At 52.2% G+C, this 57,671-nt stretch carries 50 protein-coding genes (2 of these 50 cut by a window edge); 29 read left to right on the top strand and 21 right to left on the bottom strand.

Features of this window, described 5'->3' with window-relative positions; translation table 11 throughout:
- From OGY71_RS20975 to hrpB, 5 genes are all read right to left on the bottom strand, one after another.
- Positions 1-1,114, bottom strand: partial view of a fimbria/pilus outer membrane usher protein gene (locus OGY71_RS20975; RefSeq protein WP_286613658.1) — the 5' portion only. The gene continues 1,370 nt to the left of window position 1, outside the view; only the first 1,114 of its 2,484 coding nucleotides appear in the window; the start codon lies at positions 1,112-1,114; its stop codon lies off the left edge, out of view.
- Positions 1,115-1,145: 31 nt separating this feature from the next.
- Positions 1,146-1,733 (bottom strand): fimbrial biogenesis chaperone, encoded by a 588-nt coding sequence (locus OGY71_RS20980; RefSeq protein WP_286613660.1) that lies wholly within the window; start codon positions 1,731-1,733, stop codon positions 1,146-1,148.
- A gap of 43 nt (positions 1,734-1,776) precedes the next feature.
- Entirely contained in the window at positions 1,777-2,319 is a 543-nt protein-coding gene (locus OGY71_RS20985; RefSeq protein WP_003829212.1) for a fimbrial protein, read from the bottom strand.
- Between the two features lie 652 nt (positions 2,320-2,971).
- Positions 2,972-5,512: a bifunctional glycosyl transferase/transpeptidase gene (mrcB, locus tag OGY71_RS20990; protein ID WP_063941129.1), complete on the bottom strand. Its 2,541-nt coding sequence runs from the start codon at positions 5,510-5,512 to the stop codon at positions 2,972-2,974.
- Between the two features lie 135 nt (positions 5,513-5,647).
- Positions 5,648-8,077, bottom strand: coding sequence for an ATP-dependent helicase HrpB (gene hrpB, locus OGY71_RS20995; protein ID WP_286613661.1), 2,430 nt, complete (start codon positions 8,075-8,077; stop codon positions 5,648-5,650).
- A gap of 73 nt (positions 8,078-8,150) precedes the next feature.
- Between hrpB and thpR the strand changes: the two genes are divergently transcribed.
- The 16 genes from thpR (at position 8,151) to OGY71_RS21075 (ending at position 22,794) form a co-directional block, all read left to right on the top strand.
- Positions 8,151-8,681 (top strand): RNA 2',3'-cyclic phosphodiesterase, encoded by a 531-nt coding sequence (gene thpR / locus OGY71_RS21000; RefSeq protein WP_003829217.1) that lies wholly within the window; start codon positions 8,151-8,153, stop codon positions 8,679-8,681.
- A gap of 14 nt (positions 8,682-8,695) precedes the next feature.
- On the top strand, positions 8,696-9,400 hold the full coding sequence (sfsA, locus tag OGY71_RS21005) for a DNA/RNA nuclease SfsA (RefSeq protein ID WP_149335387.1): 705 nt from the start codon (positions 8,696-8,698) through the stop codon (positions 9,398-9,400).
- 177 nt (positions 9,401-9,577) lie between these two features.
- A complete protein-coding gene (gene dksA, locus OGY71_RS21010; protein WP_003829221.1) occupies positions 9,578-10,033 on the top strand; it encodes an RNA polymerase-binding protein DksA in 456 nt (151 codons plus the stop codon).
- A 70-nt stretch (positions 10,034-10,103) separates the two neighbouring features.
- Positions 10,104-11,000, top strand: coding sequence for a tRNA glutamyl-Q(34) synthetase GluQRS (gluQRS, locus tag OGY71_RS21015; protein WP_257662306.1), 897 nt, complete (start codon positions 10,104-10,106; stop codon positions 10,998-11,000).
- 71 nt (positions 11,001-11,071) lie between these two features.
- Complete coding sequence (gene pcnB / locus OGY71_RS21020) at positions 11,072-12,469, top strand: polynucleotide adenylyltransferase PcnB (RefSeq protein ID WP_204192014.1); 1,398 nt, start codon at positions 11,072-11,074, stop codon at positions 12,467-12,469.
- A 51-nt stretch (positions 12,470-12,520) separates the two neighbouring features.
- Positions 12,521-13,012 carry a 2-amino-4-hydroxy-6-hydroxymethyldihydropteridine diphosphokinase gene (folK, locus tag OGY71_RS21025; protein ID WP_286613663.1) on the top strand — a complete coding sequence of 164 codons (492 nt, stop codon included), beginning with the start codon at positions 12,521-12,523 and terminating at the stop codon, positions 13,010-13,012.
- Between the two features lie 120 nt (positions 13,013-13,132).
- Positions 13,133-13,924: a 3-methyl-2-oxobutanoate hydroxymethyltransferase gene (panB, locus tag OGY71_RS21030; RefSeq protein WP_003829230.1), complete on the top strand. Its 792-nt coding sequence runs from the start codon at positions 13,133-13,135 to the stop codon at positions 13,922-13,924.
- An 11-nt stretch (positions 13,925-13,935) separates the two neighbouring features.
- A complete protein-coding gene (gene panC / locus OGY71_RS21035; protein ID WP_197385277.1) occupies positions 13,936-14,790 on the top strand; it encodes a pantoate--beta-alanine ligase in 855 nt (284 codons plus the stop codon).
- 95 nt (positions 14,791-14,885) lie between these two features.
- Positions 14,886-15,266, top strand: a complete 381-nt coding sequence (gene panD, locus OGY71_RS21040; RefSeq protein WP_000621526.1) for an aspartate 1-decarboxylase — start codon at positions 14,886-14,888, stop codon at positions 15,264-15,266.
- 418 nt (positions 15,267-15,684) lie between these two features.
- Positions 15,685-16,278, top strand: a complete 594-nt coding sequence (locus OGY71_RS21045) for a fimbrial protein (RefSeq protein ID WP_003829452.1) — start codon at positions 15,685-15,687, stop codon at positions 16,276-16,278.
- Between the two features lie 82 nt (positions 16,279-16,360).
- Positions 16,361-17,107 carry a fimbrial chaperone gene (locus tag OGY71_RS21050; protein WP_032934256.1) on the top strand — a complete coding sequence of 249 codons (747 nt, stop codon included), beginning with the start codon at positions 16,361-16,363 and terminating at the stop codon, positions 17,105-17,107.
- 59 nt (positions 17,108-17,166) lie between these two features.
- The gene (locus OGY71_RS21055) at positions 17,167-19,767 is read left to right on the top strand and encodes an outer membrane usher protein (protein WP_257662304.1); all 2,601 of its coding nucleotides are present in this window, start codon (positions 17,167-17,169) and stop codon (positions 19,765-19,767) included.
- 27 nt (positions 19,768-19,794) lie between these two features.
- Positions 19,795-20,433 carry a fimbrial protein gene (locus OGY71_RS21060; RefSeq protein WP_003829457.1) on the top strand — a complete coding sequence of 213 codons (639 nt, stop codon included), beginning with the start codon at positions 19,795-19,797 and terminating at the stop codon, positions 20,431-20,433.
- A gap of 29 nt (positions 20,434-20,462) precedes the next feature.
- On the top strand, positions 20,463-21,053 hold the full coding sequence (locus OGY71_RS21065) for a fimbrial protein (protein WP_003829458.1): 591 nt from the start codon (positions 20,463-20,465) through the stop codon (positions 21,051-21,053).
- 17 nt (positions 21,054-21,070) lie between these two features.
- Positions 21,071-21,682, top strand: coding sequence for a fimbrial-like protein (locus tag OGY71_RS21070; RefSeq protein ID WP_003829460.1), 612 nt, complete (start codon positions 21,071-21,073; stop codon positions 21,680-21,682).
- 8 nt (positions 21,683-21,690) lie between these two features.
- Positions 21,691-22,794, top strand: a complete 1,104-nt coding sequence (locus OGY71_RS21075) for a fimbrial protein (protein ID WP_286613668.1) — start codon at positions 21,691-21,693, stop codon at positions 22,792-22,794.
- A 5-nt stretch (positions 22,795-22,799) separates the two neighbouring features.
- On the opposite strand, the gene OGY71_RS21080 is transcribed toward OGY71_RS21075, so the two are convergent.
- From OGY71_RS21080 to OGY71_RS21095, 4 genes are all read right to left on the bottom strand, one after another.
- Entirely contained in the window at positions 22,800-24,029 is a 1,230-nt protein-coding gene (locus tag OGY71_RS21080) for a polysaccharide deacetylase family protein (protein ID WP_240389396.1), read from the bottom strand.
- Between the two features lie 61 nt (positions 24,030-24,090).
- The gene (locus tag OGY71_RS21085) at positions 24,091-24,531 is read right to left on the bottom strand and encodes a PTS sugar transporter subunit IIA (RefSeq protein WP_003829464.1); all 441 of its coding nucleotides are present in this window, start codon (positions 24,529-24,531) and stop codon (positions 24,091-24,093) included.
- Between the two features lie 103 nt (positions 24,532-24,634).
- Positions 24,635-25,405, bottom strand: coding sequence for an ABC transporter permease (locus OGY71_RS21090; RefSeq protein ID WP_003829467.1), 771 nt, complete (start codon positions 25,403-25,405; stop codon positions 24,635-24,637).
- Entirely contained in the window at positions 25,402-26,328 is a 927-nt protein-coding gene (locus OGY71_RS21095; protein WP_003829469.1) for an ABC transporter ATP-binding protein, read from the bottom strand. Before OGY71_RS21095 ends, OGY71_RS21090 begins: the two co-directional genes overlap by 4 nt.
- Positions 26,329-26,436: 108 nt before the next feature.
- Here OGY71_RS21095 and can point away from each other — a divergent pair, with 108 nt between their 5' ends.
- Entirely contained in the window at positions 26,437-27,099 is a 663-nt protein-coding gene (can, locus tag OGY71_RS21100; RefSeq protein ID WP_003018654.1) for a carbonate dehydratase, read from the top strand.
- Between the two features lie 93 nt (positions 27,100-27,192).
- Here the strand turns inward: can and hpt are convergent, their stop codons facing one another.
- The 3 genes from hpt to cueO form a co-directional block, all read right to left on the bottom strand.
- Entirely contained in the window at positions 27,193-27,729 is a 537-nt protein-coding gene (gene hpt / locus OGY71_RS21105) for a hypoxanthine phosphoribosyltransferase (RefSeq protein WP_003018658.1), read from the bottom strand.
- 251 nt (positions 27,730-27,980) lie between these two features.
- Entirely contained in the window at positions 27,981-29,636 is a 1,656-nt protein-coding gene (gene tcp, locus OGY71_RS21110) for a methyl-accepting chemotaxis citrate transducer (RefSeq protein ID WP_200920792.1), read from the bottom strand.
- Between the two features lie 184 nt (positions 29,637-29,820).
- Entirely contained in the window at positions 29,821-31,440 is a 1,620-nt protein-coding gene (gene cueO / locus OGY71_RS21115) for a multicopper oxidase CueO (protein ID WP_063941118.1), read from the bottom strand.
- Positions 31,441-31,593: 153 nt separating this feature from the next.
- Here cueO and OGY71_RS21120 point away from each other — a divergent pair, with 153 nt between their 5' ends.
- Entirely contained in the window at positions 31,594-31,941 is a 348-nt protein-coding gene (locus tag OGY71_RS21120; protein ID WP_003018667.1) for a YacC family pilotin-like protein, read from the top strand.
- A 33-nt stretch (positions 31,942-31,974) separates the two neighbouring features.
- Here OGY71_RS21120 and yacL read toward each other — a convergent pair whose 3' ends face one another.
- Together yacL and acnB are read right to left on the bottom strand one after the other, a co-directional pair.
- A complete protein-coding gene (gene yacL, locus OGY71_RS21125; RefSeq protein WP_003018670.1) occupies positions 31,975-32,337 on the bottom strand; it encodes a protein YacL in 363 nt (120 codons plus the stop codon).
- A 174-nt stretch (positions 32,338-32,511) separates the two neighbouring features.
- Positions 32,512-35,109: a bifunctional aconitate hydratase 2/2-methylisocitrate dehydratase gene (gene acnB / locus OGY71_RS21130; RefSeq protein WP_003829483.1), complete on the bottom strand. Its 2,598-nt coding sequence runs from the start codon at positions 35,107-35,109 to the stop codon at positions 32,512-32,514.
- A 448-nt stretch (positions 35,110-35,557) separates the two neighbouring features.
- Here acnB and OGY71_RS21135 point away from each other — a divergent pair, with 448 nt between their 5' ends.
- Together OGY71_RS21135 and OGY71_RS21140 are read left to right on the top strand one after the other, a co-directional pair.
- Positions 35,558-37,162, top strand: a complete 1,605-nt coding sequence (locus OGY71_RS21135) for a DUF3300 domain-containing protein (RefSeq protein WP_197385286.1) — start codon at positions 35,558-35,560, stop codon at positions 37,160-37,162.
- Between the two features lie 10 nt (positions 37,163-37,172).
- Positions 37,173-37,967, top strand: coding sequence for a DUF2950 family protein (locus tag OGY71_RS21140; protein WP_003829485.1), 795 nt, complete (start codon positions 37,173-37,175; stop codon positions 37,965-37,967).
- Between the two features lie 121 nt (positions 37,968-38,088).
- Here the strand turns inward: OGY71_RS21140 and lpdA are convergent, their stop codons facing one another.
- From lpdA to pdhR, 4 genes are all read right to left on the bottom strand, one after another.
- Positions 38,089-39,513: a dihydrolipoyl dehydrogenase gene (lpdA, locus tag OGY71_RS21145; RefSeq protein WP_003829486.1), complete on the bottom strand. Its 1,425-nt coding sequence runs from the start codon at positions 39,511-39,513 to the stop codon at positions 38,089-38,091.
- 175 nt (positions 39,514-39,688) lie between these two features.
- Complete coding sequence (gene aceF / locus OGY71_RS21150; RefSeq protein ID WP_149335396.1) at positions 39,689-41,578, bottom strand: pyruvate dehydrogenase complex dihydrolipoyllysine-residue acetyltransferase; 1,890 nt, start codon at positions 41,576-41,578, stop codon at positions 39,689-39,691.
- Between the two features lie 14 nt (positions 41,579-41,592).
- Positions 41,593-44,256, bottom strand: coding sequence for a pyruvate dehydrogenase (acetyl-transferring), homodimeric type (aceE, locus tag OGY71_RS21155; RefSeq protein ID WP_048214932.1), 2,664 nt, complete (start codon positions 44,254-44,256; stop codon positions 41,593-41,595).
- A 163-nt stretch (positions 44,257-44,419) separates the two neighbouring features.
- Positions 44,420-45,184, bottom strand: coding sequence for a pyruvate dehydrogenase complex transcriptional repressor PdhR (gene pdhR / locus OGY71_RS21160; RefSeq protein ID WP_003018699.1), 765 nt, complete (start codon positions 45,182-45,184; stop codon positions 44,420-44,422).
- A gap of 564 nt (positions 45,185-45,748) precedes the next feature.
- On the opposite strand from pdhR, the gene aroP reads away from it, so the two are divergent.
- The 3 genes from aroP to OGY71_RS21175 all read left to right on the top strand — a co-directional run bounded on the left by aroP (position 45,749) and on the right by OGY71_RS21175 (position 49,637).
- The gene (gene aroP, locus OGY71_RS21165) at positions 45,749-47,122 is read left to right on the top strand and encodes an aromatic amino acid transporter AroP (protein ID WP_008786209.1); all 1,374 of its coding nucleotides are present in this window, start codon (positions 45,749-45,751) and stop codon (positions 47,120-47,122) included.
- Between the two features lie 158 nt (positions 47,123-47,280).
- Positions 47,281-48,687, top strand: a complete 1,407-nt coding sequence (locus OGY71_RS21170; RefSeq protein WP_126956882.1) for a glycoside-pentoside-hexuronide (GPH):cation symporter — start codon at positions 47,281-47,283, stop codon at positions 48,685-48,687.
- A complete protein-coding gene (locus tag OGY71_RS21175) occupies positions 48,687-49,637 on the top strand; it encodes a glycoside hydrolase family 43 protein (RefSeq protein ID WP_063941112.1) in 951 nt (316 codons plus the stop codon). Before OGY71_RS21170 ends, OGY71_RS21175 begins: the two co-directional genes overlap by 1 nt.
- Positions 49,638-49,729: 92 nt before the next feature.
- Here the strand turns inward: OGY71_RS21175 and ampE are convergent, their stop codons facing one another.
- Together ampE and ampD are read right to left on the bottom strand one after the other, a co-directional pair.
- Positions 49,730-50,584: a beta-lactamase regulator AmpE gene (gene ampE, locus OGY71_RS21180; RefSeq protein ID WP_063941111.1), complete on the bottom strand. Its 855-nt coding sequence runs from the start codon at positions 50,582-50,584 to the stop codon at positions 49,730-49,732.
- Complete coding sequence (ampD, locus tag OGY71_RS21185) at positions 50,581-51,144, bottom strand: 1,6-anhydro-N-acetylmuramyl-L-alanine amidase AmpD (RefSeq protein ID WP_286613672.1); 564 nt, start codon at positions 51,142-51,144, stop codon at positions 50,581-50,583. Before ampD ends, ampE begins: the two co-directional genes overlap by 4 nt.
- An 87-nt stretch (positions 51,145-51,231) precedes the next feature.
- On the opposite strand from ampD, the gene nadC reads away from it, so the two are divergent.
- From nadC to hofC, 4 genes are all read left to right on the top strand, one after another.
- On the top strand, positions 51,232-52,125 hold the full coding sequence (gene nadC, locus OGY71_RS21190; RefSeq protein ID WP_003829503.1) for a carboxylating nicotinate-nucleotide diphosphorylase: 894 nt from the start codon (positions 51,232-51,234) through the stop codon (positions 52,123-52,125).
- A gap of 243 nt (positions 52,126-52,368) precedes the next feature.
- The gene (ppdD, locus tag OGY71_RS21195; protein WP_063941110.1) at positions 52,369-52,806 is read left to right on the top strand and encodes a prepilin peptidase-dependent pilin; all 438 of its coding nucleotides are present in this window, start codon (positions 52,369-52,371) and stop codon (positions 52,804-52,806) included.
- A gap of 9 nt (positions 52,807-52,815) precedes the next feature.
- Positions 52,816-54,201 carry a type II secretion system protein GspE gene (gene gspE / locus OGY71_RS21200; RefSeq protein ID WP_286613676.1) on the top strand — a complete coding sequence of 462 codons (1,386 nt, stop codon included), beginning with the start codon at positions 52,816-52,818 and terminating at the stop codon, positions 54,199-54,201.
- A complete protein-coding gene (gene hofC / locus OGY71_RS21205; protein ID WP_286613678.1) occupies positions 54,191-55,393 on the top strand; it encodes a protein transport protein HofC in 1,203 nt (400 codons plus the stop codon). The genes gspE and hofC overlap by 11 nt, the downstream gene beginning before the upstream one ends.
- Before the next feature lie 57 nt (positions 55,394-55,450).
- On the opposite strand, the gene OGY71_RS21210 is transcribed toward hofC, so the two are convergent.
- Positions 55,451-56,494 carry a GMP reductase gene (locus OGY71_RS21210; RefSeq protein WP_286613682.1) on the bottom strand — a complete coding sequence of 348 codons (1,044 nt, stop codon included), beginning with the start codon at positions 56,492-56,494 and terminating at the stop codon, positions 55,451-55,453.
- Between the two features lie 225 nt (positions 56,495-56,719).
- Between OGY71_RS21210 and coaE the strand changes: the two genes are divergently transcribed.
- Both coaE and zapD read left to right on the top strand, forming a co-directional pair.
- On the top strand, positions 56,720-57,340 hold the full coding sequence (gene coaE, locus OGY71_RS21215) for a dephospho-CoA kinase (protein WP_003829511.1): 621 nt from the start codon (positions 56,720-56,722) through the stop codon (positions 57,338-57,340).
- Positions 57,340-57,671, top strand: the start of a protein-coding gene (gene zapD / locus OGY71_RS21220; RefSeq protein WP_003829513.1) for a cell division protein ZapD. Its footprint extends 412 nt past the window's final position; the window shows 332 of its 744 coding nt (coding positions 1-332); its start codon is at positions 57,340-57,342; its stop codon lies off the right edge, out of view. The genes coaE and zapD overlap by 1 nt, the downstream gene beginning before the upstream one ends.

Consider the following 57,671-nt stretch of genomic DNA (forward strand, 5'->3'; position numbering starts at 1 on the left):
GGCCGAATTCCGGTTCTTCGCCATTATCCACATCGCGATATTTACCTGCCGCCAGGCTGTACTTCAGCGCGCCTTCGCGTTGCATAATCGGCACCGAGGAGCTGGCCTGAATAAAGCTGCGCTCCGTACCGTCAGCCTCCGTCACGGTGACTTCCAGATCCGCCCCTGCCGTGACCTGGGTTAAATCACGGATTTCAAACGGGCCGGGCGAGACGTTGGTCTGGTAGATGGTGTAACCGTTTTGCTTGATGGCCACTTTGGCATCGCTGTTGGCGATGCCGCGCACCACCGGGGCGAATCCCTGTAATCCGCTGGGCAGCATGCTGGTATCGGTCTCCAGCTTCACCCCGGTCATTTGTACGCTGTCAAACAGTTCGCCGTTGGTGTAGGTTTGCCCAAGCTGAAGCTGGCTGCGCAGGCGTTTGATATCACGCTCCAGCGTTGTGCTTATAGATTGCCAGCCGCTGTCATTCCCCCAGCTACTGGAATTGCGCACTCGCCATGGGCCAATGTTCATACCCGAATTGAGACTGGCCCAGTTAGAGGCATTGTTGTCCCCATTAGACTGCTGATGCGAGCCCGAAACATAGTAGCTGGTCCACAGAGCCGGAATGCCATCGTCCCAGGAAGCGGGATTGCTTTCGCCCGAAATTTGTTTGTCGCGGTAGATTTGCGGAATACGTAATTGCAATACCTGAGTTTCCGGGCTGAAGTCATAGCGCGCATCAGCAATATATTCACTAATATCGCCCAATGCGGCATTATCATTAATATTCTTTAACGCCGGGATGGAATCAACTTTGACGCCCAGTTCACGCAGTTCTGCTTTAGTAAACTGCGGAACCAGTTTGCTGTTATCTTTTGAAAGGACGTAATTTAAATTTCGTTTATCGATGCGATCCCGATCCCAGACAATGGACGTTAAATACCGCCCTGGCGATAGACCATTATTGCGTAAATAAGCTTCCAGCGCGCCGGTATTCTCCAGCGGCGTCCCCGTTTCCAGCGCACTGAGATTGAAATAATCGTCAGCGCAAACGGAACCACTCGCCGTTAATATCGCGAATGTCAGCGTATTGAGCGCAAAAAGCCGGACAGTACGATGAGAAGACATAAACGCCACCCGTAAGAAATCGATAGCTCATTTACAGCGGCTGTTTACGCTGTCCAGTTTCTGATCCGAAATCATTAATCGCGGTCCAGGCTACGTCGCCTTTTGCTCCGGAAGATAACGGGAAACGCTGTTCAGCAAACGGGGCGACCATCATGGTTAATGCCGAGGGTGAATGCTGATCCACTGCGGATTTAATAGCTTTTCCCGCAACCGTAAGCTGGCCGAAGGTGACATAAAATGGCGTGGGATTTTTCACTACCAGTTGATTTTGGCTGCGGCTAAACTGCAATGACTGCCAGGCCGTTTTCGCCTCACTTTCTTTCAGCGAAGCCGGGCGATAGAACAGCTTTAACTTGGTCTTAATTGCAAATTGTAGCGTGTTGTTATCACGTAACTCTTCCGGGATCGCAGAAACCGATTTAACATTCGCCATAAACAACGATTCGCGATCCTGCGGCAAGGCCGTTTTATTACCGGTATAAACTACGTGCAGCAGCGTCTGGCGATTTTCGTCCAACTTATAAATTGGCGGTGTAATAACAAATGGCGCTTTACTGTCATCAATATTACTCACCCAACTTTGCACCAGATAACGTTTATCATTATCTTTATTTTCCATTCCATTGAAATACTGGCCCAGCCTGGGCCAGTGCGTACAACGATTAACGATAAATCAGGGTATAGGTTGCTTGCGCGGTATAATCACCGGTGGTCGGTACTGTACTGCCAACCTGAATAACTTCAGCTTTATAATTGAAAACCACGCTCTCGCCATTGGCCTTATTCAGCGAATCATCTGGCTCCGAGCCATCAAATTTTACGTAATCACTGCTGCCTTCTGGCAACATACGTACGCCGAGATTTGTCGCCGTCCCCGTCGGTTGCAGCACTTCCTCGCCATAACCGGCAACACGCGTGCCATCAAATTTGATATTGAGGTTGGCAATCGCGGCATCACATTCCGTCAGTATGATGGCAAAAGATTGCGAGTCACCTACTTTTTTATCAGCGCCAAACGCGGTTTGCGACAGATTATTAAAGGTCACTGTACCGTTTGTCGACGTACCGTTGACATCCACGGCACAGCTATCAGGAATAATCTTGCCGTTAAAGGTGACTGTTCCGGTATCAACGGCCAACGCAGGCATCGCGGCCCCCGCCAGCACGCTGCTTACAAACAATGAGGTGAGAATTTTTTTGCACATAACGTATTCCTTACATATGCTCACAAAAACCAACAGAGGAGAAGTCAATTTTAACGAAAGGAAATAGAGACTGGTTGGAGATACAGATGCAACAGCATCCCTGAATGATATAATATATCTTTATCAACTTGTTCAATCCCAAACATTCCTTTGCATGAGTTATTCTACGATTTACGATAAATAAACGCTAACCAACCCATTCACACCAGCAAGGTCAAAATAAAAACAACACACTGATTTTAATGAAAAAATAATTCATTAAAGATTTACTTAAAATTAAATTTAGTTAACTTTAAATTATCACAGGGAATTATTAATTACTTTTTTTTCATACTGTAAAAAATAAAAAAGGTGGGAAATCAACAAAAAAATCCACAAAAAATTAGTCAAAACCAAATATATAAAAAAAATAATATGTTGCGTTTATGATTAATCGGGAAATGTCCTGCGGAAATTGCCATTACAGATCATAGATGAGGAACATGCAACACATATTAAAATGTGATCCACAACAAATTACAGCCTGACGTGAAGACCAGCAAAGACATCCAGTTCCCAGAGAGGAAATGAATAGAAAGGCGATAACAGCGCGAAGAAGAAGTCCCCCACACCGGCCTGTGCCGATGCGGGGGAAGAACAGTTAAAACCAAAATCAGTTACTGCCGAACATGTCCTTAATCCAGCCAGCGACACCGTCGCTATCTTTCTTCTCCTGCTGCGGCGGTTGTTGCTGTTGCTGCTGTTGTGGCTGCTGCGACGGCGTTGACTGATCGAACGGATTACCCGACTGCTGCAGCATTTCACCCTGCTGACACAGCGAATCCGGATCGGTGGTCCACACCGGGAGCGTACGCATCCCGCCGCTACATACGAAGTTACCGTCGTAGTCAACGCCCATATCTACCACATCTTCAGGCGGCGTCAGCACCAGCGGGGTCGGCGTCTGGTTCGCCAGATAACGTTGATAAATCGACATCGCGCCGCTGGCACCGTACAGCTTGGTTGGCTGGTTGTTATCACGGCCTACCCAGGTGATGGTCACCTGGCTGCCGTCGATCCCGGCAAACCAGGTATCCACGTTGTTGTTGGTGGTCCCGGTTTTCCCTGCCAGATGCAAGCCAGGATATTTCGCGCCGAGCTGGCGACCTGTACCACGCTGAACCACCTGCTGCATGGTCCACAGCGTCATATACGCCGCCTGCGCCGGAACGGCACGCTCGGCCTGTGGGAAGCTCTGGTACAGCACGGTACCATCTTCGGCAATCACCGAACGCAGCGCCGACAGCGGCGCACGGTTCCCGCCGCTGGCGATAGTCTGGAACGCCTGAGCAACTTCGATTGGCGTCAGGTTTAGCGCCCCCAGCAGCATGGCCGGAACCGGATTAAGCTGATCTTTCGGCGCGCCCAGCTTCAACCAGGTATCGGTTACCGCAGGCAGACCCAGCGCCATCCCCAGATTTACCGTTGGCACGTTCATTGAACGCGTTAACGCATCCACCAGCATCACTTTCCCGCTTTCGCTATAGCGACGGTCATCGTTCTGCGGCGACCACACCTGGCCGTTCGGCTGACGCAGTGCAATCGGCGCGTCGGCAATCCAGGTATTCAGGCGGTACAACTTCGGCTGGCTGAGCGCGGTCAGATAGGTCGCAGGCTTGGCCAGAGAACCAATCGAACGACGCGCCTGCATCGCACGGTTATAGCCCGCAAACTGCGGTTCTGCTCCGCCGACCATGGCGCGAACTTCGCCGCTAAAGCGGTCAACCACCACAATCGCGGTTTCCAGATCGCTCAGCTTACGCTGTTTCTTCAGTACCGGAATGCCTTCCACCGCCGCTTTTTCTGCGGCGTCCTGCGCCACGGAATCAAAGGTGGTGAAAATCTTCACGCCGGAGAGATCTTTAACTTTATCGCCCAGCTTCGCCTGAAGCTCCTGACGCACCATCTGCATAAAGGCTGGCTGCGGGGAGATCACCCCACCACGCGGCTGTACGCCTAACGGACGCGCGCTCAGCATGTCATACAGATCCTGGTCGATAATCTGCTGCTGTTGCAGCAAACGCAGAACCAGGTTACGACGCTCGAGCGCCAGTTTCGGGTTACGCCACGGGTTGTAGATCGACGCCCCTTTAACCATCCCCACCAGCAGCGCCTGCTGGTCGAGGCTCAGCTCTTCTACCGGACGGCCGAAATAATAGAGGCTTGCCAGCGGGAAGCCGCGAATCTCGTTATCACCGCTTTGGCCGAGATAGACTTCGTTCATGTACAGCTCAAGAATGCGGTCTTTGCTGTAACGCGCATCCATGATCAGCGCCATATAGGCTTCGTTAGCTTTACGCCAGTAAGAGCGTTCGCTGGAGAGGAACAGGTTTTTCACCAGCTGCTGAGTCAGCGTACTGGCACCCTGTACCGTACGACCCGCCGTCAGGTTCGCCAGCACCGCACGACCAATGGAATAGAGGCTAATACCGTCATGTTCATAGAAGTGACGGTCTTCGGTCGCCAGCAGCGTATCCACCAGCAGATCCGGGAAGCCGCTACGCGGGACAAACAGGCGCTGCTCGCCGTTAGGTGAAGAGAGCATGGTGATCAAACGCGGATCGAGACGGAAGAAACCGAACTGGCGGTTGTTATCCATATTCTCGATGGTCTCCAGATGATCGCCGTCAAAGGTCAGACGCGCGCGCACCTGCCCTTCCTTACTGTCCGGGAAATCAAACGGACGACGAATCATCTCGATGCTCTTCGCCTGCACGGTAAATTCGCCCGGACGCGTCATCTTCGTCACCTGACGGTACTGCGTGGCCTCCAGCAGCTTCACCATCTCGTTCTTGCCGATAGGCATTTCTGGCTCAAGGTTAACCATACGGCCATATACTGCCGCAGGAAGCTGCCAGACTTTGCCATCAATACGGCTACGAATTTTTTGATCCAGATAAACGCCATAAATGGCGATCAGCACCAAAAAGACAATCGACAGTTTTACCAGCAGCCAGAACCAGCCGCGCTTACCACGAGGCTTACGCCCTTTGCCTTTACCCTTACGCGGCATCGGTTCTTCATCCTCATAGTCATCATCATCATAATCATCGTCATACTCTTCATCTCTGAGTTGACGACGGCTCACCTTTTGTTTCACCGGACGCGAGGGTTTCCCTTTACGTCCAATTGGCTCGCGGTCATTCCCCGCCATGCTTTTTCTCCGCAACATTCAGGCGCAAGGGCCCGATTCTCTGTTCTTCCGTCCTGCGACAGAAGAAGAAATCTCTCAATTATTACCGCTCTTTCGCCGGATGCGGCATAACGCCTTATCCGGCCTACCGTTTCATTACGAATACTTTTTGGTGCGCCGCGTTGGCGCGGTATTCGCCGGATCGTCCGGCCAGACATGTTTGGGATAACGCCCTTTCATCTCTTTTTGCACCTCACGGTACGATCCCTGCCAGAACGCGCTCAGATCGCTCGTCACCTGTAACGGTCTTTGGGCCGGCGACAGCAGCTCCAGCACCAGCGGCACGCGCCCCTGGGCAATGGTTGGGGTCTTTGCTTCACCAAACATTTCCTGCATCCGAACTGCCAATACCGGAGGATTATCCTCATGATAGCGAATGGCAATCCGGCTTCCCGTCGGCACAGTGTAATGCGCTGGCAGTTCACTATCCAGACGTTGCAGCATTGACCAATCCAGCAAACCGCGCAACGCCAGCCCCATATTGAGTGCTTTTAATGCACGTAACGAGTGTACACCGCTCATGTGCGGCAGCAGCCAGCTCTCCAGCGTCGCCAGCAGAGACTCCTCATCTACCGCGGGCCAGTCGTATTCTGGCAACCAGTTTGCCGCACATTGCAGACGCAGGCGAAACTGCTCAGCTTCCGGCGTCCAGTTGAGCACACTTAGCCCTTTATCGCGAATGCCGTTCAACATCGCCTGGTGCAACTCCTCTTCCGAAGGTTTGGCCAATGGCTGTACTTTTACCGTGAGCTGACCAATGCGCGACCGACGCAATGCCTTTAACGTTCCCTGGGTTTCATCCCATTCGATGGTGTCGGACTGTTGTAGCAGCTCAGGACATGCCTGCATCAGCGACTCGATATCCAGCGGCAGAGCCAGCAAGATACGCGCGTCTGGCGAAGCGCTGCCCTGCAACAAAAGTGGCGCTATCAACCATTCATGGCGTCCTGAGGCATCATCGGCATCCAGCATTGCGCCCATGCCATTCGCCAGTTGATAGCGTCCTTCCTGCCCACGTCGACGCGCGATCCGATCGGCAAACGCCCGCGCCAGCAACGGGGAGAGCAGCGTGCTGTCCGGCTGTCCGCTGCTAACATTAAGCCGTTTCAGCAACTGTTGACTGCGCTGCTGCCAGGCAGGCTGGTTTCGCGAAAATGCCACGGTTAGATCGGTACTGCCACCGCGCGGCGGCTCTTCCAGAATCGCAGCCAGTTTTGCCGCCGTAGCCGCTTCGGTATTATTTTTGGCACCGACCAGCATCGCCGCTAAACGAGGATCGTTACCCAACGCCGCCATTTTCTGCCCCGTGGCGCTAAGCCTGTCGCCCTCAAGCGCGCCCAGCATCTGCAACAGCCGTTTTGCCGTCTGCAGGTTGATGGCGGGCGGCGTATCCAGCCAGTTCAGTTGCTCAGGGTCGGTACATCCCCATTGCAGCAACTCCATCAGTAGCCCGGACAGATCGCTCTGCAATATTTCCGCTTCACCCTGCGCTGCCGCTCTTTCTGCCTGCTCTTTGGCAAGCAGATGCAGGCAAATACCGGGCTCCAGACGACCTGCACGTCCCGCGCGCTGAGTCATCGAAGCCTGGCTGATGCGCTGGGTAATCAGTCGCGTCAGACCGGTACGCACGTCATAGCGCGTCACGCGTTCCTGAGCGCAGTCCACCACCAGTCGGATGCCTTCGATCGTCAAGCTGGTTTCAGCAATATTGGTGGCCAGCACCACTTTGCGTTTGCCTTGTGGCGCCGGCACAATCGCCTGACGCTGCTCGGAAAGCGTTAACGCGCCATACAGTGGACACAGCACAACATCGCTGCCCACACGCGTAGCCAATTGTTCCTGTACGCGCAGGATTTCGCCCACACCCGGTAAAAATAGCAGCAGTGACCCGCTTTCATGGCGCAATAGCTCCGCCGTCGCTATCGCCACCGCTTCATCAAAACGCAAATGCGCCGCCAACGGCTGATACCGCCGCTCAACGGGAAATGCGCGGCCTTCAGAAACGATCGTCGGCGCATCGGGCAACATCTGCTGTAAACGCCCGTTATCCAGAGTGGCGGACATGATCAACAGTTTCAGATCGTCCCGCAGCCCTTGCTGCACATCCAGCAATAGCGCCAGCGCCAGATCAGCCTGTAAACTCCGTTCGTGAAATTCGTCGAGGATCACCAGCCCGACGCCCGTCAGCTCGGGATCGCGTTGGATCATCCGCGTCAGGACGCCCTCTGTTACCACCTCCAGCCGGGTCTGCGGCCCTACGCAGCTTTGCGCGCGCATGCGATAACCCACGGTCTCGCCAGGCTTTTCATTCAGCAATTCCGCTAACCGCTGCGCTACGTTACGCGCTGCCAGGCGCCGCGGCTCCAGCAAAATAATCCGTCCCTTGATACTGCGATGCTCAAGAAGTCGTAACGGCAGCCAGGTCGATTTCCCGGCACCGGTCGGCGCCGTCAGCAAAACCTGCGACGAGGTATCAAGAGCGGTAAGCAGTTCAGGCACTACGGCGGCAACGGGCAACGACGTCACAAATGACTCCAGAGGGTTAACATTCTTCGCGCTGCATTGTAGCATCGCGTTAATTCATAACCGAGTATCCATCATGTCTGAGCCAAAAAGGCTGTTCTTTGCGATTGAATTGCCAGGCGAGGTTCGGGAGCAGCTAATCCACTGGCGAGCCGCGCAGTTCCCCCCGGAAGCGGGTCGTCCCGTCGCGTCTGATAATTTGCATCTGACACTGGCCTTTCTAGGCGACGTCAGCGACGAGAAGCAGCAGGCGCTGTCGCAACTCGCGGGACGTATTCGCCAGCCGGGTTTTACGCTCAAATTCGATGATGCCGGGCAATGGTTGCGATCCCGGGTTGTGTGGCTGGGAATGCGTCAGCCGCCGCGCGGACTGCTGCAACTGGCGAATATGCTGCGGGCACAGGCCGCACGCAGCGGTTGCTACCAGAGCCCGCAGCCGTTTCATCCACATATCACGCTGCTGCGCGATGCCGGCCACGCGGTGCCAATCCCGCCACCGGGCTTTGGCTGGTCGTTTCCAGTCACGGAATTTGCGCTTTATTCCTCCTCATTTGCACGAGGACGCACGCGTTACACGCAGTTGCAACGCTGGACGCTGACTGAATAATCAAAGGACTGTTTATGCAATTTTCTCCACTTTTACAACCTGCAACGCTCATTCAGCGCTATAAGCGCTTTTTAGCGGATGTGATCACACCAGCTGGCACAGAGTTAACGCTACACTGCCCAAATACCGGTGCGATGACCGGATGCGCAATGCCAGGTGACACCGTTTGGTATTCGACATCAGAAAATACTAAACGCAAATATCCACATACCTGGGAATTAACGCAAACTCAATCCGGTGAATTTATTTGTGTTAACACGCTGTGGGCCAACAGATTAACGAAAGAGGCGATTCAGCAGGCGTTAATTTCGGAAGTTTCAGGCTACAGCACTTTGAAAAGTGAAGTAAAATACGGTGCCGAAGGGAGCCGCATCGACTTTTTGTTACAGGCAGATTCCCGACCTGACTGCTATATTGAAGTGAAATCAGTCACGTTGGCGGAAAAAGAACAGGGTTATTTTCCCGATGCCATCACTGAACGAGGTCAGAAGCATCTTCGGGAATTGATGAGCGTAGCGGCTGAAGGCAAGCGGGCTGTGATATTTTTCGCCGTGCTACATTCAGCCATTACACGGTTTTCACCCGCGCGCCATATCGATGCGAAATATGCGCAATTATTAGTTGAAGCACAGCTTAAGGGGGTAGAAATTCTGGTTTATAAAGCGGAACTTTCTGCCCACGGTATGACTCTTAAAGAGCCGTTGCCCATTACCTTGTAATGGTGTAAATATCTGGTCAATTAGTATTCCGGGCGCGTGGGCAAATACGCTTTTCCTCACAGGGTTGTCAAGTGTTACGTTTAGATAATTGCTATCCGGAAAAGCATCTGCTATTTATAGCGACCTGATTTTTCCCCCGAACATGGGGATCGATAGTGCGTGTTAAGGAGAAGCAACATGCAAGAAGGGCAAAACCGTAAAACATCGTCCCTGAGTATTCTCGCCATCGCTGGGGTGGAGCCGTACCAGGAGAAACCGGGCGAAGAGTATATGAACGAAGCCCAGCTGTCGCACTTCAGGCGTATTCTTGAGGCATGGCGCAATCAACTTAGGGATGAAGTCGATCGCACCGTAACTCATATGCAAGACGAAGCGGCTAACTTCCCTGATCCGGTGGACCGCGCCGCACAGGAAGAAGAATTCAGCCTTGAGCTGCGTAACCGTGACCGTGAGCGCAAACTGATCAAAAAGATCGAGAAGACGCTGAAGAAAGTAGAAGACGAAGATTTCGGCTACTGCGAATCATGCGGCGTAGAAATTGGTATTCGCCGTCTGGAAGCGCGTCCGACAGCCGATCTGTGCATCGACTGTAAAACGCTGGCAGAAATCCGCGAAAAACAAATGGCAGGTTAATTCCGGTCATTTTTACCACGTTTACTACAGGCGGGAGCATCTCCCGCCTTATTATTTGTTAGTCCGCAAAATGAGCGATTCACATTATATTGGCCGCTTCGCCCCTTCCCCCTCCGGCGAACTGCATTTCGGTTCACTGATTGCCGCCCTCGGCAGTTACCTGCAGGCTCGTGCCCGGCGCGGAATCTGGCGAGTACGCATTGAAGATATTGACCCCCCTCGTGAAGTTCCCGGTGCTGCAAATACGATTCTGCGTCAGCTGGAACATTACGGACTGCACTGGGATGGCGATATTTTATGGCAATCTCAGCGTCATGACGCCTACCGCGAGGCGCTTGCCTGGCTACACCATCAGGATCTGAGCTATTACTGCACCTGTACGCGGGCGCGTATTCAAAGCGTCGGCGGTATTTACGATGGTCACTGCCGTGAGCTGCGCTGCGGACCTGAACAGGCCGCAGTTCGCATTAAGCAACGCCATCCGGTAATGCAGTTTACGGACCAGTTGCGCGGGGTGATTCAGGCTGACCCTCAGCTTGCAGGCGAAGATTTTATTATCCACCGACGCGACGGGCTGTTTGCCTATAACCTCGCCGTGGTGGTTGATGACCACTTTCAGGGCGTAACGGAGATTGTACGCGGCGCCGATCTTATCGAACCCACGGTGCGGCAAATCTCTTTGTATCAGCAGTTTGGCTGGCAAGCGCCTGACTATATTCATCTTCCGCTGGCGCTCAACGAACAAGGCGCTAAACTTTCAAAACAAAATCATGCACCTGCGCTGCCGCAAGGCGATCCGCGTCCGGTGATTATTGCCGCGCTACGCTTTCTCGGCCAACGTGCCGATATCCCGTGGCAGGAGATGCGTGTCGACCAGATCCTGGCGTTTGCCGTTGAGAACTGGCGTCTGACGGCAGTGCCTGAATCGGCGATCTTAAATCCGGCATTCTCAAATGCATCATGCTGAGCTATGATTAGCCGCTATTTTTACACAGCAACACTTGTTCTGATTGAAGTTTGACACTACCGAGGTGCACTATTTTTACCCGAGTCGCTAATTTTTGCCGCAAGGTGCTAAGCCGCGAGGAGCGCGAGGCTGAGCTCGCCGTCGCCCGTCCACATATGACGGTAATTCCGCGTGAGCAGCACTCTATCTCCCGCAAAGATATCAGTGAAAATGCCCTGAAGGTAATGTACAGGCTCAATAAGGCCGGATACGAGGCATGGCTGGTTGGCGGTGGTGTACGCGATCTTTTGCTGGGCAAAAAGCCGAAAGATTTTGATGTCACCACTAACGCAACGCCGGATCAGGTGCGCAAACTGTTTCGTAACTGTCGCCTGGTCGGTCGCCGTTTCCGTCTGGCCCATGTCATGTTCGGCCCTGAAATTATCGAAGTGGCGACATTCCGCGGTCATCATGAAGGCAGCGAGTCCGATCGCACAACATCCCAGCGCGGACAAAACGGAATGCTGCTGCGCGACAACATCTTCGGCTCCATTGAAGAAGATGCCCAGCGTCGCGACTTCACGATTAACAGCCTGTATTACAGCGTGGCCGATTTCACCGTACGTGATTACGTCGGGGGAATGCAGGATCTCGAAGAGGGTATCATTCGCCTGATCGGTAATCCGGAAACGCGCTATCGCGAAGATCCTGTGCGCATGCTGCGCGCCGTACGCTTTGCCGCCAAGCTCGACATGCGTATCAGCCCGGAAACCGCAGAGCCGATCCCGCGTCTGGCAACGCTGCTTAACGATATTCCTCCCGCACGCCTGTTTGAAGAAGCACTCAAACTATTACAGGCGGGCTATGGATACGAAACCTATAAAAAGCTGCGTGAGTACAGCCTGTTCCAGCCGCTGTTCCCCACCATTACGCGCTACTTCACCGAAGACGGTGACAGCCCAATGGAACGCATCATTGCCCAGGTATTGAAGAATACCGACAACCGCATTCACAATGATATGCGCGTTAACCCGGCCTTCTTGTTCGCGGCAATGTTCTGGTATCCGCTACTGGAAGCCGCACAGAAAATTGCGCAAGAAAGCGGTCTGGCCTACTACGACGCTTTCGCGCTGGCAATGAACGACGTGCTGGACGAAGCCTGCCGCTCGCTGGCGATCCCGAAACGTCTGACCTCGCTGACCCGCGATATCTGGCAGTTGCAGCTACGGATGTCCCGTCGCCAGGGTAAACGCGCCTGGAAGCTGATGGAACATCCAAAGTTCCGTGCAGCTTACGACCTGTTAGCGCTGCGAGCCGAAGTCGAACACAATGCGGAATTGCAGCGACTGGCGAAATGGTGGGGTGAATTCCAGGTTTCTGCGCCGCCGGAACAAAAAGGTATGCTGAACGAGCTGGATGAAGAGCCAGACGCACGTCGGCGCCATCGTCGCCCGCGTAAACGCGCGCCACGCCGTGAAGGTTCCGCATGACCCATCACGTATACCCAACAAATTTCGAGTCGCATCAAGGTGGTGACACAGATGCAGCTTGAAAAACGACGGGTATATATCGCCCTCGGCAGTAATTTAGCCTCCCCTCTGGAGCAGGTTAATGCTGCCGTTAAAGCGATCGGTGAAATCCCTGACAGCCGAATCGTGGCTGTCTCCTCGTTCTACCGTACACCGCCATTAGGCCCACAGGATCAACCCGATTACCTGAACGCCGCCGTCACGCTGGAAACCACCCTCGCGCCGGAAGAATTGCTCAATCATACCCAACGTATTGAGTTACAGCAGGGCCGGGTGCGCAAAGCCGAACGCTGGGGGCCACGAACGCTGGACCTCGACATTATGCTGTTTGGCGATGAAGTGATTAACACCGAACGTCTGACGGTACCGCACTACGACATGAAAAACCGTGGTTTTATGCTGTGGCCGCTGTTTGAGATTGCACCTGAGCTTATCTTTCCGGATGGTATCAGCCTGCATCAGCACCTCACCCATCTTGGTGCTGCAAAACCTGCACACTGGTAAAGTATCTTCTCCCCTTTAGCGTTTACTGCTTTAGCGCCAAACGATTGCTTAAAACAATTGCCCCCCTGAATGTGACTGTTAGAATGCCGATAAATATGACTTTCATCATCAGGAAATGTTATGAAACCCACCACCATTTCACTGCTGCAGAAATGCAAGCAAGAGAAAAAACGCTTCGCGACAATTACCGCCTACGACTACAGCTTCGCTAAGTTATTTGCCGACGAAGGTATCAATGTGATGCTGGTTGGCGACTCGCTGGGCATGACGATTCAGGGGCATGACTCCACTCTGCCCGTGACCGTTGAAGATATCGCTTACCACACTCGTGCCGTGCGTCGCGGCGCGCCTAACTGTCTACTGCTCTCCGACCTGCCGTTTATGGCTTATGCCACTCCGGAGCAGGCGTTTGAAAACGCTGCGGTGGTTATGCGCGCGGGCGCTAATATGGTCAAAATCGAAGGCGGCGCCTGGCTGGTAGATACGGTGAAAATGCTCACCGAACGCGCGGTGCCGGTTTGCGGCCATCTGGGATTAACGCCCCAGTCGGTGAATATCTTCGGCGGTTATAAAATTCAGGGCCGCGGCGACGCCGGGCAGGTACTGCTGGATGATGCGCTGGCCTTAGAAGCCGCTGGCGCTCAGCTGCTGGTGCTGGAGTGCGTGCCGGTTGAGCTGGCGAAGCGCGTCACGGAAGCGCTGTCGATTCCGGTGATTGGTATTGGCGCCGGTAACGTCACCGACGGACAAATTCTCGTTATGCATGATGCGTTTGGCATTACCGGCGGCCACATCCCGAAATTTGCGAAGAATTTCCTCAATGAAGCAGGCGACATGCGCGCCGCAGTGCGGCAGTATATGGCTGAAGTGGAGTCCGGCGTTTATCCGGGCGAAGAGCACAGTTTCCATTAAGGAGTCTTGTTGTGTTAATCATTGAAACCCTGCCGCTGCTGCGCCAGCATATTCGTCGTCTGCGTCAGGAAGGTAAACGCGTCGCTCTGGTTCCCACCATGGGCAACCTGCACGACGGCCATATGAAACTGGTCGATGAAGCAAAAGCGCGGGCTGATGTGGTGTGCGTCAGCATTTTCGTTAACCCGATGCAGTTTGACCGACCGGACGATCTGGTGCGCTATCCGCGTACCCTGCAGGAAGATTGCGAAAAGCTGAACAAGCGTAAAGTCGATTATGTCTTTGCTCCGGCCGTTGAAGAGATCTACCCGCATGGTCTGGAAGGCCAGACTTTCGTTGATGTTCCCGGTCTCTCTACCATGCTGGAAGGTGCCAGCCGTCCAGGCCACTTCCGTGGTGTTTCCACTATCGTCAGCAAGTTGTTTAACCTGATCCAACCCGATATCGCCTGCTTTGGTGAAAAAGATTTCCAACAGCTGGCGCTGATCCGCAAAATGGTAGCGGACATGGGTTATGACATTGAGATCGTTGGCGTACCGATTATTCGCGCCAAAGACGGTCTGGCCCTCAGCTCACGTAACGGTTATCTGACGGCAGAACAGCGTAAAATTGCGCCAGGCCTGCACAACGTGATGAACGGTATCGCTGAAAAGCTGATTGCGGGTAATCGTGAGCTGCAAGAAATTATTACCATTGCCGAACAAGAACTGAATGAAAAAGGCTTCCGCGCCGACGATATTCAGATTCGTGATGCCGACACGCTGCTGGAGTTGACTGAAACCAGTAAACGCGCGGTGATTCTGGCCGCTGCATGGCTGGGTCAGGCACGTCTGATCGATAATCAAAGCGTTACATTAGCCCAGTAGACAGGGGTTAAAAATCGGGCAATACTGCCTGAAGATTTCTCAAAGCAGGCCAGTCGCGCCTGCTTAGCCAAGGTAAACGACAGGGTATAGAAGTTATGATTCGCACCATGCTGCAAGGCAAGCTCCACCGCGTAAAAGTCACGCAGGCGGACCTGCATTACGAAGGCTCCTGCGCCATCGACCAGGATTTCCTTGATGCCTCAGGTATTCTGGAAAACGAAGCTATTGATATCTGGAACGTGACCAATGGTAAACGTTTCTCAACCTATGCCATTGCGGCTGAACGCGGCTCCAGAATCATCTCGGTGAACGGTGCAGCGGCACACTGCGCTGAAGTTGGCGACATTGTGATTATCGCAAGCTTCGTCACCATGTCTGACGAAGAAGCCCGTACATGGCGTCCGAAAGTGGCTTACTTCGAAGGTGACAACGAAATGAAGCGCACAGCAAAAGCGATTCCGGTACAGGTTGCCTAAAACAGGTATTCAAAATTTATATACAAGGAGTCAATTAATCATGACTCCTTTTAAGTCTCTCCCCCAAAAAATCAACATAGCAACAGACGTTAATCATCATAAATAATGCTCAAATAAATAATATTCAAATAAAAAATATCAAATACACTTGAGAGAAATAAATTATATGATATAAAAACATCACCCCTCCCCTTATTATCCAAAAAACAAATAAAATAAAACACAAACATACATTGAATTTATTTTAGAAAAATTTAAAAATCATTACACATAAACTAATTTGATGCTGACAACCCACATCTAATACACTCCTCGAAAATTAATATATAACTCAATTAGATGTTATATTTAACGGCAAGAAGCTAAAGATATAAATTATATCTTTAGTCCCTATCAATCAATATGGATATTTATTATCATGGCATTTAAAAAATACACACTGGCTGTAGCAGTAATGGCTATCATGTCTGGTTCTGCAATGGCAGAGAATCTCAACGCTGGTCACATCCAGTTTAACGGTCTGGTAAACCCGAATACCTGTACTGTTAAAATGCTGGCCGATTCAGTGACTCAGAACCAAGAAGATTTCAAAGTTGCATTGAAAACTGTAGACATTACTGACTTCACTGGTGCTTCTAATAACGACGTAGCCAGTGTTCTCGGTGAAACTAACTTCACTATGGATGTAACTTGCCCAGGTACAGTCACTCCAGACGAAAACAAAAATATCAGCGTACAGTTCAATACGTTTAACGGCACAACTACCGACTCTAGCGGCCTGTTGTTCCCGCAAGAAAATATTGAAGGCGCAGCCGATAACGTTGCACTGGTGCTGAAAAACGCTGACAACAGCCAGGTCAAAATGGGTCAGGCAAACAATGACCAGAAACAACCGTTAGATGCAAACGGTCATGCTTCACTGACTTATAAAGTTGCCTACACCAAGACAGATACTGCCGTGACTGATGGTACCGTTACCGCTTATACCACTTACACCATTAGCTATGAATAAGTAATAAGGCCGTTGCCTTTCTACATCCCTTGGCGACTCCAGGGGATGTTTCTTTCTAATCCAAAAGGAAGTGGATCCCATGATGTTCAGCTCACACACGAAAACAGGGTTAAAAACGCTTATAGCCGCAGTTATTGGTTTCGCCTCTTTTCAGAGTAGCGCCGATGTTGTGATCTCCGGCACGCGAATTGTTTACCAACAATCCATGAAAGATGTGATTGTGAATATGACCAACCGTGGTCAAAATCCACTGCTGTTGCAAATCTGGATAGACGACGGACGCGCAAATGTCAGCCCACAAGAATTAAAATTGCCGTTTGTCATAACACCGCCGATTACGCGAATGGATCCTGGCAAAGGCCAGTCTGTCCGCGTGACCTATCTGAATCAACCGTTAGCACAGGATCGGGAGTCGTTATTCTGGTTTAACGTTCTGGAAATCCCCAAAAAATCGGCCCAAAAAGACGGTGAAAGCCAGAACCAATTGCAGCTCGCTTTTCGCACCCGTATTAAGATGTTTTTCCGTCCTGATGGGCTGAAAGGCACCGCCAAAGAAGCGATGAAACAAGTGAAATGGTCACAAACGCTGCAAGGTGGCAAGCTGTCTGTTGTTGGCCGCAATGACTCCCCGTACAACGTTTCCATCTCTGGTGCAGTATTTAAAATTGGAGACAAAAAATATGAAATTAATACACAGTCAATTAAACCCTTCTCTAGTGAAACGATGCCAGTAAAAGGCCTTAGCAGTACGACCAGTGGTGAAGTGGAATATATCGCGATTAATGATTATGGCGGCACCGAGAAAATAGTATCTAAAGTAACCAAATAAACGAGTTAAACCACAACATCTTATATAAGAACCATCTTCATTTATTTTCTGGGGTTGCTATGTTTTTTCGACGTTCTTTATTATGCCTCGCTATCAGCGCGACGTTCCCGCTTTCGACTCAGGCAGCTGAAAATACATCTACGCAATCAACTAAGCCTGAAACTGAAGAACAGGTAGAATTTAACGAGCAATTTTTATTGAATATGGGCAGCACTGTTGATGTTAACAGATATGCTCAGGGCAACCCTGTTCCGCCGGGTATTTATCGGGTCAAAATCAGCCTAAACGGAATAAATACCGTTACGCAAGAGGTGGAGTTTAAAGACAACGGCACATCCCGCGCCACGCCTTGTATTACGGCTCAACTGCTTAAACAAGCCGGTATTGATATCAAAGCCGTGCCAGATGATAGCATGGGCGAGTCGACCTGCGTCGATGTTAAAACAATCTATCCCAGTTCATCGGTGAATTTCGACAGTTCAAAACTGGTTCTGGAATTGACCGTGCCACAACTTTACGTGTTAAAGCGTCCACCGGGTTATGTCGATCCGTCTTTATGGGATGCGGGTATTCCCGCAGCGTTATTATCATACAATATTAACAGCTGGCACCGGGAAACCGATGGTTATACAACGGATACCGCCTATGCGGGCCTGCAATATGGCCTCAATTTGGGGGCATGGCATCTGCGTTCTCGCGGCACTCTGGACTGGGATAGCGACAATGGCACATCGTACACCAGCCAGGATATTTATCTCCAACGCGATATTCCCGTGCTATCCGCTCAACTTGTGGCGGGTGAAACCTACACCGATGGCGATACCTTTGATTCCGTCAGTATTCGCGGGATGCGTTTGTACAGCGATGACCGCATGCGCCCGGAAGGGACTACCTCCTATTCGCCTGTAATCCGTGGCGTCGCCAACAGCAACGCCAAAGTCAGCGTCGAGCAAAGCGGCCGAAAAATATATGAAACGACCGTCCCGCCAGGGCCATTCGAATTAAATGATTTGAGTACCACCGGTTTTGGTAACGATCTCGAAGTGACTGTTGAAGAGTCTGACGGCAGCAAGCATACCTTTGTGGTGCCTTACTCTTCTGTGACGCAAATGGTGCGTCCTGGAGCTACACGCTGGGAGTTTGGCGCGGGTGAGCTGAACAATGACTCACTGTATGATGCCCCCCAAGTCGGCTATGCCACCGGTTATTACGGCATCAATAACACCTTTACCGGTTATGCTGGCGTGCAGTTTACCGATATGGATTTTTACGCTGGATTGTTGGGTGTCGCGATGAATACGCGTATCGGTGCTTTTGCATTGGACGTCACGCACTCACAGGCGGATATTGAGAATCTGGGCTCGCTCTCAGGTCAGAGCTACCGTTTGACCTACAGTAAAATGATCGAAGCGACCGACACGTCATTCAACATCGCGGCATATCGCTTCTCAACGAAAGATTATCTCAGCCTGAGCGATGCGGCGCAGCTTAACGACGACATTAAACATGGTCGCGACGATCGCAGCATCTACGACTCTAGCGAAGCGCTCTACAGCAACTATCAGCGTACAAAAAACCAGTATCAGGTAAGCATTAGCCAACCGCTGGACTTTTACGGGGAAAATTACGGCTCTTTCTATGCCTCTGGCTCCTGGGAAGATTACTGGAACAACAGTGGTAACACCTCCAGCTATAACATCGGCTACAGCAACAGCTTCCGCTACGGCAGTTATAGCCTCTCCGTGCAACGCTCCTACGACGAAGAAGGGGAGCGCGACGATAGTATCTACTTTAGCATCAGTGTCCCATTGGATGTGTTCTCCAGCGATGGTAAAGGTGTTGCCGGTTTCAACACGCTGAATATGAGCGTTAATAGCGATACAAAAGGCAGCGCCAATATCAATAACTCCGCGAGCGGCAGCGCCCGGAACGGGTTGTTTAACTACTCCATCAGCACGGCCAACAATATCAACAATGATGATAGTAACCTGAATCAGGTGAGTGGCTATGGTTCATGGCGAAGCCCATACGGGCCGCTCTCTGTTTCGTCCTCGTTCTCTGACGATGGCAGCAGGCAGTATTCCGCGAGCTATAACGGCGGGATGGTGCTGCACTCAGGCGGCGTAACTCTGTCACCCGGTTCATTAGACAACAACTCCCCCATTATTCTCGTTCACGCCAGCGGTGCCGAAGGCGCAAAACTGGGCTACGGACAGGGTGAGTTGAATAGCTCCGGTTACGCGCTTATGCCTTACGCCTCCGCCTACCGTGAAAACCGCGTGGGATTAAATATCAGCACGCTGGAGCGTGATGTGGAAGTGAAAAATACCAGTGAAAACGTCGTACCGCGCGATGGCGCAGTGGTAAAAGTCGAGTTTGCCACTGACGAAGGCCGTTCGGTCATCCTTGAATTATTGCGCGATGATAAGGGCTTTATCCCGCTGGGTGCCGATGTTCTGAGCGAGAAAGGCGAACGGGTTGGCGTTGTGGGTCAGGCGGGACAAGCCTATGTCCGCGGCGTGGAAGAAGAAGGCAATCTGCGGGTGGTCTGGGGTAACGAAGCAGATAGCGACTGTACCGTCCATTATAAAATTACGGATAGCGCACTCAAGGCGGGTTTAACCACCGTCCTGAATGGTCAGCGCTGCCATATGCAATAAGTCATTATTTTACAGGGAGCTTCCTTAATGACACATCAAAACGTTAAATATTGCCGTGGTCTGCCGATCGCCATGTTGGCGTTGGCCATTGGTTCTGCCATTCCTCTCACAACCTATGCGACACCAAGTCAATTTGATGTCACGTTTACCGCCAGAATACTGGCAACGACCTGCAACATGGCGGTTAATGATGGTGCCGCGGGCGGCGCAGCCACTGTTTACATTGGCGACGCCGATCACAAAGTCACGTTGGGTGACCTCATCAATGAGCAAAACAGTACCGCGACCTCGGGCCCGACTATCGCCGCCTTTAATATCAAGGCCAGTGATTGTCCAACATCGCTGCAAAGCATTAAAACGACCATTACAGGCACCCAAAACGGCAACAAGGTATTAGTTCCCAGCAGCACAAGCGATGGCGACGCAAAAGGCGTCGGTGTGAAGATTGCTCGTGCCAGCGCACCAGATCAACCGTTCACCATCTTCACGAGTACGACCGCGAGCACGGACGGTTCAGAAGTGATTCTCTGGGACACAGCCAGTGAAGTGGGTGATGGAAAGCAACTGGACTTGATTGCCCATTTAGTTCCAACCTCGACCACCACAGTCGGTCTGACCACGGGTAAGTTTAACGCGATCGCAACGTTTAACTTTAACTATGAATAATTCCAGCGATGATATTACGGAGCGCTACAATGAAATCTAATTCTCTTTTTCTCGCCCTGGTGATGGCTGGTGGGTTATTCAGCACGGTGAGCTATGCCGCAACGACAGGTACAGACTCATTAGCCATTACGTTTTCATCTGAACTTATTTCTGGCACATGTAATTTTGAGGTTCAGGACGGAACAGGCGCTGCGACAAGTGCCGTGGATATTGGCAATATCTATAAAAATGATGTTGGGACAGATGCGGCCAAAAAACCGTTTTACATCGCATTCAAAGAGTGTGCGGGGGTGTCCGATATTTATATTACCGCGCAGGCAACCGGCGGCACCTGCGACAGCACCAATTACCCCACTAACGACGCGACAAATACCAACACCTCCATACAAATACATCAGGAAGAGCACAGCTCACAGAAAACACCGCATCCGCTTAACTGTGCTATGACCCCCACGGGAGGTGATGACACGATCCACCATAGCTTTGGTGCCAGCAGATTAAGTACTAACGTCACCTTTGATATGTACGCCACCCTGGTGCTGGCAAACGGTAAAACGGCATCAGACATTGGCGTCGGCACTGCTACTGCACCCGTTACCTTTTCAATAAGTTACGAATAAGCCATGGATGGGCAACAATGCAACAGAAACTCCTTTCTACACAACCCGTCTTCGTTTTACTGGCTGCGCTGGCAGCGGGGCTATGGTCTGCTGCCAGTCCGGCGGAGGACAGCGGAGTGAACGTGAATTTTACGGCCAGGATCCTTGCGAATACTTGCCAGATAAATTTAAAAGACGGTAGTGATGTGACGTTGCCCACAGTGTCTCAGGACTGGTTTTACAACGCAGATAACAGCAACCGCCTGCAACCAGAGACCGACGCAGGCGGTACGCCGTTTATCATTCAGGTGGTGAGCTGCGATATTTCCGGTGCAGAAAGCAACAACAGCCAGCAGGTTCATTTTCAGTTTACGCCGCAATTTGGTATTGACCCGCTTAACAAACGCGTGTTTGCCAATAATGCCACCAACGGCCAGGCCAGTAACGTTGGGGTAGTGGTTTTTTCTGAAGCGTTCCATACCAACGTATTGAACGATGATGGCAGTTCCGATGTGGTGTATGACCTTTCCGGGAAAGCCGAACCACGCTTTCCTGCGGATTACACGTTTTACGCCCGTTATCAGAACACCGGCGACGTAGGCAACGGAGTCATCACCAGTAATGTGGTGGTCGACGTCACCTATCAATAAAGGGATTTATGATGAGATTGCGTTATTTACTGCCGTTACTCTTCTGTGTGCTCTCTACATTTGCAGGACAGGCACTGGCATATAACTGTTGGTTCAATAAAAATTATACGATTACACTTCCCGATGTCTGGACGAGCAATCAGGCTATTGGGGTAACAGGCGGTCTGGCGCTGCCGCAACCCTTCACTGATGTCGACCCAGAAAGTTCTCTACTGTTTTCCGGTATGAGTGGCGTAATAACGTGCCCTGTTGAAGGTTCCAATAACGTCATTGAATTATTCCCACCCGATGCCAGTATGATGGATACCAACTACACGACAACATACACTAGCGGTGAGACGGTTGGGCTACTAAAAACCAATGTCCCTGGTATTGTTTATACCTATGAGGTCAGATGTACGAGTAACTGCCTTGGCGGTCAGCAGCTGTATTTAAACCTGCCCCCTCTGGGAACAACAAGAAAAAGTAATGCTTCCAGTGCAGGTTATCAAGGGAGTGAAAAAAACTGGGATGTCTTTTTCACGCTGTACCAGACCCCGGAATACCGTCCTCATCCAGGGCAGACGCAGGTAAGGGCCATTGGCGGCACCATCGGCTCTATGCAGATGGGAACGCTGCACGCAAATAAAGTCACGATGAATATCAGCAGTGGTTCGGTGTTATTCACATTAGCCGAACCCACTTGCCGAAGCTACGGCGTCAATGGTGATGCTAGTGATCACACCGTTAACTTTGGTGATTTCTACACGTCCGATTTTAGCAGCGGTGACACTACGGAGAAGAGAACCTTTACACTCGATTTATTCCAGTGCTCTATGAACAAATTCTCCATAACAGTAAATGGCCCAAGCGATGCTTCAGGCAATTATTTGACCAATGGAGCGAGTGGCACCGCTGAAGGTATTGGTGTCGCACTTGCCGCACAGATAAACGGCAACTGGCATTCAGTCAAATTTGATGGTTCCGAAGCATTTGGTGCAATTTTTTCAGGCGATAGAGATTGGTATCATGAGCGTTACTCCATCCCGTTCACCGGACAGTTAAAGAAACTGGGTACGGTTAAAGCCGGCACTTTCGAAAATGCGGCCACGTTCACCATCAACTACGAATAAACGTCTTACCCCTGCGGCTGGTTGCTGATCAGCCGCGCCATCGTCTCGAGAGAATCCGTTCTTAAGATATACAAGCGCTTCAGTAAGAACGGATTATCGCCCGGCTTTACCTTCCCTTTCACCGTCGTCACAGCCAGATGAAAACCAGCGTCGCTCGCCGCCTGTACCGCCGTAGTGTTATAGCCGCCAAACGGATACGAAAGATACAGGACGTGAGGATTGAACTGGGACAGCGCCCGGCGAGAACGGGCAAAATCAAACAGAATGTTGTGATAGCTTCGACTCAGCAGGATTGGCCGGTGATTGGCATCCACACGGTGCAGGAAATGAGTATGCGACTGGAAGTCGAACACGTCGCGGATCTCGTTCAGTTCAGAAAGGCTCATAAACTGCAGCGATTTCGGATCCCACTTCTGCGGGTGACGCTTGATACGTGAGCTAATGATAAACGCCGTGGCTTTAAAGCCATACTGCTTCAGAATCGGGTAAGCATAACGACTCACCGACTTCAGGCCATCGTCGAACGTCAGCACCACCGCCCGCGCCGGGAGGTTCATATTGTTGCGTACATAGCCTTCCAGTTGATACATCGTCAATGTGGTGTAGCCGCGGTCCTGGAGCCAGGCCATCTGGTTACTGAAGGCACGTACGGAGGTCGTCGTGGAGGTATGGCGAAAGCGGGTATTCTCTTCATCGCGAAGAATATGGTGATACGTTAACACCGGGATGCCGTTATCTTCCTGCGCATCCAGAGCACTGATATAAGCCAGTCTGCCGCCAATGCGGATCTGGAACCACGTCTGGTTGAGTCGGTCTTTAAGCTTACTGATAATGGGATAGCGCAGATTATCTGCCAGCACGCCAAACGGGGCGCTACCGATATCTGGAGCGTTATACACCGGCGTATCTTTCCAGGTTACCAGGCTTTGATTGCTAAGCGGTTTATTGAGATCGCCCAGACCATCGTCAACTTTCTGCCTCCCCTGAACCGGCTCCAGATGTCCCTTATCAATAAATCCGGTGCCAAAGCCAAAGGTAAATTCGTAATAGTCTGCCGCGATGGGCTCAACGGCAAGGATCTGCCCGGCGCGAATATTCCCGACCGTCACCATCTTATTGCCAATCTGCGCCCATACGGCGGCCGCTTCGGTGGTTTGCATATAGCGAGCAGGCAAAGCCGCGGCGACGCTGCCAGAGAACAGGAGCACTACAACAAGCAGAACGCGCATAACCATATGAGATAACCGAGGCGAGAAACCTCGGTTATTGTAGCAAAAGCGCCATCAATACCAATGATTAATACTCATACAAATCATGCTTCAACACGAAGGGGGGATTTTTTTGTTGTTGATGCCAGAGGCTGGTGACTTCGGGGCCGCCAAGCGCGACGATGCAATCGCGAAACGCAGAACTGCTCAGCGATTCCCGCGACGAAACCATTCGTTCAAGTAATGGGTAGCTGATACCTGAAATCACTTCACACTGGGGGTGTTTGTGGCTCATTAACGAGGCCACGCGGTACGGCGCGGCCCCGGCCATATCCGTCAGGAAGATCACGCCCTCGCCTGAGTCGGTGGCATGCAGGGCATGGCACATCATGCGGCTTAACATATTCGAGCTGAGCCCACGCCAGAAACTTACCGCCTGACATTGCTCCAACGGACCGTACTTTTTCTCCAGACGATGCAGCATATCCTGTGCCTTATCGTCATGACAGGTAATTACCCAACCTAACATTGCCTACCTCCTTAGCAGGCAAGTAGTTTATCAGGGTGATAAATCGGTAATGGTGATAAGCATCAAAAGTCTTCCTCTCCCGGCCAGGAAGAGGAAGAAAGAATTAGCTACGCAGGCCGCGTCCGCGCTGAATCAGGTACCAGCACAGCAAGTAAAACGCCGCAATGAACACCACCAGCACGCCAAACGTGGTGACCAGCGGAACATCATGAATACCCAGGAAGCCGTAGCGGAAGCCGCTAATCATGTAGACAATTGGGTTCAGATGCGACAGTCCCTGCCAGAACGGCGGCAGCAGCGTTAACGAATAGAACACGCCACCCAGATAGGTCAGCGGCGTCAGCACGAAGGTGGGGATCAGGCTGATATCATCAAAGGTTTTTGCAAAGACTGCGTTCAACAATCCGGCCAGCGAGAACAGTACTGCCGTTAGCACCAGCGTGAGCGCCACAAAGACCCAGGAATGCACCTGGAACGGCACGAAGAACAGTGAAATAGCCGTCACCAGAATGCCTACGCACAGGCCACGCGCCACGCCGCCGCCGACGAAACCGGCAATAATCACGTGCGTCGGCACCGGGGCGACCAGCAGCTCTTCAATATTGCGTTGAAACTTGGCGCTAAAGAACGACGAGGCCACGTTGGCGTACGAGTTGGTGATCACTGCCATCATAATCAGCCCCGGCACAATAAACTGCATGTAGCTAAAGCCATGCATTTCGCCGATACGCGAGCCGATCAGGTTACCAAAGATAATAAAATAGAGCGTCATGGTGATGACGGGAGGCACCAAAGTCTGGACCCAGATACGCATAAAGCGGTGGATCTCTTTCGCCCAGATGCTTTTCAGCGCAACCCAGTAAAGCTGCATCATGCGCGATCTCCTTGTTTTTCATGAACCAGAGAAACAAACAGTTCTTCCAGTCGGTTCGCTTTGTTACGCATACTCAATACCTGAATGCCCTGCGCACTCAGCTGAGAAAAGACGCTGTTGACCCCTTGTTCACGCAGAACCTCCACTTCCAGCGTGGAAGTGTCGACCAGCCGGTACTGATAACCTTCCAGTTTCGGCAGCGGGCTTTTCGGCGCCAGATCGAGGATAAAAGTCTCGGATTTCAGTTTGGAGAGCAGGCTCTTCATCGAAGTATTTTCCACCAACTCACCATGCTGAATAATACCGATATTGCGACACAGCATTTCCGCTTCTTCGAGATAGTGGGTGGTCAGAATAATGGTGGTGCCTTTGTCGTTTAAATCCTTTAAAAAGCCCCACATTGAACGACGTAACTCAATGTCGACGCCCGCCGTTGGTTCATCCAGAATGAGTAATTTCGGCTCGTGCATCAGCGCACGGGCAATCATCAGACGACGTTTCATCCCACCAGACAGCATGCGTGCGCGCTCGTTACGTTTTTCCCATAAATCGAGCTGCTTTAAATATAGTTCGCTGCGTTTGACCGCTTCTTTATGCTCAACACCGTAGTAACCCGCCTGGTTGACCACGATCTGCTGCACGGTTTCAAACGGGTTAAAGTTAAACTCCTGCGGTACCAGACCAAGCTGGCGTTTAGCGTTAACCGTATCTTTTTCGAGATCGTACCCGAAAACGCTCACCCGCCCGGAGGTTTTATTCACCAACGAGCTGATTATCCCAATGGTGGTGGACTTTCCTGCGCCATTCGGTCCCAAAAGCGCATAGAAATCACCCGCTTCGACTTGCAAATCTATGCCGCGTAACGCTTGAACGCCACCGGGATAGGTTTTTTTAAGTTGTTGAAGTTCCAGAGCAATGGTCATGTTTTTATACTTACCTTACGTTCTGACATTTTATATATAGTTTAATTAATGCTGGAGTTACCCTATATTAGCCCATCGAATTTATCTGGCTTCGGGTCGTACAACTCCATGAAAGACATAGATACACTCATCAGCAACAATGCACTATGGTCAAAGATGCTGGTAGAAGAGGATCCCGGATTTTTTGAAACGCTGACGCATGCCCAGAATCCGCGTTTTCTATGGATTGGATGTTCCGATAGCCGCGTTCCCGCTGAACGTTTAACCGGTCTTGAACCGGGTGAACTGTTTGTTCACCGTAATGTTGCTAATCTGGTTATTCACACCGATCTGAACTGTCTCTCAGTCGTTCAGTATGCGGTGGATGTGCTGGAAGTGGAACATATTATTATATGCGGCCACTATGGATGCGGCGGCGTCCAGGCGGCAATTGAAAATAAAGAACAGGGGCTGATTGATAACTGGTTACTGCACATCCGCGATATCTGGTTCAAACACAGCTCACTGCTGGGCGAAATGCCGCAGGAACGTCGCATGGACACCCTGTGCGAACTGAATGTCATGGAACAGGTCTATAACCTGGGCCACTCAACCATTATGCGTTCAGCCTGGAAGCGCGGTCAGAAAGTGACCATTCACGGCTGGGCATACGGCATTCATGACGGTCTGCTGCGCGATCTGGACGTCACCGCCACCAGCCGCGAAACGCTGGAGCAGCGCTATCGCCAGGGCTTATCTAACCTGAGTCAGAAACACAGCAACCATAAATAATGTGACATTGCCGGGAGGCGGCGACGCCTTACCCGGCCTACAAACCTACACCGTAGGTCTGATAAGCGAAGCGCCATCAGGCGCTCCAGCCAATTACTCGTCCAGCAGCACCACTTTGCCAACGTACGGCAGATGGCGATAACGCTGGGCATAGTCGATGCCGTAACCGACCACAAACTCATCAGGAATTGAGAAGCCGATAAACTCGACAGGAACATTCACTTCACGACGAGAAGGTTTGTCCAGCAGCGTACAAATAGCCAGGGATTTCGGCTCGCGCAGGCTCAGAATTTCACGCACTTTGGACAACGTATTGCCGGAGTCGATGATGTCTTCGACAATCAGCACGTCCTTGCCACGAATGTCTTCATCCAGGTCTTTCAGGATTTTAACATCACGCGTGGTAGACATTCCGCTACCGTAGCTGGATGCCGTCATGAAATCGACTTCGTGAGAGACATGCACTTCACGGCACAGATCCGCCATAAACATAAATGAGCCACGTAACAGACCAACCAGCACCATATCGCTGCCGCTGTCCTTGTAACGTTCGTTAATCTGGCGCCCCAGTTCAGCAATACGCGCTTTGATCTCCGCTTCCGGGATCATCACTTCAACAGTATGTTTCATAAACCCTATAACTCACTGATTTTTATCAGTTGACACATCATGCAGATCGAAAGAAAGCGCTTACGTTGATACACCGACTGACAGACGGCGACCCGCTCTAACCACAAAACTTGCGACAGCATACAAACAATTCAGTTGATGAAGTATACCAGTAAAGAGAGCGGGTTCCTCTGATAGTTCACAGGAGAACCCGTTTGCGGCGTTTTTTGTACGCTTATTAATCAACACCAGGAGCGCACGGCAGCCTGTGGCTAAAACGTTTCCCAGTGCGGTTCTTGTGGCGAACTCCCCGCGGAGGTCGCTCGTGGAGTATCCTTAGGTGGTTTTCGATGCTCACTGTTGGAGGCATCGCGAGTGATGCGAAATGCCGCCACGGCCAGGCGTAGCTGTTCAGCTTGCTGTTCCAACGAAGCGGCGGCGGCGGCAGACTCCTCTACCAGCGCGGCGTTTTGTTGTGTGACACTGTCCATCTGCGAGACCGCGAGACTCACCTGCTCAATCCCCCGACTCTGCTCCTCCGAGGCGGAGGCGATTTCCCCCATGATGTCCGTCACGCGGGTAACCGCAGCGACAATCTCTTTCATCGTTTTACCCGCGTCCGACACCTGCTGAGATCCCATCCCCACGCTGTGGGTTGAGTTATCAATCAACGCCTTGATCTCTTTGGCTGCCTGAGCGCTACGGCTTGCCAGGGTACGGACTTCGCCCGCCACAACAGCAAATCCGCGTCCCTGCTCTCCTGCTCTGGCAGCCTCAACCGCCGCGTTGAGCGCCAGGATATTGGTCTGGAAAGCAATACTGTCGATGACGCTGGTGATCTGCGCAATTTGCTGTGAACTACCGGCAATTTCACTCATTGTATGCACGACAGTATCAACAACCCGTCCACCACGTGCGGCAGTATCAGACGCATTCTTAGCAAGTTGAGTTGCCTGTTTCGCATTGTCCGTATTTTGCTTCACGGTCGCGGTAAGCTGTTCCATGCTGGCGGCTGTCTCTTCAAGTGAAGCAGCCTGCTGCTCGGTACGCGAAGACAGATCGTTGTTACCTGATGAGATTTCCGCTGCACCGCTATGAATCGTTTCTGAGCTGTTACGCACCGACGTGACTGTCGAAATCAGCGACTGTCGCATTTCATCTAAGCCCGTCGCCAAACGCCCCATTTCATTACGTCCCTGGACGTCGAGTTGATGGGTCAAATCACCACGGGTAATAATGCGAATATGCTCCATAATCTGCGCCAGGGGTTTAAGCAGCATATGCTGCAACCCGCTCCAGATCATGCCCAGAACGATGAGCACAGCGACGACAATTGCCCCTAATGTCCATTGCATGCGGGTAAAGCTGTGCTGATTCTCCGCCGCCGCGTGCTGAAGCAGCGCGTTATTTTCGTTACGCCACTGGTCATAGCTGGCTTCCATTTCATCCTGCGCCTTCTGAGCATCAAGATCGCCATAGGCTTGATAGTTATTCGCGCGCAGATACTCTATCGATAACGCCATCACGTCGTGCATCTGCCGATACTGTTTTTCCATTTCAGATGCAATTTGCGGATTCTGCCCCGACACCTGCGGCAATGACTGATAATGCGCAAAGTATCCCTCAGCCTTCTTCATCGACTCACTCGCCGTTTTTAGCAAAGTATCAATTGCCGCCAATGAGGCCGGATCGCGTTGGTTCTTTAAGAAACGAATTGCTACACGGGTTACCGTTACCCGGGTTTTAATCAGCGTATTGACGCTATCACTCAGATTTTCCTGTTGGGCGTTCAGGGTGCCTGAGTTCTGGAAATTATGGCGATCATTGTTTACCGCAGAATAAAAAAAGCTTCCTGTCACGACCTGTAGCAAACAGAAAATGGCGAGAACCAGAAGAATGCCGGTAATAACGCGCACATTTTTAATCATAGTATTTCATCCATTGAACTCACATTGGGTACCCAATGATTATCGGCTCCAAAGGCGATTACTTTATGTGCAATAGCAGAATTTGCAGGAGGAGGGAGTCGTGCGATGAAACGCTGTAAAGAGACAGTGTTTTATCCGGCCTACGAGAGATTTCTGCAGACCGGATAAGCACAGCGCAATTTATTTAGACGGTGAAGCCGAGCATCATTCCGGTATCTTCATGCTCTAACAGATGGCAGTGCGCCATATAGGCATGCTCTTTTGGCGCATCGTGGTCAAACTTCACCAATACCTCGCTCACGCCGCCTTCTACCCGCACCGTGTCCTTCCATCCCGCGCGGTGTGCGGCTGGCGCTTTGCCATTCTCAGACAGAATGCGGAACTGCGTGCCGTGAATGTGGAACGGATGCAGCATCATGTCGCCCTGACCGGAAATTACCCAGCGTTCGTGCTGCCCTTTCGCCGCGGCAAACATCGGTTTATTCATATCAAACGCCTGACCATTAATCCGGTTGGCGTTATGGAAATCAAACGATCCGCCATGCTTCATGTTGCCCATATCACCATGCTGCATATTCCCCATCTCACCGTGGTTCATATTGCCATGATTCATATTGCCGTGGCCCATATTGTCATTATTCATATGGCCCATCATCTTCCCATGATCCATACCCGCCATGGCCTGAGCACCGTATTTCTTCATCAGCATTTGCATGCCCATCATATCGAGCATCGGATCCATCGACAGCTGCAGCTTGCGCACCGTCAGACCTTCCAGTGACGGCAGCGATGGCATGGATGTCAGCGAATCTGGCAGCGTGCCGGAAGCGGTAATCAGCAACGGTTGAACGCGCATCACCGGGTGCGGCTTATCAAATGGCGCGATCGCCATCCCCATCTGGCTGACTGGCAGAGTGACCAGATCAAAAGCTTTGCCGTCACTGACATCCACCAGCACTTCAAAGCGCTCACCCATCAGCATAGGAAGCTCGGTCACTTTTACCGGTTCCGCCAACAGTCCACCGTCGCTGGCAATGACGTACAAAGGACGATTGTCGCTGGCCGCAATGTTCAGTGAGCGTGCGTTACAACCATTCAGCAGGCGTAGACGCAACCAGCCACGCGGTGCGGCATGCTGAGGATAAATCGCCCCATTGGTCAGCAGCGTATCGCCAAACCAGCCGACGGCGGCGGTCATGATGTCCAGTTGATAATCAACCTGCCCATCAGCAGAGAACTGTTTGTCCTGAATAATCACCGGTACATCATCAATGCCCCACTGCTTAGGCAGCATCAGCTTGCGAATCTCTTCATCTTCAATCAGCACCAGTCCGGCCAGCCCCATCGCTACCTGACGGCCGGTCTTTCCATGCTGATGCGGGTGGAACCAGCATGTTGCCGCCCGCTGATCCGGCGTGAAGGTCACTGAACGTTTCCCGCCCGCCGGGATAATGCCTTGCGGCCCACCGTCGACTTCACCGGGGATTTCCAGACCGTGCCAGTGCAACGTCGTCTCTTCGGCAAGCTGGTTATGGATATCCACGGTCACCGATTGCCCTTTGTTCAGCTTGACCGCAGGTCCGAGTAAATTGCCGTTATATCCCCACGTCGTCGCTGTTTTACCAGCAAAGCTCGATTTTCCGGCTTGCACCACCAATTGCATACGGTTTGAGGCATCCGCGGTTAGCAGGTCAGGAATGGGCAATGCAGGGCGGTCTGCGGCAAATACGCTCCGGCTCCACAGAGGTAACGCTGACGCGACGCCCAGCGCCACGGAGTACTTTAAAAAGTCACGACGTTGCATAATCACTTCCTTATATTCAGCAGCTTAAGCAGGCTATCTTTTAAGCATAAGCCTTCCCCTTACGGGAAGGTCAAGTGAACGGCTAATAATAAAGGTCGTCGCTTCGCTCGCAGTATGCTAACGTTTAAATTCCGTGATGCAGTGGTAGAAGCAATGAAGACGTTTTTCAGAACAGTTTTGTTCGGCAGCCTGATGGCCGTATGCGCAAATAGCTACGCGCTCAGCGAGTCCGAAGCCGAAGATATGGCCGATTTAACGGCAGTTTTTGTTTTTCTGAAAAATGACTGTGGATACCAGAATTTGCCTAATGGGCAGATTCGTCGCGCACTGGTCTTTTTTGCCCAGCAAAACCAGTGGGACCTGAGTAATTACGACACCTTCAATATGAAAGCGCTGGGTGAAGACAGCTACCGCGATCTCAGCGGTATCGGCATCCCGACGGCAAAGAAATGCAAAGCGCTGGCACGTGACTCTCTGAGCCTGCTGGCCTACGTTAAATAGATAGTTTTGCGGAGCCCTCAGGCTCCGCATGAATTAACGCTGTTGCACAAATTCGCGGTATGCCGCCACAACCTGAAGAAAGTCCTCTACACCACAGAGAGAAAAACTTTCTTCGTCGTAGTAGCTCATCCCCTCTTCCATCTCATCGCCAGAGAACTCCAGCTGATTAGCGCGGACCATCACTTCTTCGCCATCCAGCCAGAGCGTGTATTCATGCCCTGCTCTCTGCCAGGAGCGCTCACTGCCCTTAACCGCACGCGCCGCCTGTTCCACTTCATCAAGTAAGGCCAGGTTTTCTTTCACTTCTTCGTTAAACCAGTGCCCCACCACCTCGTGGCCCATGGACATACGCACTTTTACCACTCCGGTAATATCGCGCAGAAATTCGTAATCCATAATGTCTTCCTCTGCTCCCGGCAATGCGCCAATACCGCATTGCGCCTTGCTGTAATTATCGCAGCAGCGCGGCAGAAAAAAAGCGTAGCGGGTATAAGGAATAAAAATAAAAATGCCCGGAGAAGCAGACTTCTCCGGGCATTGATGTGTTTTTACACAAAACGCGTTAGCGCATTACACCGCGGTCTGGAAAATCACACCATCGGCTTTCTCGGTATACTGAGACAGCTGGTCGAAGTTCAGATAACGGTAAGTATCTACGGCCGTTTTATCTACCTGCGCTACATAGGTCTGGTACTCTTCCGCCGTCGGCAGTTTGCCGATCAGCGCCGCAACCGCCGCCAGCTCCGCAGAAGCCAGATAGACGTTCGCCCCGGTACCTAAACGGTTCGGGAAGTTACGGGTAGAGGTCGACACCACCGTTGCGCCGTCGGCTACACGCGCCTGGTTACCCATGCACAGAGAGCAGCCTGGAATTTCGATACGCGCACCGCTCTTACCGAATACGCTGTAGTAGCCTTCTTCAGTCAGCTGAGCGGCGTCCATACGGGTTGGCGGAGCCACCCACAGACGCGTCGGCAGCTGGCCTTTGTGCGCATCCAGAAGCTTACCAGCGGCACGGAAGTGCCCGATGTTAGTCATGCAGGAGCCGATGAACACTTCGTCAATCTTCTCGCCCTGTACGTCAGACAGCAGACGCGCATCGTCCGGATCGTTCGGTGCACACAGGATTGGCTCTTTGATATCCGCCAGATCGATGTCGATCACCGCCGCGTATTCTGCGTCAGCGTCGGCTTCCAGCAACTGCGGATCCGCCAGCCATTTTTCCATGCCCTGCACACGACGTTCCAGCGTACGACGATCGCCATAACCTTCTGCGATCATCCACTTCAGTAGAACGATGTTAGAGTTCAGATACTCAACGATCGGCTCTTTGTTCAGCTTGATGGTACAACCGGCAGCGGAACGCTCAGCGGAGGCATCGGTCAGTTCGAACGCCTGCTCCACTTTGAGATCCGGCAGACCTTCGATTTCAAGGATGCGGCCAGAGAAGATGTTTTTCTTACCTTTCTTCTCAACGGTCAGCAGACCCTGTTTGATCGCGTACAGCGGAATGGCGTGAACCAGATCGCGCAGGGTGATGCCCGGCTGCATTTTGCCTTTGAAACGCACCAGAACGGATTCCGGCATATCCAGCGGCATCACGCCGGTCGCCGCAGCAAACGCCACCAGACCAGAACCTGCCGGGAAGGAGATCCCGATAGGGAAACGGGTATGGGAGTCACCACCGGTACCTACGGTATCCGGCAGCAGCATACGGTTCAGCCAGGAGTGGATAACGCCATCGCCCGGACGCAGGGAGACACCACCACGGTTCATGATGAAGTCTGGCAGCGTATGGTGCGTATTGACGTCCACCGGCTTCGGATAGGCCGCGGTGTGGCAGAAGGACTGCATCACCAGATCAGCAGAGAAGCCCAGGCACGCCAGGTCTTTCAGTTCGTCACGGGTCATTGGGCCAGTGGTATCCTGAGAACCGACGGAGGTCATCTTCGGTTCGCAGTACGCGCCCGGACGGATACCTTTCACGCCACAGGCGCGGCCAACCATTTTCTGTGCCAGGGAGAAGCCACGGCTGCTTTCCGCCACGTCTTTCGCCTGACGGAATACGTCGCTGTGCGGCAGACCCAGCGCTTCGCGCGCCTTGGTAGTCAGGCCGCGACCAATGATCAGCGGAATACGGCCACCGGCGCGAACTTCGTCGATCAGGACTTCAGTTTTCAGCTCAAAGCTTGCCAGCAGTTCGCCGGTTTCGTGGTTGCGTACTTCGCCTTTGAACGGGTAAACGTCAATCACGTCGCCCATATTCATGTTCGACACGTCCACTTCAATCGGCAGTGCGCCCGCATCTTCCATGGTGTTGAAGAAGATAGGTGCAATTTTGCCGCCGAGGCACAGGCCGCCGCCGCGCTTGTTCGGCACATGAGGAATGTCGTCACCCATGAACCACAGCACGGAGTTGGTTGCGGATTTACGCGAAGAACCGGTACCGACAACATCACCCACATAAGCCAGCGGGTAACCTTTTTTCTGCAATTCTTCGATCTGTTTGATCGGGCCAACCACGCCCGGCTGATCCGGTTCGATACCTTCACGGGCGTTTTTCAGCATCGCCAGCGCGTGCAGAGGGATATCCGGACGAGACCATGCATCCGGTGCCGGAGAAAGGTCATCGGTGTTGGTTTCACCCGTCACTTTGAAGACGGTAACGGTGATTTTTTCAGCCAGAGCCGGACGGTTCAGGAACCATTCGGCATCAGCCCAGGATTGCATTACCTGCTTCGCATATTCGTTGCCCGCTTTGGCTTTTTCTTCTACGTCGTAGAAGTTATCGAACATCAGCAGTGTTGAAGAGAGCGCTTTAGCGGCAATTGGTGCCAGTTTTGCGTCGTCCAGCGCGTCGATCAGCGGATGAATGTTGTAGCCACCCTGCATGGTGCCCAGCAGTTCAATGGCTTTTTCTGGGGTAACCAGCGGGGAGGTGGTGTCGCCTTTCGCGACAGCGGCGAGAAAACCAGCTTTAACATAAGCGGCTTCATCTACGCCAGGAGGAACGCGGTTGATCAACAGGTCTAACAGGAATTCTTCTTCGCCCACAGGCGGGGTCTTCAGCAGCTCGACAAGTGCAGCCATTTGGGTTGCGTCTAAAGGTTTTGGCACAATCCCCTGGGCAGCACGCTCAGCTACGTGCTTACGGTATTCTTCTAGCACGACGATATCTCCTCGCTCTCATTGTCATAATGCGGCGCTTTTGTAGATGGGCGATTCTCTTCACGCTCCTGTGAGACAGTAGTTAGTAGGGTAAATGCCCGGTACCGCATAAGGCACAATAACAGGATTTTCACTAAGTGTTAATCCGTTTACAAAAAAGCAACATAAAAAATTGGCTGAATCGTTAAGAATGGTATAGCGACAAGGCGCAACGCAATTTAGGCTGCCTGAAACCTCCCTGAAACGGTTGATTTTTAAGCGCGATCGGTTGAATATTCCAGCGATTTTCCCGCCATCAGATATAATTGTGTAATAAATCTTCACACTCTTTTTCCGGACTTACCGGGCGAATCCCCAATAAAAGTCAAAACTGTCTAACACGGGTGAATAATACTCGCGGCAACAGGAACGCCTCACGGCACAGCGCTTGTCTCGTTGGAGTCATTTTATGAAGTTGCCCCTTAAGCCACATCTGCTTGTCCTTTTGTGCAGTGCCGGGCTGTTTGCCGCCTCTGGCGTGATGTTCGTTAAAAGTCGCACAACGGAACCTGCAGCTCCGGCTCCCGTTGCACAGCAACCGTCAGCATTGGCTCCAGCTCCCGTAGCGGCCCCTGCCCCGGCCGACCAAACAGCACCCGCCGCGGCACCAACCTACTCGGCAGCACAAATCGATCAGTGGGTTGCGCCTATCGCGCTCTATCCAGACTCGCTGCTGTCGCAAATTTTGATGGCCTCAACCTATCCGGCTAACGTTATCCAGGCCGCACAGTGGTCAAAAGACAATCCCAAAATGCAGGGCGATGCCGCCATTCAGGCCGTTGCCAGCCAACCCTGGGATCCCAGCGTGAAATCGCTGGTTGCCTTTCCTCAGTTGATGTCGCTGATGGGTGAAAATCCGCCGTGGGTACAAAGTCTGGGCGATGCTTTCCTCGCACAGCCGAAAGACGTCATGGATTCCGTTCAACGTCTGCGCGCGCTGGCGCAACAGACCGGTGCGTTGCAATCAACACCGCAACAGACCGTCACTACCGTGACCAAAGCGGCGCCAGCTAAAACCGTCACCAGCGAGTCGACGACCAGTTCAGCGACCACAACAGCCACAACCACCTCAACAAGCCCAACGGTTATCAAGATTGAATCCGCCGATCCGCAGGTGGTGTACGTTCCTACCTATAACCCGAACACGGTTTACGGTACCTGGCCGAATACCGCTTATCCGCCAACTTATCTGCCGCCTACGCCCGGCGAGCAGTTTGGCAACAGCTTCGTTAACGGTTTAGGCTTCAGCCTCGGTGTTGCCACAACCTATGCCATCTTCAGCAACATCGACTGGGATGACGACGATGATCACCATCATAATGATGACTGGGATAACCATGGCGGCTATAACCGTAATGGTGATAACAACATCAACATTAACGTTGATAACTTCAATAAAATCAGTGGGCAACGGCTGACAGATGCCAACCGTACCTGGCAGCATAACCCGGCCTATCGTGAGGGTGTGCCATACCCAAATAACCAGCTCAATAACCGCTTCCACTCCACTAACACAGCTACGGGCTTAAGTTCGACCCAGCAAAGACCGGTCAATCGTGATAGCCAGCGCCAGGCTGCGATGAGCCAAATGGAAAAATCAACGGGGAAAACATTCCCACAGACAGCGCGCTCGGGCACGAAAGACGCTCAGCGTCAGGCGTCCAGCCAACAGCTGAAGCAAATTTCACAGCGTAATAACTACCGCGGTTACGATACCAAGCCACAAACCGCGAAACGGACAAGCACACAGCAACGTGAGAATCGTCAGGCAGTCGCCCAGCGACAGGAGAAAAGGGTCACGCAACCGGCGCAGCAACGCAATGTGCAACAGCGCAATCTTCAACAGCGAACCAGTCAGCCGCGCGCTAATGCGCTGAGCGGTAACGACAGTCGCTCCGCCAACTGGCAGGCACAGCAACAGCGAGGTGCCCAGAGCCGGCAGGTCGCCCGTAATCAGCCATCGCGCCAGCCTTCTGGCGGGCGTGCTGAGCACCGTGAATTCCGTCATCGTTAAGGGAACCAACATGAAAAATAAACTACTCAGTGGAATGGTGTTGTTCATGGTTTCGGCTACCGCGATGGCACAACAATCCTTCAGCACACCAGACCAGGCGACCGATGCGCTGGCAAACGCGATCAGTGAGCAAAATGAAAGTGCAATGAGCAACCTGCTCGGGGAAAACTGGCGTGATTTTCTGCCGCCAGAAGGCGTCGATCCTGATGCGGTTGACCGCTTCCTGCGCGACTGGAAGGTTCGCCATAGCACCGTTATCGACGGCAATACGGCGCATCTTGTGGTTGGGGACAGCGACTGGCAACTGCCAATCCCGGTCGTCAAAAACGCTTCAGGCTGGCAATTTGATATCAAGGAAGCGGCCGAAGAGATCCTGACTCGTGAGATTGGACGCAACGAACTTGCTGCCATCGAGGCGTTGCACGCCTATGTGGATGCTCAGCAGAGCTATTTTGCGATGAACCAGAAATACGCGCAAAAGATTGTCAGTTCTGAAGGGAAAAAGGATGGTCTGTACTGGCCTGTTTCGCCCGGCGAAGCGCCAAGCCCGCTTGGCCCAGCCTTCAGTCCACAGGAGCCGGGCATGGGCTATCACGGCTATAGCTTCCGAATCCTTCCCGATAAAACCAGCGGCTTTGCCATGGTGGCCTGGCCCGTTAGCTACGATCACACCGGCGTGATGAGTTTTATGATTAACGGTGAAGACAAAGTCTACCAGGCCGATCTCGGTGTTGAATCACAGCAGAAAGCACAAGCGTTAACCACATTCCATCCGGATAAAAACTGGCAACCCGTAGCACCGTAAAGCGAGGTTAAGCCGTAGGCCGGGTTAGCACTAGCGCCACCCGGCATGTTGCCCGAAATAACGGGTAGCTTCAGGCAAAAAAAAACGCCTCCGAAGAGGCGTTTTCACAAAAGGGAGAAGATTACTTCTTCTTCGCTTTCGGGTTTGGCAGGTCGGTAATGCTACCTTCAAAGATTTCTGCCGCCAGGCCCACTGACTCGTGCAGAGTCGGGTGCGCGTGGATGGTCAGTGCGATATCTTCAGCGTCACAACCCATTTCGATTGCCAGACCGATTTCGCCCAGCAGCTCGCCGCCGTTGGTACCGACAATCGCACCACCGATAACACGATGAGATTCTTTGTCGAAAATCAGTTTGGTCATACCGTCTGCGCAATCGGAAGCGATAGCACGACCAGAAGCAGCCCACGGGAAGGTGGCGGTTTCGTAGCTGATGCCTTTTTCTTTCGCTTCTTTCTCGGTCAGACCAACCCATGCAACTTCTGGTTCAGTGTATGCAATGGATGGGATAACTTTCGGATCGAAGTAGTGTTTCTTGCCGGCGATAACTTCAGCGGCAACATGACCTTCATGAACACCTTTGTGTGCCAGCATCGGCTGACCGACGATATCGCCGATAGCAAAGATGTGCGGAACGTTGGTGCGCAGCTGTTTGTCGACACGGATGAAGCCACGGTCGTCAACTTCCACGCCAGCTTTGCCCGCGTCGAGGTTTTTACCGTTCGGTACACGACCGATAGCGACCAGCACAGCATCGTAACGCTGAGCTTCGGCAGGGGCTTTTTTGCCTTCCATGGAAACGTAGATACCGTCTTCTTTCGCTTCAACGGCGGTCACTTTGGTTTCCAGCATCAGGTTGAATTTCTTGCTGATGCGCTTGGTGAAGACTTTAACCACGTCTTTATCGGCAGCCGGGATAACCTGGTCGAACATTTCAACCACGTCGATCTCTGAACCCAGCGCATGGTACACGGTACCCATTTCCAGACCGATGATACCGCCGCCCATTACCAGCAGGCGCTTAGGAACAGTTTTCAGTTCCAGTGCATCGGTGGAATCCCACACGCGCGGATCTTCATGCGGAATAAACGGCAGTTCGATCGGACGGGAACCCGCCGCGATGATTGCGTTGTCGAAGTTGATCACGGTTTTGCCGTTTTCGCCTTCAACTTCCAGGGTGTTTGCCCCGGTAAATTTACCCAGACCGTTAACCACTTTCACTTTACGGCCTTTGGCCATACCCGCCAGACCGCCGGTCAGCTGAGTGATAACTTTTTCTTTCCAGGTACGAATCTTGTCGATATCGGTTTTCGGCTCGCCAAAAACGATACCGTGTTCAGCCAGTGCTTTGGCTTCTTCGATAACTTTTGCTACGTGCAGCAGCGCTTTAGAAGGGATACAGCCGACGTTCAGACAAACACCGCCAAGGGTGCTGTAACGTTCTACGATGACGGTCTCCAGACCTAAATCTGCGCAACGGAAGGCAGCAGAGTAACCTGCAGGGCCTGCCCCAAGTACCACGACCTGAGTTTTGATTTCAGTGCTCATCATGACCTCTTAATTTATACCCGTCGTCCAGCGGGTCGTTCTATCCGCCCGTATTTTACAAAATTGTTAACAATTTTGAAACAACAAACGGCAACCGATTTGTCTTTCGCACAATAACCTCACTGACTTCATGAGATTACCAGAAAAAAGCCGGCCGTCGGGCCGGCTTTTTCGCTTACATCACCAGGCGGCGAATGTCAGACAGCATGTTGTTGATGATGGTGATAAAGCGCGCACCATCCGCACCGTCAATTACACGGTGGTCGAAGGAGAGCGAAATCGGCATCATCAGACGCGGCATAAACTCTTTACCGTTCCACACTGGCTCCATAGAGGACTTGGAGACACCGAGGATAGCCACTTCCGGCGCGTTCACAATCGGCGCGAAGTGGGTAGTACCCAGGCCACCGATGCTGGAGATGGTGAAGCAACCGCCCTGCATTTCGCCAGCGGTCAGCTTGCCATCACGCGCTTTCTTGGAGATCACGGTCAGTTCACGAGACAGCTCGGTAATGCTCTTCTTGTTCACGTCTTTGAAGACCGGAACAACCAGACCATTCGGAGTATCAACCGCTACACCGATGTTGATGTATTTCTTCAGGGTCAGGCGCTGACCGTCTTCAGACAGGGAGCTGTTGAAGCGCGGCATCTGTTCCAGAGCTGCGGCAACGGCTTTCATGATGAAGACTACTGGGGTGAATTTCACGTCCAGTTTACGTTTTTCAGCTTCGGCGTTCTGCTGTTTACGGAACGCTTCCAGATCGGTGATATCGGTCTTATCAAAGTGAGTAACGTGCGGGATCATCACCCAGTTACGGCTCAGGTTAGCACCAGAGATTTTCTGGATACGGCCCAGTTCCACTTCTTCGATTTCACCAAACTTGCTGAAGTCCACTTTCGGCCAAGGCAGCATACCCGGGATACCGCCACCTGCTGCTGCAGCCGGAGCCGCTTCAGCACGCTTGATAGCGTCTTTCACGTAAGCCTGAACGTCTTCACGCAGGATACGACCTTTACGGCCAGAACCTTTCACTTTCGCCAGGTTCACACCGAATTCGCGCGCCAGGCGACGAATCAGCGGCGTTGCATGAACATAAGCGTCGTTTTCAGCAAACTCAGATTTGCCTTCCGCTTTTGCGGCCGGAGCTGCGGCTTGCGCAGGCGCTGGTGCAGCGGCCGGAGCCGGAGCAGCTGCTTGTGCAGGAGCGGCTGCAGGTGCTGCGCCTTCGACTTCGAAGACCATAATCAGAGAACCGGTTTTAACTTTGTCGCCGGTGCTGATTTTGATTTCTTTCACGGTACCTGCGAACGGTGCCGGAACTTCCATCGACGCTTTATCGCCTTCAACGGTGATCAGTGACTGCTCAGCGGCAATTTTATCGCCCACTTTAACCATCACTTCAGTGACTTCAACTTCGTCACCACCGATATCCGGTACGTTAACTTCTTTCGAGCCGGAAGCAGCCGGAGCCGCCGCTGCTGCTGGAGCAGCCGCCTGAGCCGGTGCAGCAGCAGGCGCTGCGCCCGCCACTTCGAAGACCATAATCAGGGAACCGGTAGACACTTTGTCACCCGTTTTGATTTTGATCTCTTTAACGGTACCTGCGAACGGCGCCGGAACTTCCATAGAGGCTTTGTCACCTTCAACGGTGATCAGAGACTGTTCAGCCGCAACGGTATCGCCCACTTTAACCATGATCTCGGTAACTTCTACTTCGTCACCGCCGATGTCAGGTACGTGTACGTCTTTCGCCGCAGAGGCAGCAGGTGCTGCTGCCGGAGCTGCTTCTTTCTTCTCTTCTGCCTGAGCAGGTGCAGCTGCTGCTGCACCGTCGGCGGAATCGAAAATCATGATCAGTTTGCCGGTCTCAGTTTTGTCGCCAACAGAGACTTTGATCTCTTTAACGATACCCGCCTGAGGGGACGGAACTTCCATAGAGGCTTTGTCGCCTTCTACGGTGATCAGCGACTGTTCAGCTTCAACTTTGTCGCCTACTTTGACCAGGATCTCGGTGATTTCAACTTCATCAGCCCCGATGTCCGGTACATTGATTTCGATAGCCATTATTCTTTTACCTCTTACGCCAGACGCGGGTTAACTTTATCTGCATCGATGTTGAATTTGATGATTGCATCTGCAACCACTTTCTTATCGATTTCGCCACGTTTAGCCAGTTCGCCCAGGGCCGCTACAACCACGTAGGAAGCATCAACTTCGAAGTGGTGACGCAGGTTTTCACGGCTGTCAGAGCGACCGAAACCGTCAGTACCCAGTACGCGATAATCATCAGCCGGTACATAAGTACGAACCTGTTCCGCAAACAGTTTCATATAGTCAGTAGATGCTACTGCCGGAGCGTCGTTCATCACCTGAGCGATGTACGGAACGCGCGGAGTTTCCATCGGGTGCAGCATGTTCCAGCGCTCACAATCCTGGCCATCACGCGCCAGTTCAGTGAAGGAGGTTACGCTGTAAACGTCAGAACCTACACCGTAGTCGTTCGCCAGGATCTGTGCTGCTTCACGCACGTGACGCAGGATAGAACCGGAGCCCAGCAGCTGAACTTTACCTTTCTTACCTTCGAGGGTTTCGAGTTTGTAGATACCTTTACGGATACCTTCCTCGGCACCTGCTGGCATTGCCGGCATGTGGTAGTTTTCGTTCAGCGTGGTGATGTAGTAGTAAACGTTCTCTTGTTTCTCACCGTACATACGCTCCAGACCATCGTGCATGATGACCGCAACTTCGTACGCGTAAGACGGATCGTAAGAGATACAGTTCGGGATAGTCAGAGACTGAATATGGCTGTGACCATCTTCGTGCTGCAGACCTTCACCGTTCAGCGTAGTACGACCAGAAGTACCACCAATCAGGAAGCCACGAGCCTGTTGGTCGCCTGCCTGCCAGCACAGGTCACCAATACGCTGGAACCCGAACATGGAGTAGTAGATGTAGAACGGGATCATCGGCAAATCGTTGGTGCTGTAAGAAGTCGCAGCAGCCAGCCAGGATGCGCCTGCACCCAGTTCGTTGATACCTTCCTGCAGGATCTGACCTTTCTCGTCTTCTTTATAGTAAGCAACCTGCTCACGGTCCTGCGGGGTGTACTGCTGACCGTTCGGGCTGTAGATACCAATCTGACGGAACAGACCTTCCATACCGAAAGTACGCGCTTCGTCAGCGATGATCGGAACCAGACGATCTTTGATCGACTTGTTCTTCAGCATCACGTTCAGGGCACGAACGAAAGCGATAGTGGTGGAGATTTCTTTGTTCTGCTCTTCCAGCAGCGCACCGAAGTCTTCCAGAGCTGGCAGTTCCAGCTTCTCGGTGAAGTTCGGCTGACGAGCTGGCAGGTAGCCATGCAGTTTCTGACGCTGAGCGTGCAGATAAGTGTGCTCTTCAGAACCTTCCGGGAAGGTGATGTAAGACAGGTTTTCAACCTGCTCATCGGTCACAGGAACGTTGAAACGGTCGCGGATATAACGCACGCCGTCCATGTTCATTTTCTTAACCTGGTGAGCGATGTTTTTACCTTCAGCAGTGTCACCCATGCCGTAACCTTTAATGGTATGGGCCAGGATTACAGTTGCTCTGCCTTTGGTTTCCTGCGCTTTTTTCAGTGCAGCATAGACTTTCTTCGGATCGTGACCACCACGGTTCAGAGCCCAAATCTGCTCGTCAGTCCAGTCAGCAACCAGTGCTGCGGTTTCCGGGTATTTACCGAAGAAGTGCTCACGTACGTATGCGCCATCTTTGGATTTGAAGGTCTGGTAGTCGCCGTCAACGGTTTCGTTCATCAGCTGGATCAGTTTACCGCTGGTGTCTTTACGCAGCAACTCATCCCAACGACCGCCCCACATGACTTTGATAACGTTCCAGCCAGCGCCCGCGAAGATGCCTTCCAGTTCGTTAACAATCTTGCCGTTACCGGTTACCGGGCCGTCAAGACGCTGCAGGTTACAGTTGATAACAAAGACCAGGTTGTCCAGTTTTTCACGGGTCGCGATGGTGATCGCACCTTTAGATTCTGGCTCATCCATCTCGCCGTCGCCCAGGAAGGCGTAAACGGTCTGTTTAGAGGTATCTTTCAGGCCACGGTGTTCCAGATATTTCAGGAATTTAGCCTGGTAGATAGCACCGATTGGGCCCAGACCCATAGATACGGTCGGGAACTGCCAGAATTCTGGCATCAGTTTCGGGTGCGGGTAGGAAGACAGGCCTTTGCCATGTACTTCCTGACGGAAGTTGTTCATCTGCTCTTCAGTCAGACGACCTTCCAGGAATGCGCGTGCGTAGATGCCCGGAGAGATGTGACCCTGGAAGTACACCAGATCGCCGCCATCTTGCTCGTTGCGTGCACGGAAGAAGTGGTTGAAGCAAACATCATATACCGTTGCGGAGGACTGGAAGGATGCCATGTGGCCACCCAGCTCGAGGTCCTTTTTAGACGCGCGCAGTACGGTCATGATGGCGTTCCAACGGATAGCAGAACGAATACGACGTTCCAGCTCCAGATTGCCCGGGTATTCCGGTTCATCTTCAACGGCAATAGTGTTTACATAATTGCTGGCCCCTGCACCTGCCGCTACTTTCACGCCGCCTTTGCGGGCTTCTGAAAGCAGTTGGTCGATCAGATACTGAGCACGCTCAACACCTTCTTCACGGATGACCGATTCGATCGCCTGTAGCCAGTCGCGAGTTTCGATCGGATCCACGTCATTTGGGAAACGTTCTGACATGGGGGTATTCCTTATCTATCTAATACGTTGAGTTATCTGGAACCTGTCCCATTACGTTCTCGCCAGAGAGCGTAATAAGACAGGTTCTGCGTTTAGTTGCCGCGCACTTTATATGGCGCTTGATTTACAACATCTTCTGGTTAACGTTCTGCCAGAAAAATCACTAATTCTTTCGTTGCTCCAGACGGCGTAAGGCGCGTTCACGACGGCTTTCCTCACGGCTTCTGTCCAGCAGAATCTCTTCGATAAACGCCAGGTGACGGTGGGACGCTTCACGCGCCTCTTCCGGCTTCCCGGCAATAATTGCTTCAAAAATACGGGTACGGTGACTGCTAACCAGTGGCAGCATTTCACGACGCGCATACAGCAATTCGAAGTTTTGCCGAACGTTCTGGGCCAGCATCGGCTCCATACACCTTAGCAAATGGAGCAGCACCACATTGTGTGCCGCTTCGGTGACAGCAATTTGATACTGGAGTACCGCATCAGATTCGCCGTCAAGATCGCCGGACTGTTGAGCAAGCTCGATCGCATGGTGGAGTTCACGGATACGCGTTTTGTCTTCATCCGTGCTGCGCAGTGCAGCGTAATAAGCCGCAATACCTTCCAACGCATGGCGCGTCTCAAGCAGGTCAAACTGGGATTCAGGATGGTCGGAGAGCAGCTCTACCAGTGGGTCGCTAAAGCTCTGCCACAGGCTGCTCTGAACAAAAGTGCCACCGCCCTGACGACGAAGCAGTAAGCCCTTCGCTTCAAGGCGTTGGATCGCCTCGCGTAAGGAGGGGCGGGAGACGTCGAACTGTTTTGCCAGCTCGCGTTCCGGTGGGAGTTTTTCTCCGGGGCGAAGTGTCCCCTCAAGAATTAAAAACTCCAGCTGCTGCTCAATCACATCGGAGAGTTTTGGTTGGCGGATTTTGCTGTAGGCCATGATTTCCTGTCTTAAGCCATTTGCCCGGAGTCAATTGGTCTTACCAATTTCATGTTCTTGACGCTAAAGTAACAAAGTATTCACCTTCTGTCCATACAGGTTTTGATTGAAATCAGTAAAGGAGGCATATTTTAACAACATTACAGAAATAACGTTTCAAACATGTAACTATGCACAAATGTTAAATTTACCCACCCCGGGGTAGTTTTAACGGAATTGAAACGAAAGATTATCTCATCTGAACCGATTCACCTGCTTATTTATCGATATATCAACCACTATTATTGAATAGAAATTCAAAATGGAAATTTTGTGGTAGATAAACTCGCATTTACAAATGGTTTCTTTTTATTCAACTCGTCATCTTCCCCGCATAAAGCAGGTGCATTCGCGCTCGCATATCATTATTCTGATCAAGACAAAAGTATTAAGGCAACATTTCATCAAAAGCATCTGTAAACAAATTAATACAACAAACGGAATTGCAAACTTACACACGCATTGCTGCGTAGTTCAAAAAATAAGCACTCGAAATATGAAGAGTAAAACCACACACGAGGTTTCATGATGGAAAGTCAACAGCATGGCGATCAGCTCAAGCGCGGCCTTAAGAACCGCCATATACAGCTAATCGCGCTGGGTGGCGCGATTGGTACCGGGTTATTCCTTGGTAGCGCATCCGTTATCCAGTCTGCAGGACCGGGTATTATTCTGGGTTACGCTATTGCCGGCTTTATCGCCTTTTTGATTATGCGTCAGTTAGGTGAAATGGTGGTTGAAGAGCCCGTTGCAGGCTCATTTAGTCACTTTGCTTATAAATACTGGGGCGGTTTCGCGGGGTTCTCTTCCGGCTGGAACTATTGGGTGCTGTACGTGCTGGTTGCTATGGCTGAGCTAACTGCCGTGGGTAAATACATCCAGTTCTGGTACCCGGAGATCCCAACATGGGTGTCTGCGGCTGCCTTCTTTGTGTTGATCAACGCCATCAACCTGACCAACGTGAAAGTGTTTGGTGAGATGGAGTTCTGGTTCGCCATTATTAAAGTCATTGCCGTCGTAGCGATGATCCTGTTCGGCGGCTGGTTACTGTTTAGCGGTAACGGCGGCCCGCAGGCCAGCGTCAGCAACCTGTGGGACCAGGGAGGCTTCCTGCCGCATGGCTTCACCGGTCTGGTGATGATGATGGCTATTATTATGTTCTCTTTCGGTGGGCTGGAGCTGGTCGGGATCACCGCAGCAGAAGCGGATAACCCGGAGCAAAGCATTCCCAAAGCGACCAACCAGGTTATCTACCGTATCCTGATTTTCTATGTGGGTTCGCTGGCGGTTCTGCTTTCCCTGATGCCGTGGACGCGTGTCACGGCCGATACCAGCCCGTTTGTCCTTATTTTCCACGAGCTGGGCGACACCTTTGTTGCTAATGCCCTGAACATCGTAGTGCTGACTGCCGCCCTTTCTGTCTATAACAGCTGCGTATACTGCAACAGCCGTATGCTGTTCGGTCTGGCACAGCAGGGCAATGCGCCGAAAGCGCTGATGAACGTAGATAAACGCGGTGTACCGGTGAACACCATTCTGGTTTCCGCACTGGTGACGGCTCTTTGTGTGCTGATCAACTACCTGGCACCGGAATCCGCCTTTGGCCTGCTGATGGCGCTGGTGGTTTCCGCACTGGTGATCAACTGGGCAATGATTAGCCTGGCGCACATGAAGTTCCGCAAAGCCAAACAGCAGCAGGGTGTTACCACCCGCTTCCCGGCGCTGCTCTATCCGCTGGGTAACTGGGTGTGCCTGATTTTCATGGCTGCAGTACTGGTGATTATGCTGATGACGCCGGGCATGGCGATCTCGGTATACTTAATCCCTGTATGGATTGCCATTCTTGGCATCGGCTACCTGTGTAAACAGAAAACGGCCGGTGCGGTTAAAGCGCATTAATCCCCCCTCCCCCCACCTGCGTCAGGTGGGGGTTGTTACCTGTCTCACACTTTCCCACTCACGACTGTTTAGTCCATATCAGCGGCGTTATCCTGCAACGCAAAAATACCAGTGCCGGACAATAATTCTCTCCATATCTCATTAATGGAGAGCAGTTGATGGAAACCAGTAAGCTCACGGTGAAAGAAAAGATCGGCTATGGAATGGGCGACGCCGGATGCAACATCATCTTTGGCGCCATCATGTTGTTTGTTAACTATTTTTACACAGACATTTTTGGTCTGGCACCTGCACTGGTCGGCGTATTACTGCTCTCAGTACGCGTTATCGACGCCGTTACCGACCCAATAATGGGCGCGATGGCCGACCGCACCCGTAGTAAATATGGTCGATTTCGTCCATGGCTTTTATGGATGGCTTTCCCGTACGCATTATTCAGCGTACTAATGTTTACCACCCCTGAGTGGACCTATAACAGCAAAGTTATCTATGCGTTCGTTACCTACTTCCTGCTATCTATTACTTATACAGCGATCAACATTCCCTACTGCTCGCTCGGTAGCGTCATCACCAACGATCCGAAGGAACGCGTCGCCTGCCAGTCATATCGCTTTGTGTTGGTAGGCATTGCAACCCTGCTTCTGTCTCTCACCTTGCTGCCAATGGCCGACTGGTTCGGCGGGGAAGACAAAGCCAAAGGATATCAGATGGCGATGGCGGTTCTGGCTTTCATCGGCATGTGTATGTTCCTGTTTTGCTTCGCTACGGTCCGTGAACGCGTACGCCCTGCTGTCCAGACCAATGATGATTTAAAAGCCGATCTGAAAGACGTGTGGAAGAACGATCAGTGGGTAAAAATTCTGCTGTTAACACTGTGCAACGTCTGTCCGGGCTTTATTCGCATGGCTGCCACCATGTACTACGTGACCTGGGTTATGCAGCAAAGCACGCAGTTCGCAACGCTGTTTATCAGTCTTGGTGTGGTCGGCATGATGATCGGCAGTATGCTGGCGAAGGTATTAACCGATCGCTGGTGCAAACTGAAAGTCTTCTTCTGGACCAATATTATCCTGGCGATTTTCTCTGCCGCGTTTTACTTCTTCGATCCGAAAGCCACCATGATGATTATGGTGCTCTACTTCCTGCTCAACATCCTGCACCAAATTCCTTCTCCGCTGCACTGGTCGCTGATGGCGGATGTCGATGACTATGGCGAGTGGAAAACCGGTAAACGCATCACCGGAATCAGCTTCTCCGGTAACCTGTTCTTCCTGAAACTGGGCCTGGCGATTGCCGGAGCGATGGTCGGCTTCCTGCTCTCCTGGTACGGCTACGACGCTGGGGCGAAAGCGCAAAGCGACTCTGCCATTAACGGTATTATGCTGCTGTTTACCATCATACCGGGCGTAGGCTACCTGATTACCGCAGGCGTGGTTCGTCTGCTGAAAGTTGACCGCGAGTTTATGCAACAAATCCAGACAGATTTAGAAAAGCGCCGCACCAACTACCGTGAACTGAATGAATACCACGATATAAAAACGACTGAAACCGTAAGGAAAGCCTAATGAATCAGTGGCCAAATCCCTTTATTGAACAGCGTGCCGATCCGTTTATCTTACGTGACGGTAGCCACTATTATTTCATTGCTTCAGTACCCGAATATGACCGCCTGGAGATACGCCGGGCCGACTCGCTGGAAGGGTTGCGCACCGCCGCCCAGGTTGTCGTCTGGCGCAAACCAGAAAGCGGCCCCATGAGCCAACTCATCTGGGCACCCGAAATCCATCATCTGGCAGGCAAGTGGTACATCTATTTTGCTGCCACCCATACACAGTCGCTCGACAAGCTGGGGATGTTCCAGCATCGCATGTTTGCGCTCGAATGTGCCGACGCCGATCCGCTGACCGGCCAGTGGACTGAGAAAGGTCAGATTAAAACGCAGTTTGATACCTTTGCGCTTGATGCCACCACCTTTAGCCATCAGGGAAAACAGTGGTACCTCTGGGCGCAGAAGTCTCCCGATATCGCCGGAAACTCCAATATCTATCTCGCAGAGCTGGAAAATCCATGGACGATTAAAGGCGAGCCGATCATGCTAAGCCACCCTGAGTATGACTGGGAATGCCGGGGTTTTTGGGTCAACGAAGGTCCTGCCGTCATGGTTCATGGCGATAAGCTGTTTATCAGCTATTCCGCCAGCGCCACCGATGAGAACTACTGTATGGGATTATTGTGGATTGACCTCAACGCCGATCCGCTCAACCCACAGAACTGGCACAAATCACCGCGCCCGGTCTTTACCACCAGTTATGAAAACCGCCAGTTTGGGCCAGGACACAACAGCTTTACACAAACGCCGGAAGGTGAAGATGTGCTGGTGTATCACGCGAGAAACTACACCGAAATCGAGGGCGATCCGCTGTACGACCCAAACCGCCACACTCGTCTGAAGCTCGTGCGTTGGGACGAAAACGGCATGCCAGATTTTGGCGTGCCGCCTGCTGATACGAACTAAACCGTTGCACTGCCCGGTGGCGCTAACGCTTACCGGGCCTACACGTTTTTTCATTGTCGGCCGGATAAGCGTTAGCGCCATCCGGCACAACGCTATACTAATGCCCCATAAATGGTGAGCACCGCAATAACCACCACCACCACAAACGAGGTTTTCTTCGCCAGCGAAACGGCAGCTTTTGGCGTTTCGACTTTATCGGTGTGCGGTTCACGCGCCAGCGAGAACTGCGCCAGACGCGTAAGCACCTGATATTGCGACGTGTGCAGATCCGCAAGCGAGGCAAACCAGGCCGGCAGCGCCTTCTCACCGTGTCCCAATAGCGCATAGACCACGCCCGCCAGACGCACCGGGATCCAATCCAGCACATGCAGGATCGCATCAATACCTGAATGCAGACGCTGGTGCGGTGTCTGATAGCGCGCCAGCCAGGACTGCCAGGCACGTAAAAAAGCATAACCAACCAGCGTCACAGGTCCCCACGGACCACCGACAATCAGCCAAAATAACGGTGCCAGATAAAAGCGGAAGTTGTTCCATAACAGCGCGTTCTGCAGTTCGCGCAAGAATTCACGCTCATCGCAGTCCGGCGGAACCCCATGGATAAGCGTCAGCTCGCTGGCCATCGCATCACGGGCGTGAGCATCATCGCGAGCAGCCGCGTTCAGGTAAGCGTGATAGTGAAGGCGCGCCTTGCCAGCACCGATGCACAGCAAGCCAATTAAGATCCACGCCACCAGCAACGGAACATTAAACAACAGCCCATGAAGTGCGCGCAGTAGCAGAAATGTCACTCCCATCGCAATAAGAGTCATGCCTACCGTACGCATCATCGAGAAATGCTTAGTCCGGCGGAAAAAAGCTTCAATCCGGTGATCAAGCTGCCAGTGCTCACCCAGCTTAAACAGGCGTTCAACAATCAACACCAATAATGTTGTAAACAGCGTCATGTCATCTCCTTGTGCGACGAGGGGGTGACCAGGGCGCGGAACCTTGCCCAGTCAAAGGACGGCCCGGGATCGGTCTTACGCTCGGGCGCAATATTGCAATGTCCTGTCATGTTGTTAGCAATGGCCGGATAACGCGTAATCAGAGTATTCGTCACGGCAGCCAGTTGCTGATACTGCGCATCGGTATAGGCCAGCGTATCCGTCCCTTCCAACTCAATACCAATTGAAAAATCATTACAGAGTTCTCGCCCTTGATAGCTCGACACACCCGCATGCCAGGCGCGTTTATCAAAAGGCACATATTGCACGATTTCACCGTCACGGCGAATCAAACAATGGGCCGAAACACGCAGATGGGCGATCCCGGCAAAATAAGGATGGGCGTTGGGATCAATCGTGCCCGTAAACAGCGCGTCTATCCACGGGCCGCCAAACTCGCCGGGCGGCAGGCTGATATTATGCACCACCAGCAGAGAAGGGTTTTCGTCATCCGGGCGGCAATCGTAATGCGGAGAGGGAACGCGTCGCGCCTCTGCCAGCCAGCCCTCGTCTAACAACATGCAGAATCTCCTTATTGGTGGTGCTCATATCTGGTTCAGGGTAGCATGTTTCCACCTTATGATTCGTTAGCTATTTGGAGTTTTATCATGCCGCCTCGCCGCTATAACCCTGACTACCGACGTGACGCGCTGTTGGAACGCATAAATCTGGATATCCCTGCCGCTGTAGCTCAGGCGCTGCGTGAAGATTTAGGCGGAGAAGTTGATGCCAATAACGATATTACCGCACAGCTTTTACCCGAAGACATGCGCTCCCATGCCACCGTAATCACCCGCGAAGATGGCGTTTTTTGTGGAAAACGTTGGGTGGAAGAGGTCTTTATTCAGCTGGCTGGCGATGATGTCAACATCACCTGGCATGTCGAAGATGGCGACAGCATAAAGGCCAATCAGCCGCTGTTTGAACTGGACGGCCCTTCCCGCGTTTTACTGACCGGTGAACGTACTGCGCTGAATTTTGTGCAGACGCTTTCAGGTGTAGCGAGCGAAGTGCGTAAATACGTCGACCTGTTAGTGGGAACCAAGACCCAACTGCTGGATACGCGTAAAACACTGCCGGGACTGCGTACCGCGCTAAAATACGCCGTATTGTGCGGCGGAGGCGCGAATCATCGTTTGGGGCTGTCCGACGCCTTCCTGATAAAAGAAAACCACATTATTGCTTCCGGCTCGGTACGTCAGGCCGTCGAAAAAGCCTTCTGGTTGCACCCGGATGTGCCGGTTGAAGTCGAAGTAGAAAGCCTGGATGAGCTGGACGACGCGCTGAAAGCCGGGGCCGACATCATCATGCTCGATAACTTCGAAACTGACCAAATGCGCGAAGCGGTAAAACGCACCAACGGCCAGGCGCGTCTGGAAGTGTCGGGCAACGTCACCCATGAAACGCTGCGCGAATTTGCCGAAACCGGTGTCGACTTTATCTCCGTTGGCGCACTGACCAAACATGTTCGCGCACTCGATCTCTCCATGCGATTTCGCTAATTGCTGATTGTATTGCCCGATGACGCTTCGCTTATCGGGCCTACTATACAAGTTTATTCTGTAAGCCGGATACGGCATTTACACCACCATCCGGCAGTTTCTTCGAGTCTCTTCGCAAATACATTGTCTGACTCTGTAATTTCGTAAAAATCCTCTGAACCCACTTTCCCGTTTTGTTTTTTGTCTCTCGTCGTCCTCCCGTCGGTTTGCCAAAGTAGCGCCAGCAAACTCAAGGAGCGAACGATGAACAAGCAACGAGGCTTTACACTTATCGAACTCATGGTGGTAATTGGCATTATTGCCATCCTTAGCGCCATCGGCATTCCGGCATATCAAAACTATCTGCGCAAAGCCGCGCTGACAGACATGCTGCAAACCTTTGTCCCCTATCGCACGGCAGTTGAGCTCTGTGCACTGGAGCATGGCGGAACAGATACCTGCGATGCCGGAACGAATGGTATTCCCTCTCCAACAACTACCCGTTACGTCTCAGCCATGAGCGTTGAAAAGGGAGTTGTCAGTCTTAGTGGGCAGGAAAGCCTGAACGGGCTAAGCATCACCATGACGCCAGGTTGGGACAATGCCAACGGCATTACCGGTTGGAACCGAAACTGCGTCATCCAGAACGACAGCGCATTGCAGCAGGCCTGTGAAGACATTTTCCGCTTTGATACCCACTAAGGAACAGAGATGAACACCACCCAACTTACGGCGCTATGTCAACGTTATCAGGCAATATTACTGGATGCAGACAATGAAGTAGTGCATATCGCCGTCGTAGACGCCCCATCACACGAGCTGCTGGATGCGCTGCATTTTGCCACCATCCGGCGCATCGACATTGTCTGCTGGACACGTCAGCAAATGGAAGGCCACACACATACACCGCAGACAATGCTCCCGGCAGTGGTCACGAAAAGCAGCGCCAGCGCAGCAGACTTGCTGAATCAGACGTTTCATTCCGCTCTGACGCAACGGGCTTCTGATATTCATTTTGAACCCGAGGAAAATCACTATCGAATCAGATTACGCGTAGATGGCGTGCTTCACGCTTTACCGGAAGTGACGACCGAGATGGGCATTGCCATTACCGCAAGGTTAAAAGTATTAGGCAGCCTGGATATCGCCGAGCATCGGCTTCCACAAGACGGACAATTTACCGTTGAGATTTCAGGAGAGCCGGTCTCGTTTCGCATCGCCACCCTGCCCTGTCGCTACGGCGAAAAGGTCGTGTTGCGGCTACTTCATCAGGTCGATCAGTCACTGGAGATCGCCGCGCTGGGAATGCAAGACGCGCAGCTGACCGCATTTTCGCAAGCCTTGCAGCAGCCTCAGGGGCTGATTCTGGTTACCGGGCCTACCGGAAGCGGCAAAACGGTCACGCTGTACAGTGCGCTGCAAACCCGAAACACCCCGGATGTGAATCTTTGTAGCGTGGAAGATCCGGTAGAGATCCCGATCGCAGGTCTCAACCAGACGCAAACTCACCCACGTGCCGGCCTGACTTTTCAGGGAGTCTTACGTGCTCTGCTGCGCCAGGATCCCGACATTATCATGGTGGGTGAAATCCGCGATGGCGAAACGGCCGAAATAGCCCTTAAAGCAGCGCAAACCGGCCATCTGGTTCTTTCTACGCTGCATACCAATTCCACCAGTGAAACGCTGGTGCGCCTGCAACAAATGGGTGTCGCACGCTGGATGATCGCCTCCGCGCTGACGCTCGTTATTGCACAGCGGTTGGTCAGAAAGTTGTGCCCCCATTGCCGACAACGTCAGAGTACGCCTATCACGCTCCCGAAAGCTGTCTGGCCTACACCACTACCGAATTGGCAGGCCCCTGGCTGCAAACATTGTTATCACGGATTTTATGGTCGTGCGGCATTGTTTGAAGTGCTCCCTGTTACTCCGGCATTACGTCAGAGTATTGCCAGTGGCACATCCGTAGACGAAGTGGAGTCTGATGCTCAGCAATCAGGAATGAGAACGCTATTCGAGAATGGCTGTCAGGCCGTCGAGCAAGGGTTAACGACATTTGAAGAGCTGATTCGTGTACTGGGCATGCCTCATGTCCACTAAACAGCTTTGGCGCTGGCAAGGTATTAACAACGAAGGTAAATCGCTGGAAGGCACACTATGGGCCGATACCCGACCGTCATTGATGCTGGCTCTTGAGAAACAACAGATTACGCCGCTGCGCATTAAACGTATGCGTGTCAAAACCTCGCACTGGAGCCGTACAAGAAGTGCCGAAACCATACACCAGTTGGCGACATTACTAAAGGCAGGGTTAACGCTCTCAACAGGGCTAGCTCTGCTTGCTGAACAGCATCCCAGCAGTCAATGGCAGGCGCTACTGCGTACGCTGGCTTACGATATGGAACAGGGCATTACCCTCTCCACCTCGTTATCACAATGGCAACACGTTTTTCCGCCCCTTTACCAGGCAATGATCCGCACCGGAGAGCTTACGGGTAAGCTGGACGACTGCTGTTTTGAACTCGCCCACCAGCAAAAGAAACAACAGCAACTTGCTGATAAAGTTAGAAAAGCCCTGCGATATCCGATCATCATCATAACAATGGCAGTGATGGTCGTATTTGCGATGCTGCAGTTTGTACTCCCTGAGTTTGCCGCTATTTACCAGACGTTCAACACCCCGCTACCGGCGCTCACTCAGTGGATTATTACCATCGCACACTGTAGCAGCCAATGGGGATGGCTGGCGGTAGCACTTGGCCTGGTAGCAGTTGCCACACATCATTTGATAAAGCAGAAACCGTACTGGCTCATTCTGCGCCAGAAATTGCTGCTCAGCCTCCCGGTCATAGGGCCGATGGTGAGAGGGCAAAAACTCACGCAGATATTCACTGTTCTGGCGTTAACGCAAAATGCGGGCATTCCCTTTTTGCAGGGTCTTGAGAGCGTTACCGAAACGCTGGCTAACCCTTTCTGGTCGCAACGTTTAGCACTGGTTCAGCAGGATATCAGCGCTGGAAAACCGATCTGGTTAGCGCTTAAAAATAGTGATGAATTCAGCCCATTGTGTATACAGCTGGTCAGAACGGGTGAAGCTTCCGGCTCGCTGGATGCAATGCTGCGCAATCTTGCGCATCACCATGGCGATAAAACCCTGGCTCAGGCTGAGAATTTGGCTGCATTACTTGAGCCTGCGTTGCTGATCATTACGGGGCTTATCATCGGTACCCTAGTCGTCGCGATGTATTTACCGATTTTCCATTTGGGAGATGCGATGAGCGGAGTGGGATAAATTCAAATGCCGGATGGCGGCGTAACGCCATCCGGCATTTCACAGAACTAGCTGTTCTTACAGGCTATTGAAAACACGGTTTTCTTGTTCCTGTACACGAATAAACGTTGTACGTTTGGTCAGCTCTTTCAGACGGGATGCGCCTACATAGGTGCAAGCAGAACGCAGGCCGCCGAGGATATCGCGAGCGGTATTATCAACCGGGCCGCGCAGTGGCAGCTTGACGGTCTTACCTTCTGCAGCGCGGTACTGTGCAACACCACCTACGTGACGCGTCATTGCAGATTCAGAGCTCATACCGTAGAACAGCATGAATTTCTCACCGTTCTCTTCAACAATTTTGCCGCCACTTTCTTCATGACCAGCCAGCATGCCGCCGAGCATCACGAAGTCTGCACCGCCACCGAACGCTTTTGCCACGTCACCCGGCATTGTGCAACCGCCGTCGCTGACAATCATGCCACCCAGACCGTGGGCTGCATCGGCGCATTCAATAACTGCAGAAAGCTGTGGATAGCCAACGCCGGTTTTTACACGTGTGGTACATACTGAACCTGGGCCAATGCCGACTTTGACAATATCAGCACCGGAGAGCACCAGCTCTTCACACATTTCACCGGTGACCACATTGCCCGCACAGATCGTTTTTGTCGGCCATGCTTCACGCGCTTTCGACACGAACTGAACAAAATGCTCTGAGTAGCCATTGGCCACATCAATGCAGATAAAGTTCAGCACGGGGTTGAGCGCCAGAATCTGTTTAGTTTTTTCGAAATCTGCATCAGACGTACCGGTTGAAACCATTACGTGTTTGAGCACATCGGCAGAGCTCTCTGCGATGAAGGCGGCCCAGTCTTCAACAGAATAGTGTTTGTGCACAGCGGTCAGGATGTCGAAGGATGCCAGTGCCGTTGCCATGGCAAACGTCCCGACAGTGTCCATGTTCGCGGCAATAATAGGTACGCCGGACCAGGTCTGACCTGAATGCTTAAAGGTAAATTGACGTTCCAGCTCAACATCGGAACGGCTTTTGAGAGTAGAACGCTTAGGGCGGATAAGAACGTCTTTGAAACCTAACTTCAGATCTTCTTCGATACGCATGTGCGGATTCCTGGGGTTAATGGCGAAAAATCGAAACTCACAACTCCAGTGACGCTATCATACGCACTAATCAATGCCGCGCAAGACTGCGAAATTCTCTTTTTTTACGCTACAATCCCATAAATTTACCTGGCGAATAGTAGGTTAATCCTGCAGCAGCCTCGCCTTCGCACGCATAACTTTTAACTGTTTGATAATCAAACTTAAACTCCAGGATCGGCATCTATGAGGTATACGGTAGCCTTAACCGGCGGCATTGGCAGTGGTAAAAGCACCGTTGCAAATGCGTTCGCTGACCTCGGAATAAACGTCATTGATGCAGATATTATTGCGCGCCAGGTGGTTGAACCCGGCACACCTGCTCTTAAGGCGATCGAAGAACATTTTGGTTCCGACGTTATAGCCGCAGACGGATCGTTGCAGCGACGCATTTTACGCGAACGCATTTTTTCCAATCCTGAGGAGAAAAGCTGGCTGAATGCCCTGCTCCATCCGCTTATTCAGCAGGAAACGCAGCGTCAGTTTCAGCAAGCAACCTCTCCTTATCTGCTATGGGTTGTCCCTTTGCTGGTGGAAAATTCGCTGTATAAAAAAGCCGACCGCGTACTCGTGGTGGATGTCACCCCCGAAACCCAGCTCAGACGCACCATGCAGCGTGATGACGTCACGCGTGAGCATGTAGAACAAATTCTTGCTGCCCAGGCAACGCGTGAAGCGCGGCTGGCCGTGGCAGACGATGTTATTGATAATAATGGCGCACCGGAAGCCATCGCCTCGGATGTCGCCCGCCTGCACGCGCTCTATTTGCAATGCGCGTCGCAGTTTGTCTCACAGGAAAAACCGTAATGCACACCCAGGTCCTTTTTGAACACCCTCTCAATGAGAAGATGCGCACATGGCTGCGCATTGAGTTTTTAATCCAACAGCTCTCCGTTAATTTGCCCATTGCTGACCATGCCGGCGCTCTGCATTTTTTCCGCAATATCGGAGATTTACTGGATGTATTTGAACGCGGCGAAGTCCGCACCGAACTCCTCAAGGAACTGGAGCGACAGCAGCGTAAACTCCAGGCCTGGGTCGAAGTTCCCGGCGTCGATCAAAGCAGAATCGACTCTTTGCGTCAGCAGTTAAAAAGTGCAGGCAGCATTCTGATTTCTGCCCCGCGTATTGGACAGAC

It is taken from the genome of Citrobacter sp. Cpo109, from assembly GCF_030332565.1.
Taxonomy (GTDB): domain Bacteria; phylum Pseudomonadota; class Gammaproteobacteria; order Enterobacterales; family Enterobacteriaceae; genus Citrobacter; species Citrobacter portucalensis.

Excerpts from the sequence above, each read along its gene's own strand:
- OGY71_RS21060 (WP_003829457.1), top strand. The coding sequence starts at position 19,795 with ATGACACATCAAAACGTTAAATATTGCCGTGGTCTGCCGATCGCCATG.
- OGY71_RS21210 (WP_286613682.1), bottom strand. The coding sequence starts at position 56,494 with ATGCGTATCGAAGAAGATCTGAAGTTAGGTTTCAAAGACGTTCTTATC.
- OGY71_RS21050 (WP_032934256.1), top strand. The coding sequence starts at position 16,361 with ATGTTCAGCTCACACACGAAAACAGGGTTAAAAACGCTTATAGCCGCA.
- OGY71_RS21080 (WP_240389396.1), bottom strand. The coding sequence starts at position 24,029 with ATGGTTATGCGCGTTCTGCTTGTTGTAGTGCTCCTGTTCTCTGGCAGC.
- aceE (WP_048214932.1), bottom strand. The coding sequence starts at position 44,256 with ATGTCAGAACGTTTCCCAAATGACGTGGATCCGATCGAAACTCGCGAC.
- OGY71_RS21120 (WP_003018667.1), top strand. The coding sequence starts at position 31,594 with ATGAAGACGTTTTTCAGAACAGTTTTGTTCGGCAGCCTGATGGCCGTA.
- gluQRS (WP_257662306.1), top strand. The coding sequence starts at position 10,104 with ATGAGCGATTCACATTATATTGGCCGCTTCGCCCCTTCCCCCTCCGGC.
- OGY71_RS21135 (WP_197385286.1), top strand. The coding sequence starts at position 35,558 with ATGAAGTTGCCCCTTAAGCCACATCTGCTTGTCCTTTTGTGCAGTGCC.
- aroP (WP_008786209.1), top strand. The coding sequence starts at position 45,749 with ATGATGGAAAGTCAACAGCATGGCGATCAGCTCAAGCGCGGCCTTAAG.
- cueO (WP_063941118.1), bottom strand. The coding sequence starts at position 31,440 with ATGCAACGTCGTGACTTTTTAAAGTACTCCGTGGCGCTGGGCGTCGCG.
- OGY71_RS20985 (WP_003829212.1), bottom strand. The coding sequence starts at position 2,319 with ATGTGCAAAAAAATTCTCACCTCATTGTTTGTAAGCAGCGTGCTGGCG.
- OGY71_RS21175 (WP_063941112.1), top strand. The coding sequence starts at position 48,687 with ATGAATCAGTGGCCAAATCCCTTTATTGAACAGCGTGCCGATCCGTTT.
- OGY71_RS21170 (WP_126956882.1), top strand. The coding sequence starts at position 47,281 with ATGGAAACCAGTAAGCTCACGGTGAAAGAAAAGATCGGCTATGGAATG.
- lpdA (WP_003829486.1), bottom strand. The coding sequence starts at position 39,513 with ATGAGCACTGAAATCAAAACTCAGGTCGTGGTACTTGGGGCAGGCCCT.
- tcp (WP_200920792.1), bottom strand. The coding sequence starts at position 29,636 with ATGATTAAAAATGTGCGCGTTATTACCGGCATTCTTCTGGTTCTCGCC.
- pdhR (WP_003018699.1), bottom strand. The coding sequence starts at position 45,184 with ATGGCCTACAGCAAAATCCGCCAACCAAAACTCTCCGATGTGATTGAG.
- OGY71_RS21095 (WP_003829469.1), bottom strand. The coding sequence starts at position 26,328 with ATGACCATTGCTCTGGAACTTCAACAACTTAAAAAAACCTATCCCGGT.
- ampE (WP_063941111.1), bottom strand. The coding sequence starts at position 50,584 with ATGACGCTGTTTACAACATTATTGGTGTTGATTGTTGAACGCCTGTTT.
- hpt (WP_003018658.1), bottom strand. The coding sequence starts at position 27,729 with ATGAAACATACTGTTGAAGTGATGATCCCGGAAGCGGAGATCAAAGCG.
- dksA (WP_003829221.1), top strand. The coding sequence starts at position 9,578 with ATGCAAGAAGGGCAAAACCGTAAAACATCGTCCCTGAGTATTCTCGCC.
- OGY71_RS21090 (WP_003829467.1), bottom strand. The coding sequence starts at position 25,405 with ATGATGCAGCTTTACTGGGTTGCGCTGAAAAGCATCTGGGCGAAAGAG.
- panD (WP_000621526.1), top strand. The coding sequence starts at position 14,886 with ATGATTCGCACCATGCTGCAAGGCAAGCTCCACCGCGTAAAAGTCACG.
- coaE (WP_003829511.1), top strand. The coding sequence starts at position 56,720 with ATGAGGTATACGGTAGCCTTAACCGGCGGCATTGGCAGTGGTAAAAGC.
- nadC (WP_003829503.1), top strand. The coding sequence starts at position 51,232 with ATGCCGCCTCGCCGCTATAACCCTGACTACCGACGTGACGCGCTGTTG.
- OGY71_RS21075 (WP_286613668.1), top strand. The coding sequence starts at position 21,691 with ATGATGAGATTGCGTTATTTACTGCCGTTACTCTTCTGTGTGCTCTCT.
- thpR (WP_003829217.1), top strand. The coding sequence starts at position 8,151 with ATGTCTGAGCCAAAAAGGCTGTTCTTTGCGATTGAATTGCCAGGCGAG.
- can (WP_003018654.1), top strand. The coding sequence starts at position 26,437 with ATGAAAGACATAGATACACTCATCAGCAACAATGCACTATGGTCAAAG.
- OGY71_RS21055 (WP_257662304.1), top strand. The coding sequence starts at position 17,167 with ATGTTTTTTCGACGTTCTTTATTATGCCTCGCTATCAGCGCGACGTTC.
- ppdD (WP_063941110.1), top strand. The coding sequence starts at position 52,369 with ATGAACAAGCAACGAGGCTTTACACTTATCGAACTCATGGTGGTAATT.
- yacL (WP_003018670.1), bottom strand. The coding sequence starts at position 32,337 with ATGGATTACGAATTTCTGCGCGATATTACCGGAGTGGTAAAAGTGCGT.
- OGY71_RS20980 (WP_286613660.1), bottom strand. The coding sequence starts at position 1,733 with ATGGAAAATAAAGATAATGATAAACGTTATCTGGTGCAAAGTTGGGTG.
- folK (WP_286613663.1), top strand. The coding sequence starts at position 12,521 with ATGCAGCTTGAAAAACGACGGGTATATATCGCCCTCGGCAGTAATTTA.
- OGY71_RS21065 (WP_003829458.1), top strand. The coding sequence starts at position 20,463 with ATGAAATCTAATTCTCTTTTTCTCGCCCTGGTGATGGCTGGTGGGTTA.
- OGY71_RS21045 (WP_003829452.1), top strand. The coding sequence starts at position 15,685 with ATGGCATTTAAAAAATACACACTGGCTGTAGCAGTAATGGCTATCATG.
- mrcB (WP_063941129.1), bottom strand. The coding sequence starts at position 5,512 with ATGGCGGGGAATGACCGCGAGCCAATTGGACGTAAAGGGAAACCCTCG.
- OGY71_RS21070 (WP_003829460.1), top strand. The coding sequence starts at position 21,071 with ATGCAACAGAAACTCCTTTCTACACAACCCGTCTTCGTTTTACTGGCT.
- sfsA (WP_149335387.1), top strand. The coding sequence starts at position 8,696 with ATGCAATTTTCTCCACTTTTACAACCTGCAACGCTCATTCAGCGCTAT.
- OGY71_RS21085 (WP_003829464.1), bottom strand. The coding sequence starts at position 24,531 with ATGTTAGGTTGGGTAATTACCTGTCATGACGATAAGGCACAGGATATG.
- aceF (WP_149335396.1), bottom strand. The coding sequence starts at position 41,578 with ATGGCTATCGAAATCAATGTACCGGACATCGGGGCTGATGAAGTTGAA.
- panB (WP_003829230.1), top strand. The coding sequence starts at position 13,133 with ATGAAACCCACCACCATTTCACTGCTGCAGAAATGCAAGCAAGAGAAA.
- OGY71_RS21140 (WP_003829485.1), top strand. The coding sequence starts at position 37,173 with ATGAAAAATAAACTACTCAGTGGAATGGTGTTGTTCATGGTTTCGGCT.
- ampD (WP_286613672.1), bottom strand. The coding sequence starts at position 51,144 with ATGTTGTTAGACGAGGGCTGGCTGGCAGAGGCGCGACGCGTTCCCTCT.
- hofC (WP_286613678.1), top strand. The coding sequence starts at position 54,191 with ATGTCCACTAAACAGCTTTGGCGCTGGCAAGGTATTAACAACGAAGGT.
- gspE (WP_286613676.1), top strand. The coding sequence starts at position 52,816 with ATGAACACCACCCAACTTACGGCGCTATGTCAACGTTATCAGGCAATA.